This is a genomic window from Neorhizobium puerariae (assembly GCF_042429745.1).
GTDB classification, from domain to species: domain Bacteria; phylum Pseudomonadota; class Alphaproteobacteria; order Rhizobiales; family Rhizobiaceae; genus Neorhizobium; species Neorhizobium puerariae.
The window spans coordinates 1-53,550 of record NZ_JBHMAA010000023.1; the positions used below are offsets into that span (position 1 = coordinate 1).

Annotated in this window: 60 protein-coding genes and 3 tRNA genes (1 of these 63 only partly in view); 35 read left to right on the forward strand and 28 right to left on the reverse strand. The window is 61.9% G+C overall.

Going from position 1 to position 53,550, the window contains the following annotated elements:
- From ACFFP0_RS19220 to ACFFP0_RS19230, 3 genes are all read left to right on the forward strand, one after another.
- A partial coding sequence (locus ACFFP0_RS19220) for a UDP binding domain-containing protein (protein WP_377263883.1) occupies positions 1 to 156 on the forward strand: 156 nt, incomplete at its 5' end.
- 272 nt (positions 157 to 428) lie between these two features.
- Positions 429 to 1,430, forward strand: a complete 1,002-nt coding sequence (locus ACFFP0_RS19225; protein WP_377263802.1) for an ABC transporter substrate-binding protein — start codon at positions 429 to 431, stop codon at positions 1,428 to 1,430.
- A 61-nt stretch (positions 1,431 to 1,491) separates the two neighbouring features.
- Complete coding sequence (locus ACFFP0_RS19230; RefSeq protein WP_377263804.1) at positions 1,492 to 2,379, forward strand: ABC transporter permease; 888 nt, start codon at positions 1,492 to 1,494, stop codon at positions 2,377 to 2,379.
- Between the two features lie 204 nt (positions 2,380 to 2,583).
- Here the strand turns inward: ACFFP0_RS19230 and ACFFP0_RS19235 are convergent.
- From ACFFP0_RS19235 to ACFFP0_RS19255, 5 genes are all read right to left on the reverse strand, one after another.
- A tRNA-Arg gene (locus tag ACFFP0_RS19235) sits at positions 2,584 to 2,660 on the reverse strand.
- Between the two features lie 195 nt (positions 2,661 to 2,855).
- Positions 2,856 to 2,928, reverse strand: a tRNA-Thr gene (locus ACFFP0_RS19240).
- A gap of 31 nt (positions 2,929 to 2,959) precedes the next feature.
- Positions 2,960 to 4,195, reverse strand: a complete 1,236-nt coding sequence (locus ACFFP0_RS19245) for a tyrosine-type recombinase/integrase (RefSeq protein WP_377263806.1) — start codon at positions 4,193 to 4,195, stop codon at positions 2,960 to 2,962.
- A complete protein-coding gene (locus tag ACFFP0_RS19250) occupies positions 4,192 to 4,494 on the reverse strand; it encodes a HigA family addiction module antitoxin (protein ID WP_377263808.1) in 303 nt (100 codons plus the stop codon). Before ACFFP0_RS19250 ends, ACFFP0_RS19245 begins: the two co-directional genes overlap by 4 nt.
- A gap of 11 nt (positions 4,495 to 4,505) precedes the next feature.
- Entirely contained in the window at positions 4,506 to 4,787 is a 282-nt protein-coding gene (locus ACFFP0_RS19255; RefSeq protein WP_377263810.1) for a type II toxin-antitoxin system RelE/ParE family toxin, read from the reverse strand.
- Between the two features lie 321 nt (positions 4,788 to 5,108).
- Between ACFFP0_RS19255 and ACFFP0_RS19260 the strand changes: the two genes are divergently transcribed.
- The 9 genes from ACFFP0_RS19260 (at position 5,109) to ACFFP0_RS19300 (ending at position 8,282) form a co-directional block, all read left to right on the forward strand.
- Entirely contained in the window at positions 5,109 to 5,333 is a 225-nt protein-coding gene (locus ACFFP0_RS19260; protein ID WP_377263812.1) for a DNA-binding protein, read from the forward strand.
- Positions 5,330 to 5,581 carry a hypothetical protein gene (locus ACFFP0_RS19265; RefSeq protein WP_377263814.1) on the forward strand — a complete coding sequence of 84 codons (252 nt, stop codon included), beginning with the start codon at positions 5,330 to 5,332 and terminating at the stop codon, positions 5,579 to 5,581. Before ACFFP0_RS19260 ends, ACFFP0_RS19265 begins: the two co-directional genes overlap by 4 nt.
- Positions 5,581 to 6,039 carry a hypothetical protein gene (locus tag ACFFP0_RS19270; RefSeq protein ID WP_377263816.1) on the forward strand — a complete coding sequence of 153 codons (459 nt, stop codon included), beginning with the start codon at positions 5,581 to 5,583 and terminating at the stop codon, positions 6,037 to 6,039. The genes ACFFP0_RS19265 and ACFFP0_RS19270 overlap by 1 nt, the downstream gene beginning before the upstream one ends.
- The gene (locus tag ACFFP0_RS19275) at positions 6,032 to 6,460 is read left to right on the forward strand and encodes a DUF6074 family protein (RefSeq protein ID WP_377263817.1); all 429 of its coding nucleotides are present in this window, start codon (positions 6,032 to 6,034) and stop codon (positions 6,458 to 6,460) included. Before ACFFP0_RS19270 ends, ACFFP0_RS19275 begins: the two co-directional genes overlap by 8 nt.
- Complete coding sequence (locus ACFFP0_RS19280; RefSeq protein WP_377263819.1) at positions 6,457 to 6,858, forward strand: hypothetical protein; 402 nt, start codon at positions 6,457 to 6,459, stop codon at positions 6,856 to 6,858. The genes ACFFP0_RS19275 and ACFFP0_RS19280 overlap by 4 nt, the downstream gene beginning before the upstream one ends.
- A complete protein-coding gene (locus tag ACFFP0_RS19285) occupies positions 6,855 to 7,094 on the forward strand; it encodes a hypothetical protein (protein ID WP_377263821.1) in 240 nt (79 codons plus the stop codon). Before ACFFP0_RS19280 ends, ACFFP0_RS19285 begins: the two co-directional genes overlap by 4 nt.
- Positions 7,091 to 7,387: a hypothetical protein gene (locus ACFFP0_RS19290; protein WP_377263823.1), complete on the forward strand. Its 297-nt coding sequence runs from the start codon at positions 7,091 to 7,093 to the stop codon at positions 7,385 to 7,387. Before ACFFP0_RS19285 ends, ACFFP0_RS19290 begins: the two co-directional genes overlap by 4 nt.
- Positions 7,388 to 7,497: 110 nt before the next feature.
- Positions 7,498 to 7,983: a type IV toxin-antitoxin system AbiEi family antitoxin domain-containing protein gene (locus ACFFP0_RS19295; protein WP_377263825.1), complete on the forward strand. Its 486-nt coding sequence runs from the start codon at positions 7,498 to 7,500 to the stop codon at positions 7,981 to 7,983.
- The gene (locus tag ACFFP0_RS19300) at positions 7,980 to 8,282 is read left to right on the forward strand and encodes a hypothetical protein (RefSeq protein WP_377263827.1); all 303 of its coding nucleotides are present in this window, start codon (positions 7,980 to 7,982) and stop codon (positions 8,280 to 8,282) included. Before ACFFP0_RS19295 ends, ACFFP0_RS19300 begins: the two co-directional genes overlap by 4 nt.
- A 13-nt stretch (positions 8,283 to 8,295) precedes the next feature.
- Here the strand turns inward: ACFFP0_RS19300 and ACFFP0_RS19305 are convergent, their stop codons facing one another.
- On the reverse strand, positions 8,296 to 10,593 hold the full coding sequence (locus ACFFP0_RS19305) for a phage tail tape measure protein (RefSeq protein WP_377263829.1): 2,298 nt from the start codon (positions 10,591 to 10,593) through the stop codon (positions 8,296 to 8,298).
- A 100-nt stretch (positions 10,594 to 10,693) separates the two neighbouring features.
- Here ACFFP0_RS19305 and ACFFP0_RS19310 point away from each other — a divergent pair, with 100 nt between their 5' ends.
- The 3 genes from ACFFP0_RS19310 to ACFFP0_RS19320 all read left to right on the forward strand — a co-directional run bounded on the left by ACFFP0_RS19310 (position 10,694) and on the right by ACFFP0_RS19320 (position 13,441).
- A complete protein-coding gene (locus ACFFP0_RS19310; RefSeq protein WP_377263831.1) occupies positions 10,694 to 11,098 on the forward strand; it encodes a phage tail assembly protein in 405 nt (134 codons plus the stop codon).
- Positions 11,099 to 11,204: 106 nt separating this feature from the next.
- The gene (locus ACFFP0_RS19315) at positions 11,205 to 11,615 is read left to right on the forward strand and encodes a hypothetical protein (protein ID WP_377263832.1); all 411 of its coding nucleotides are present in this window, start codon (positions 11,205 to 11,207) and stop codon (positions 11,613 to 11,615) included.
- Entirely contained in the window at positions 11,615 to 13,441 is a 1,827-nt protein-coding gene (locus ACFFP0_RS19320) for a prohead protease/major capsid protein fusion protein (RefSeq protein ID WP_377263833.1), read from the forward strand. The genes ACFFP0_RS19315 and ACFFP0_RS19320 overlap by 1 nt, the downstream gene beginning before the upstream one ends.
- Before the next feature lie 159 nt (positions 13,442 to 13,600).
- Here the strand turns inward: ACFFP0_RS19320 and ACFFP0_RS19325 are convergent, their stop codons facing one another.
- Positions 13,601 to 14,020, reverse strand: a complete 420-nt coding sequence (locus ACFFP0_RS19325) for a hypothetical protein (protein WP_377263834.1) — start codon at positions 14,018 to 14,020, stop codon at positions 13,601 to 13,603.
- A 47-nt stretch (positions 14,021 to 14,067) separates the two neighbouring features.
- Here ACFFP0_RS19325 and ACFFP0_RS19330 point away from each other — a divergent pair, with 47 nt between their 5' ends.
- Positions 14,068 to 14,463: a hypothetical protein gene (locus tag ACFFP0_RS19330; RefSeq protein ID WP_377263835.1), complete on the forward strand. Its 396-nt coding sequence runs from the start codon at positions 14,068 to 14,070 to the stop codon at positions 14,461 to 14,463.
- Positions 14,464 to 14,635: 172 nt separating this feature from the next.
- Here ACFFP0_RS19330 and ACFFP0_RS19335 read toward each other — a convergent pair.
- Positions 14,636 to 14,711: transfer RNA gene (locus tag ACFFP0_RS19335), tRNA-Thr, on the reverse strand.
- 251 nt (positions 14,712 to 14,962) lie between these two features.
- Between ACFFP0_RS19335 and ACFFP0_RS19340 the strand changes: the two genes are divergently transcribed.
- Complete coding sequence (locus tag ACFFP0_RS19340; RefSeq protein WP_377263836.1) at positions 14,963 to 15,736, forward strand: NAD kinase; 774 nt, start codon at positions 14,963 to 14,965, stop codon at positions 15,734 to 15,736.
- 27 nt (positions 15,737 to 15,763) lie between these two features.
- Here the strand turns inward: ACFFP0_RS19340 and ACFFP0_RS19345 are convergent, their stop codons facing one another.
- Positions 15,764 to 16,420, reverse strand: a complete 657-nt coding sequence (locus tag ACFFP0_RS19345) for a TetR/AcrR family transcriptional regulator (RefSeq protein ID WP_377263837.1) — start codon at positions 16,418 to 16,420, stop codon at positions 15,764 to 15,766.
- Positions 16,421 to 16,590: 170 nt separating this feature from the next.
- Here ACFFP0_RS19345 and ACFFP0_RS19350 point away from each other — a divergent pair, with 170 nt between their 5' ends.
- Entirely contained in the window at positions 16,591 to 17,793 is a 1,203-nt protein-coding gene (locus ACFFP0_RS19350; protein WP_377263838.1) for a multidrug effflux MFS transporter, read from the forward strand.
- A gap of 79 nt (positions 17,794 to 17,872) precedes the next feature.
- On the opposite strand, the gene prfB is transcribed toward ACFFP0_RS19350, so the two are convergent.
- The 3 genes from prfB to ACFFP0_RS19365 form a co-directional block, all read right to left on the reverse strand.
- Positions 17,873 to 19,004 (reverse strand): peptide chain release factor 2 gene (gene prfB / locus ACFFP0_RS19355; protein ID WP_377263839.1). Its coding sequence is split into 2 segments (ribosomal slippage): positions 17,873 to 18,934 and positions 18,936 to 19,004, totalling 1,131 coding nucleotides; the frame shifts between segments, so codons are not numbered across the junction.
- Between the two features lie 108 nt (positions 19,005 to 19,112).
- A complete protein-coding gene (locus ACFFP0_RS19360) occupies positions 19,113 to 21,572 on the reverse strand; it encodes a penicillin-binding protein 1A (protein ID WP_377263840.1) in 2,460 nt (819 codons plus the stop codon).
- A 256-nt stretch (positions 21,573 to 21,828) separates the two neighbouring features.
- Positions 21,829 to 22,995 (reverse strand): N-acetylmuramoyl-L-alanine amidase, encoded by a 1,167-nt coding sequence (locus ACFFP0_RS19365; protein ID WP_377263884.1) that lies wholly within the window; start codon positions 22,993 to 22,995, stop codon positions 21,829 to 21,831.
- A gap of 708 nt (positions 22,996 to 23,703) precedes the next feature.
- On the opposite strand from ACFFP0_RS19365, the gene ACFFP0_RS19370 reads away from it, so the two are divergent.
- From ACFFP0_RS19370 to aat, 6 genes are all read left to right on the forward strand, one after another.
- Positions 23,704 to 26,601 (forward strand): Rne/Rng family ribonuclease, encoded by a 2,898-nt coding sequence (locus ACFFP0_RS19370; RefSeq protein ID WP_377263841.1) that lies wholly within the window; start codon positions 23,704 to 23,706, stop codon positions 26,599 to 26,601.
- A 299-nt stretch (positions 26,602 to 26,900) separates the two neighbouring features.
- Positions 26,901 to 27,659, forward strand: a complete 759-nt coding sequence (locus ACFFP0_RS19375) for a DsbA family protein (protein WP_377263842.1) — start codon at positions 26,901 to 26,903, stop codon at positions 27,657 to 27,659.
- 131 nt (positions 27,660 to 27,790) lie between these two features.
- Positions 27,791 to 28,228: a type II 3-dehydroquinate dehydratase gene (gene aroQ, locus ACFFP0_RS19380; protein WP_377263843.1), complete on the forward strand. Its 438-nt coding sequence runs from the start codon at positions 27,791 to 27,793 to the stop codon at positions 28,226 to 28,228.
- Positions 28,229 to 28,255: 27 nt separating this feature from the next.
- Positions 28,256 to 28,729 (forward strand): acetyl-CoA carboxylase biotin carboxyl carrier protein, encoded by a 474-nt coding sequence (accB, locus tag ACFFP0_RS19385; RefSeq protein WP_377263844.1) that lies wholly within the window; start codon positions 28,256 to 28,258, stop codon positions 28,727 to 28,729.
- Between the two features lie 4 nt (positions 28,730 to 28,733).
- Positions 28,734 to 30,080: an acetyl-CoA carboxylase biotin carboxylase subunit gene (gene accC, locus ACFFP0_RS19390; RefSeq protein WP_377263845.1), complete on the forward strand. Its 1,347-nt coding sequence runs from the start codon at positions 28,734 to 28,736 to the stop codon at positions 30,078 to 30,080.
- A gap of 198 nt (positions 30,081 to 30,278) precedes the next feature.
- Complete coding sequence (gene aat / locus ACFFP0_RS19395; RefSeq protein WP_377263846.1) at positions 30,279 to 30,896, forward strand: leucyl/phenylalanyl-tRNA--protein transferase; 618 nt, start codon at positions 30,279 to 30,281, stop codon at positions 30,894 to 30,896.
- 2 nt (positions 30,897 to 30,898) lie between these two features.
- On the opposite strand, the gene ACFFP0_RS19400 is transcribed toward aat, so the two are convergent.
- The 6 genes from ACFFP0_RS19400 to ACFFP0_RS19425 all read right to left on the reverse strand — a co-directional run bounded on the left by ACFFP0_RS19400 (position 30,899) and on the right by ACFFP0_RS19425 (position 35,037).
- Complete coding sequence (locus ACFFP0_RS19400) at positions 30,899 to 31,312, reverse strand: DUF2155 domain-containing protein (RefSeq protein WP_377263847.1); 414 nt, start codon at positions 31,310 to 31,312, stop codon at positions 30,899 to 30,901.
- 76 nt (positions 31,313 to 31,388) lie between these two features.
- Positions 31,389 to 31,787, reverse strand: a complete 399-nt coding sequence (locus tag ACFFP0_RS19405) for an NADH:ubiquinone oxidoreductase subunit NDUFA12 (RefSeq protein WP_377263848.1) — start codon at positions 31,785 to 31,787, stop codon at positions 31,389 to 31,391.
- Between the two features lie 102 nt (positions 31,788 to 31,889).
- Entirely contained in the window at positions 31,890 to 32,351 is a 462-nt protein-coding gene (locus ACFFP0_RS19410) for a GNAT family N-acetyltransferase (protein ID WP_377263849.1), read from the reverse strand.
- Between the two features lie 27 nt (positions 32,352 to 32,378).
- The gene (locus ACFFP0_RS19415) at positions 32,379 to 32,885 is read right to left on the reverse strand and encodes a GNAT family N-acetyltransferase (RefSeq protein WP_377263850.1); all 507 of its coding nucleotides are present in this window, start codon (positions 32,883 to 32,885) and stop codon (positions 32,379 to 32,381) included.
- Between the two features lie 62 nt (positions 32,886 to 32,947).
- Positions 32,948 to 34,450, reverse strand: a complete 1,503-nt coding sequence (gatB, locus tag ACFFP0_RS19420; protein WP_377263851.1) for an Asp-tRNA(Asn)/Glu-tRNA(Gln) amidotransferase subunit GatB — start codon at positions 34,448 to 34,450, stop codon at positions 32,948 to 32,950.
- Positions 34,451 to 34,527: 77 nt separating this feature from the next.
- Complete coding sequence (locus ACFFP0_RS19425) at positions 34,528 to 35,037, reverse strand: GNAT family N-acetyltransferase (protein WP_377263852.1); 510 nt, start codon at positions 35,035 to 35,037, stop codon at positions 34,528 to 34,530.
- Between the two features lie 281 nt (positions 35,038 to 35,318).
- Here ACFFP0_RS19425 and ACFFP0_RS19430 point away from each other — a divergent pair, with 281 nt between their 5' ends.
- The 3 genes from ACFFP0_RS19430 to ACFFP0_RS19440 all read left to right on the forward strand — a co-directional run bounded on the left by ACFFP0_RS19430 (position 35,319) and on the right by ACFFP0_RS19440 (position 36,128).
- A complete protein-coding gene (locus ACFFP0_RS19430; RefSeq protein WP_377263853.1) occupies positions 35,319 to 35,576 on the forward strand; it encodes a YjhX family toxin in 258 nt (85 codons plus the stop codon).
- 86 nt (positions 35,577 to 35,662) lie between these two features.
- The gene (locus ACFFP0_RS19435) at positions 35,663 to 35,848 is read left to right on the forward strand and encodes a hypothetical protein (protein ID WP_377263854.1); all 186 of its coding nucleotides are present in this window, start codon (positions 35,663 to 35,665) and stop codon (positions 35,846 to 35,848) included.
- The gene (locus ACFFP0_RS19440; protein WP_377263855.1) at positions 35,838 to 36,128 is read left to right on the forward strand and encodes a type II toxin-antitoxin system RelE/ParE family toxin; all 291 of its coding nucleotides are present in this window, start codon (positions 35,838 to 35,840) and stop codon (positions 36,126 to 36,128) included. The genes ACFFP0_RS19435 and ACFFP0_RS19440 overlap by 11 nt, the downstream gene beginning before the upstream one ends.
- A 9-nt stretch (positions 36,129 to 36,137) precedes the next feature.
- Here ACFFP0_RS19440 and ACFFP0_RS19445 read toward each other — a convergent pair whose 3' ends face one another.
- From ACFFP0_RS19445 to ACFFP0_RS19465, 5 genes are all read right to left on the reverse strand, one after another.
- Complete coding sequence (locus ACFFP0_RS19445) at positions 36,138 to 36,386, reverse strand: hypothetical protein (RefSeq protein ID WP_377263885.1); 249 nt, start codon at positions 36,384 to 36,386, stop codon at positions 36,138 to 36,140.
- A gap of 59 nt (positions 36,387 to 36,445) precedes the next feature.
- On the reverse strand, positions 36,446 to 36,946 hold the full coding sequence (locus tag ACFFP0_RS19450; protein ID WP_377263856.1) for a GNAT family N-acetyltransferase: 501 nt from the start codon (positions 36,944 to 36,946) through the stop codon (positions 36,446 to 36,448).
- A complete protein-coding gene (gene gatA / locus ACFFP0_RS19455; RefSeq protein ID WP_377263857.1) occupies positions 36,937 to 38,418 on the reverse strand; it encodes an Asp-tRNA(Asn)/Glu-tRNA(Gln) amidotransferase subunit GatA in 1,482 nt (493 codons plus the stop codon). The genes ACFFP0_RS19450 and gatA overlap by 10 nt, the downstream gene beginning before the upstream one ends.
- Positions 38,419 to 38,477: 59 nt before the next feature.
- Complete coding sequence (gene gatC / locus ACFFP0_RS19460) at positions 38,478 to 38,765, reverse strand: Asp-tRNA(Asn)/Glu-tRNA(Gln) amidotransferase subunit GatC (RefSeq protein WP_377263858.1); 288 nt, start codon at positions 38,763 to 38,765, stop codon at positions 38,478 to 38,480.
- Positions 38,766 to 38,877: 112 nt separating this feature from the next.
- The gene (locus ACFFP0_RS19465; RefSeq protein WP_377263859.1) at positions 38,878 to 39,579 is read right to left on the reverse strand and encodes a metal-dependent hydrolase; all 702 of its coding nucleotides are present in this window, start codon (positions 39,577 to 39,579) and stop codon (positions 38,878 to 38,880) included.
- A 378-nt stretch (positions 39,580 to 39,957) separates the two neighbouring features.
- Between ACFFP0_RS19465 and ruvX the strand changes: the two genes are divergently transcribed.
- A complete protein-coding gene (gene ruvX / locus ACFFP0_RS19470) occupies positions 39,958 to 40,452 on the forward strand; it encodes a Holliday junction resolvase RuvX (RefSeq protein ID WP_377263860.1) in 495 nt (164 codons plus the stop codon).
- Here ruvX and ACFFP0_RS19475 read toward each other — a convergent pair.
- The 3 genes from ACFFP0_RS19475 to ACFFP0_RS32080 form a co-directional block, all read right to left on the reverse strand.
- Positions 40,389 to 40,721 carry a DUF6105 family protein gene (locus tag ACFFP0_RS19475; protein WP_377263861.1) on the reverse strand — a complete coding sequence of 111 codons (333 nt, stop codon included), beginning with the start codon at positions 40,719 to 40,721 and terminating at the stop codon, positions 40,389 to 40,391. The genes ruvX and ACFFP0_RS19475 overlap by 64 nt on opposite strands.
- Positions 40,718 to 40,888 carry a hypothetical protein gene (locus ACFFP0_RS19480; RefSeq protein WP_377263862.1) on the reverse strand — a complete coding sequence of 57 codons (171 nt, stop codon included), beginning with the start codon at positions 40,886 to 40,888 and terminating at the stop codon, positions 40,718 to 40,720. The genes ACFFP0_RS19475 and ACFFP0_RS19480 overlap by 4 nt, the downstream gene beginning before the upstream one ends.
- A gap of 123 nt (positions 40,889 to 41,011) precedes the next feature.
- A complete protein-coding gene (locus ACFFP0_RS32080) occupies positions 41,012 to 41,656 on the reverse strand; it encodes a TetR/AcrR family transcriptional regulator (protein ID WP_446692714.1) in 645 nt (214 codons plus the stop codon).
- 189 nt (positions 41,657 to 41,845) lie between these two features.
- Between ACFFP0_RS32080 and ACFFP0_RS19490 the strand changes: the two genes are divergently transcribed.
- Entirely contained in the window at positions 41,846 to 42,781 is a 936-nt protein-coding gene (locus ACFFP0_RS19490; RefSeq protein ID WP_377263863.1) for an AEC family transporter, read from the forward strand.
- On the opposite strand, the gene ACFFP0_RS19495 is transcribed toward ACFFP0_RS19490, so the two are convergent.
- A complete protein-coding gene (locus ACFFP0_RS19495) occupies positions 42,763 to 44,415 on the reverse strand; it encodes an acyl-CoA dehydrogenase family protein (RefSeq protein ID WP_377263864.1) in 1,653 nt (550 codons plus the stop codon). The two genes, ACFFP0_RS19490 and ACFFP0_RS19495, sit on opposite strands and share 19 nt — an antisense overlap.
- Positions 44,416 to 44,619: 204 nt before the next feature.
- Between ACFFP0_RS19495 and ACFFP0_RS19500 the strand changes: the two genes are divergently transcribed.
- The 4 genes from ACFFP0_RS19500 (at position 44,620) to dprA (ending at position 48,703) form a co-directional block, all read left to right on the forward strand.
- Positions 44,620 to 45,561, forward strand: coding sequence for an aspartate carbamoyltransferase catalytic subunit (locus ACFFP0_RS19500; RefSeq protein WP_377263865.1), 942 nt, complete (start codon positions 44,620 to 44,622; stop codon positions 45,559 to 45,561).
- The gene (locus ACFFP0_RS19505) at positions 45,558 to 46,859 is read left to right on the forward strand and encodes a dihydroorotase (RefSeq protein WP_377263866.1); all 1,302 of its coding nucleotides are present in this window, start codon (positions 45,558 to 45,560) and stop codon (positions 46,857 to 46,859) included. Before ACFFP0_RS19500 ends, ACFFP0_RS19505 begins: the two co-directional genes overlap by 4 nt.
- Before the next feature lie 67 nt (positions 46,860 to 46,926).
- On the forward strand, positions 46,927 to 47,544 hold the full coding sequence (gene plsY, locus ACFFP0_RS19510) for a glycerol-3-phosphate 1-O-acyltransferase PlsY (protein WP_377263867.1): 618 nt from the start codon (positions 46,927 to 46,929) through the stop codon (positions 47,542 to 47,544).
- A gap of 13 nt (positions 47,545 to 47,557) precedes the next feature.
- On the forward strand, positions 47,558 to 48,703 hold the full coding sequence (gene dprA / locus ACFFP0_RS19515; RefSeq protein WP_377263868.1) for a DNA-processing protein DprA: 1,146 nt from the start codon (positions 47,558 to 47,560) through the stop codon (positions 48,701 to 48,703).
- On the opposite strand, the gene ACFFP0_RS19520 is transcribed toward dprA, so the two are convergent.
- The gene (locus ACFFP0_RS19520; RefSeq protein ID WP_377263869.1) at positions 48,656 to 48,889 is read right to left on the reverse strand and encodes a hypothetical protein; all 234 of its coding nucleotides are present in this window, start codon (positions 48,887 to 48,889) and stop codon (positions 48,656 to 48,658) included. The genes dprA and ACFFP0_RS19520 overlap by 48 nt on opposite strands.
- Before the next feature lie 245 nt (positions 48,890 to 49,134).
- Here ACFFP0_RS19520 and topA point away from each other — a divergent pair, with 245 nt between their 5' ends.
- Both topA and rnr read left to right on the forward strand, forming a co-directional pair.
- Positions 49,135 to 51,789 (forward strand): type I DNA topoisomerase, encoded by a 2,655-nt coding sequence (gene topA, locus ACFFP0_RS19525; protein ID WP_377263870.1) that lies wholly within the window; start codon positions 49,135 to 49,137, stop codon positions 51,787 to 51,789.
- Positions 51,786 to 53,550: the 5' portion of a ribonuclease R gene (rnr, locus tag ACFFP0_RS19530; RefSeq protein ID WP_377263871.1), read on the forward strand. The gene runs 599 nt beyond the window's last position; 1,765 of the gene's 2,364 nt are visible here — the first part of the coding sequence; its start codon is at positions 51,786 to 51,788; its stop codon lies beyond the right edge, outside the window. The genes topA and rnr overlap by 4 nt, the downstream gene beginning before the upstream one ends.

Genomic DNA, 53,550 nt, shown 5'->3' on the forward strand with positions numbered 1-53,550 from the left:
CTCGTCACCGAATGGAACGAGTTCCGAGCCCTCGACCTCGACCGCCTCAGGGCCGTCATGAAAAGCCCCGTCCTCGTCGACCTCAGAAACGTATACAGAAAACCTGAACTCGATGCCCATGGGTTCAACTATACGAGCATCGGCAAAGCTCATTGACACGTCGTTCTTCGACGAAACCCCATATGAAACGCCCGCGGTGCACCCCGCGGGCGTTTCGCTTTCCGACTGCATGATCTGCTTCGCCTCTTTAGAAAGGCGCCCTGCCCCGTTCCCCCAGCAAGCGCCATTCCGCCACTTTTGCTCGGCTTGACGGAAAAAGGATCGCGATGGGCGTGATTAAAACAGCGTCATTTGGTGACGCTGCAAAACTGTCCATGGGAGCGATGGATCTCTCCTCTTAAAATCAAATCAAAAGAGGGAACTGCGAAATGGACAAACTACTTGCCTCAACATGCCTCGCCCTTGGCATCCTCGGCATGGGCACATATGCCAATGCCGCCGACTGCGGCGACGTCACGATCGCAAGCATGAACTGGCAAAGCGCCGAAGTGCTTGCGAGCCTCGACAAGTTCATCCTGAACGAAGGCTACGGCTGCAATGCCGAGATCATCGTTGGCGACACGGTTCCCACGATCACCTCGATGGTCGAAAAGGGCGAGCCGGATGTCGCGCCGGAGGGCTGGGTCGACCTGCTGCCGGAGGTCGTCAGCCGCGGCATTTCCGAGGGCAAGCTGGTGGGGGCGGCCGTCGCGCTGTCCGATGGCGCCGTCCAGGGCTGGTGGATTCCGAAATACGTCGCCGATGCCCATCCCGACATCAAGACCATCCAGGACGCGCTCAAACATCCCGAACTCTTCCCCGACCCGGAAGACAAGAGCAAGGGCGCGGTCCACAACGGCCCGCAGGGCTGGGGCGGCACGGTCGCCACGACGCAGCTCTACAAGGCCTATGGCGGCGAGAAGGCCGGCTTCACCCTGATCGATACCGGTTCGGCCGCCGGGCTCGACGGTTCGATCGCCAAGGCCTATGAGCGCAAGGAAGGATGGGTCGGCTACTACTGGGCGCCGACCGCACTTCTCGGCAAGTACCAGATGGTCAAGCTCGGCCATGGCGTGCCCGCCGACATGGCGGAATGGAAACGCTGCAATACGGTCGCCGAATGCCCGGACCCGAAACCGAACGACTGGCCGAAGGACAAGGTGCAGACGCTCGTCACCAAGAAATTCGCCGATCGGGCCGGTGCGGATGTGATGGCCTATCTCAACAAGCGGTCCTGGAGCAACGCAACCGTCAACACGCTGATGGCGTGGATGACCGACAACCAGTCGAGCGGCGACGACGGCGCCAAGCACTTCCTGAAGGAACACGAGGATCTCTGGAGCAAATGGGTAACCCCTGAAGCCGCCACGAAGATCAAATCCGCACTTTAAGGGAAGAAGCGCCATCGGATGCGCCCGCATGCGATGGCGCCTTGCAAGGACGGAGCTACGGATGGACTGGCTTAGCAAATTCCCGCATATGGACGACGAAACGCTGCGGACCCTGAAAAAGGCGATAGACGACGGCTTTCGGGCATTCACACGCGCTTACGGCGATACGATCGAATCCTTCTTCGACCCGCTTCAGTTCTTTCTCGTGCATGCCGAACGGATCATGGTGAGGACACCATGGCCCGCCGTCATCCTCGTCATCGCTTTTATCGCCTGGTTTGCGAGCCGCAACTGGAAGATCGTGACGGGCTGCGTCGGCACCCTTCTCATCGTCGGTTATTTCGACATGTGGGAAGATACGATGAAGACCATGTCGATGATCTTCGTCTGCACCGTCCTGTCCATCGTGATCGGGCTTCCCATCGGCATCGCCATGTCGCGATCGGAGCGGCTGCAGAACACGATCAACCCCGTCCTCGACGTGATGCAGACGATGCCGAGCTTCGTCTATCTCATTCCGGTCGTCATGCTGCTCGGCATCGGCAAGGTCCCCGGCCTCATCGCGGTCGTCATCTACGCGATCCCTCCCATGATCCGGCTGACGAATCTCGGCATTCGCCTGGTCGACAAGGAAGTGCTTGAGGCCGCGGACGCCTTCGGTTCATCGAGCTGGCAGAAGCTGCGCGACGTGCAGATGCCCCTCGCCCTGCCGACCATCATGGCGGGCATCAACCAGACCATCATGATGGCGCTGGCCATGGTGGTCATCGCATCCATGATCGGCGTCCAGGGCCTTGGCCAACCGGTGCTGAAAGCCATCGCCAACCAGTATTTCACGCTCGGAATATTCAACGGACTGGCGATCGTCGGAATTGCGATCGTGTTCGACCGCATCAGCCAAGCCTATGGCCGCCGCCTGCAGAGACATATGGAAACGGTGCATCAATAAGATGACATCCGTTTGGGCCGTCACGGCGGGGACGCCATTTCCCGGCGCCCCCGCCAGAGCCCTATGCGGCCAGAGCCCTCCTATGCGGAATGCCTCACGGCCCCAGCCTTTGCGTGACATGTATCCCGGACAACGGACTTCGGGAATGCATTCAACGCAGCAATCGCCGCCTTCGGCATTCGCAACAAGAGATTACAGGGAAATTGGCGCACCCGACAGGATTCGAACCTGTGACCTTTGGAATCGGAATCCAACACTCTATCCAGCTGAGCTACGGGTGCTAACCGCAAGGCGATGACTCGCCCGATCCGATGACCGGTTCTTATCTCAGGATTTTCGTCACATCAATCATCAATTTCAGAAGAATGAAGCTTTGAGAACGCTTCCCGTGAATAACCGGCTGGAAAGCGGTTCGATTCCCCGATTCAAGCCGGAAAGGCCCCTTCCGATGAAATCTACATATCAGGGAGAATATCTGGTGCCCCCGCCAGGGTTCGAACCCGGGACCCCCTGATTACAAATCAAATCTTAATGCCTGCACAGCAAGGCTTTTCGCATTACATGTTGCATACATGTCGCGTCAAGCCATCACAAAGTCAGCCGCAGCAGCCAATTCCGCCCCATCGTCGTCACGCGGGAAGAGGTGTCCATAGGTGTCCATCGTCATAGCAATAGTGCTATGGCCCATGCGCTCCTGCACCATTTTTGGCGGCAATCCGAGGCCACCTTCCTCGCGCCGATTGATGCACCACGAGGCGAACCAGTGCCGAAGGCAGTGAAGGCCGGTGTACTTCGAGTGCAGGACTGGCTTGCCTTTGCTGTCCAGTTCGCCGGACTCGATCGTGACGCCCGCTTTCACCCAGAGCGGATGCAGCCCGCGCTTTAGGATGTTGTTCAGGTTCTCGACCTTGCCCGTTCCGTTCGGGAAGACGAGATCGAGCACGTTGATCGGACGCCCCTCGCCATCCACCTTGCCGCTGTCACGGCGCGGGCAAGCCAGCTTCCATTCCTTCAAGGCATTGATGACGATGGGCGGGACCGGGACAGTTCTTTCGCCCGCTTCCGACTTCGGCTTACCGATATCGTTGAAACGATCGGCGCGCTGATGAACCCGGATTTCGCGGCGCTCCATATCCACGTCCTGCCAACGAAGCCCGCGCAATTCAGATGCCCGCAGGCCGCAGAACGTCGCCGTCAGGATGAGCGGCCGCCAGCGGCCTTCGCAGACAGCCAGCAGCGCCTTCACCTCGTCCCGTAGAGGAATATCCACGCCGACCTTCAGCCTGCCCTTCTGGCGCTTCTCCTGGCGGCTGGACTTGCTACCGCGACGGGATTGCATCTCACGCGCGGCATTGCGGACGACAAGCCCCCTCTCCTGCGCATCGGCAAGCATCGTTCCAAGCGAGGTCATGACGCGCTTCGTCATCGATGCCGAGCGGCCCTCCGTCCGAAGCTCATCCTCGTAAGCCCGGAGCCGCGCCGTGGTCAGCGCGTTCAAGCGCAGGGGGCCGATGAAAGGAACGATATGCAGCCGAAGGGTTCGCTCGTAATCCTCGATCGAAGAGCGTTCCAGCCCGGCCGCCCGTGTCGACAATATCCAGAGTTTGCTTGCGGCTTCGACCGTCACCGTGCCGCGGTCGGCGACATGTGTTCCCTCGCGCACCTCGACATCAGTCTTACTGGCGAAGGCATCGGCTGCTTTCTTCAACTTGAATGTCTTGAGTCGGCGCTTCCCACCAGCGTCAACGTAGTCGACAATCCAAGCGGATCTCGCTTCACCCTTCGGCGTGACCCATTCGCGCTTGCGGACACTCAAGCTGCCACCGGCGGGACTGGCAGCGGCTGGATATGCGATACGTCTACCGTCTTGCTCGCCTGGATAAGATCGTATGAACGCTGCAGGTTAAGCCAGAACTCTGGTGTATTGCCGAAGAAAGCAGATAGTCGCAAGGCAGTGTCTGCCGTCAGCGCAGTATCTTCTTTAACAAGCCGCTCGATACGAGTCCGCGGCACACCAAGGCGCTTGGCCAAGGCACCAGCACTCAAGTTCAACGGCTTTAAGAACTCTTCATCAAGGATTTCTCCGGGATGGATGGCAAAGCCAAGCAGGGTCATAGCTACCTCCTTCAGTGATAATCTACAAATTCGACGTCTTCCGCGTGACCGTCTTCCCAGCGAAAGCAGAGCCGGTACTGGTCGTTGACGCGTATCGAATACTGCCCAACCCGATTACCTTTAAGCGCTTCAAGCCGGTTAGCTGGAGGAACGCGTAGGTCTTCAAGACTGGTTGCATTATCCAACAGAAACAGTTTTCGACGGGCCGAATTAAGCAAATCAGCCGGAAAACCTTTGGGGCTTTGCCCTTTGGCGACCTGCTGTGTCACCTTGCTTTTAAACGACCGGATCATGAGACAATGACGTATCACTACGAGATACATAATTCAATACGAAACGTATTATCTGAACACTCTGGCGGCCGGTTCGAATGACAAAGACGAGAACTTTAAAAGAGCGCCTACGAATATTTTGTATTGACTGAAACCCAAAATGCGAGTGAGATAGCGACAGAAGCAAGAACTACGTCCAAAGCCACCCTCCGCGGTGGCTTTTTTATTTTCCACCTCGCTTCACCCCCCAAATACCCCCGCAAATTCAATCGCATAGCGCTCTCACGCTGCCCCGAGCAATCGGCGCGGTGCGTTGGCGCGTTGCCTTTTTGGAGCACCGCAGTGACCAAGCAGAAAAATAATCGTCAAAGCAATACAGAAACCGAAGTCGTGAGCCAAAGCGATCTTGTTTGGGGCGCTGGCAACATAGGGAGAGAGATCAACCAGACCGAGCGGCAGACATTTTTCATGTTGGAGAAGGGTCACCTGCCGGCACGCAAGGTCGGCGGCAAGTGGGTAGCGAGCCGCCAACGGCTGCTGGCTTTTTTGGCGGGAGACGCAGCATGACCCGCCGCATCCATCTTCCGAAGAGCTGGACGTCGAATTTCTCAGCTATCGGTCTGCGCGTCGTGGTGGCGGAAGATCGCCGCATCCGCCGGAAGGCGATCTCACTCGGATTGAAATTTCAGCGAGTGAGGAAAGATCCCGGCGGATTGCGGCTCGCCGCGGCTGACGGCCGGGAGATCGGGCGCTTCGTCCACGAATGCGATGTTGAAGCTTGCCTCAACCAGATGGCAGGCGGGAGGGCGCCCTGATGGCGAGGCAACGTTGGCTAACCTGCTGGGTGCCATTGCGGCTCGAGCTGTTGATTTCACCTTCGTGGAAGCTGAAGCCGGCACCGGTCGCCAAAATCATTGACCGCCTTTGCGAAGAGCATCTCCGCCACGGAGGGCAAGCAAATGGAAAACTCCGCGTCGCCTACGAACAGTTCGTCCGGACCGGGGTTTCCCGGAGATCGATCAAGAATGCGCTGGTCTGTGCGCAGGATCTCGGACTTATCGAGGTCATCCAAGACCAATCAGGCGAAATCAAGGGAAGCGTACGGCCGCCGAACGCATATCGGTTGACCTTCGTTCCGGTCGGCAAGGCTGCACCATCTGACGAATGGAAGCGCGTATCGGAAAAGGCTGCGGCTGAGGCTGTGGAGCGCTTTCGAACTGCAAACAACGATCGCTCTTCAGATCAGGAACAGGAGGAGGCGGCGAATGCGTAAAAAAACGGAGTCCCAGTTCCCTAACCTGCAGAGTCACGGTTCCCATTCCTGCACGAAAAACCCGACCATCGGTTCCCTTTCCTGCAGTCCGTCCATTACCCAAAAGGGAACTGTCTATTATATCTCGGGGGGTACCCGGGAACGGACGGAGGCTTCAGGGGGCTCGGATGGCCCGGCTGTAGTGCTCGCATTCCCGCTCCGTCGGCAGCTGGAAAAGGTCTCAGACGTCGCTCGCAAACTGGCGAGGACCACGACTCGTCGCCACGCCACCTACTACCGCTCGCAGGTGACGAAAGCCCTCGACGGAAAACTGAAACGACTCGGCGTCACCGAAGATCATCGCAACCGAGAAATCGCGCGCTTTTGGCAAGCAGTAGCCTGCGAGGTGCAGCGGCAGCGCCGCCAGGGAGGAGCAGCATGAGTGCCTGGGACAACATCCATCACGCAATGGTCATGATCGAGGCCACAGGCAGGCCGAATCCGATATGCCGCCGCATGAAGCGCTGGCCCATGCTCATCATTGCAACAATCGCCTTCACCGCAGGAGCCATTATGTCGCAAACTTTGATTTCCATACGGCCGGTGATCGTCATCAGTCAGACCTTCACCGATGGCGAACGCCAGTATGAGACGGCCACGGCTCACAAGGCTTGGGGCGTGTTCGTGAAAGGTCCGGATTTGGACGTGGTCGGTACAGCGCCCAACCGTATGGCGGCGGTGGATGCTGCCGCCAGCTTGGCCGAGCAAAACGGATGGCGCATTGTCCACATAGCGCCAGAGGGAGCTGAAACGGCCAAAGCCGAGGCGAGGCTGCAATGACGGACCGACTTTGCATCGCACCGCTGGTGATCTCGATCGAAGCCGGCGAACTTCCAAGCGGAGAAATCCTTGCGTTCAAGTTGACGGAACCGCGCCCATGCTTCGCCGTCCTCCGCCAGAGCGAAGGCCGCACATCGATCGTCAGCCTTCACGACAGCGAGGAGGAGGCCACCGAAATGCTCAAGGGCTTGAATGCGAGGCGGGTGGCGGCCGAAGGCCGGGGAGCACTTCAATGACTGAGTTCAACGGTTACGTCGGCATCGTCTGCCATCAGGTTGCGGTGAGATCCTGCGTCGTCGTGGATACGTCCGGTCGCCTCGACCCCGAGTATGAGTTTCCCGTTCCCGTCGCACATCCAACGCGCGCGTACATCGTGGCTATCTTCAACGATCATGGCGAGACCCTGGTGTCACGCCTCGTCTGGTCAGAAGCGGAAGCGCAGCTAGCAACTGCTGCGATGAAGGAAGAATGGCAGCGCGAGGGCCGCCTACGGTACATCGGGCCTTTGCCCGTCCCCCCGCCCGAGTAGGTTCTTCGAGGCCCACCCCACCCAGCCGCGGGTGCTCGGCAGCGCAGGCTTTGAGTGAATTTTGTCGTTTTGAAAAGCGTTTCCGTTTCCGGAAAACAGGAGTTAACCCAATGAAATCGTTGGAACTGGAATTTACTGGTGCGGAGATGGCCGCCATTCTTGGCCTGAGCGACCGCCGTATTCGGCAGCTTGCGGACGAAGGCGTCATCGAGCGCGCAGCCGAACGCGGCAAATATCTGCTTCACCCGAGCATTTCTCGATACACGCAAACGCTTGAAGCTCGCCGCGACCCGGCTGTGCAGGAACTGAACCAGAAAAAGGCGAAGCTTATCGAAATCGAGATCGCCAAGCGCGACGGCCGGCTCGTTGAATTAGAAGAAGCTATGCACGTCGTGGAAAGGATGGCCGGAAGCTTCGTCGCAGCGTTGGATGGTCTTGCAGCTCGAGCGTCTGCCGAGATCGCCGGAAGGTCTGATCAGCGAAGGTACGCTGAAGCGCGGCGGAGCCTTGAGACGATCGTTGATGCTGTTCGCGCCGAACTGGTAGAGAAATTCGGTGAGATATCCGCAGAGCTACACGGAGGGAAGGCAGCGTGACGTTTCTGATGACTAAGGACAGCCTAATGGGGTTCGAGCGATCCGGCTCGCCGGTGCATACCGTTTTCGGCCTGAGATTTCCGATAACGCGAAAATCCGACGGCTATCGTCTCGCAATTTATTTCGATCTGATCGACCGAACCTTCCACCCGCAAACAGATCCGCCTGAAGGCATGGGTGCATCGCAAGATCTGCACGCCGACAGCCTGGAACCCATGATGTCGTTGTTGTCGCCGGAAGACATCGCCTACGCCACTCGCGAAGCAATCGAATACGGAAAGAATAAGGGGGCGAGCTGACCGCCCCCTTTCGTCATTTGTCGCCGTAGCTGATGCCTGAAAACGCAACCTGCGCACCGCGATTCAACTGCCGATCCAATGTGCCAGTGATCGTCGCCACGACCGTTTGCGCTGCCTCCCGCGCCATCCGTTGAAGGTCTGAGCCTGAAGCGCCACTGACATTCAAGGTGACAGGCGCATGCACGTTTACAACCGCGCCGCCAATCTTGTCGTTTGCCGTGATCGCGCCGCTTCTGCCCGGCTGGAACAACTCCGGTCCTTTTTCGCCAACGAGAAATGTCTTGCCGGCCGAAACCGAACCACCCCTCGCACGAGCGCCATCAACACGGATACCTGTCTGTTGCGCCGCCGCTGCCGGCTTCGGCTGCCCACCGCTAAGCCAAGACGGCAGCGACGGCCAACTGATCAAGCTGCCGAGTTCGATCCTGCCCACGGCAGCAATGATCTTTCCGGGAAGCTCCGCAAACCATGAAACCAGCTCGCTGACCTTGCCCTTGATCGATTCGACCATCCGCGCGGCGGCATCGTAGCCAGCGCGCTCCCAGGCTGACTTTTGCGCATCCGAAAGAACCTCGCGCTGGAAGAACGAGCTGATCCAGTCACCGAAGGCCGCAAGCGCCGACTTCGCGCGCTCCCAGCCAGATGCGACCGCGTTCCCGATCGGAGCGAGCGCGTCGAGCGCCGGGCGAATTGTTTGGAGGGCCGGAGACAGCTGGTCCGCAAAGGCGCGGCCGATACCGGCAAAGACCGACGAAACCCGATCCCAGTATTTCCAGAGCGCCGCGCCGGCAGCAGCGACGAGTCCGACCGCAGCGGCGATGCCCAACCATACCGGAGCTGATACAGTCGCCAGGGCGGCGCCGACGCCTGCCAGGGCCGCCCCCAATGCACCCACGCCCGGTATCGCCAGCACGAGCCCCCGGAGCCCCGCAGCGAGCGTCTGGAAGCCCGTGAGTGCGCCTCCCTTGAGTGCGGTCTGCAACGCGATCATCTGTCCCGCAGCGGCGAATGCAGCAGCCCCAAAACCTATCACTGAACGGGCGGCCTGCGCGGCTGGAAGAGCAAAGGCCCAGAGCGCCACACGGGCGCCGGTAACGGCGAGCCTGAAGCCTAGCAGAGCAGCAGCCGTTTTCGTCACCGTGAGGATGAGGTCTCCGTTTCGGTCGATAAACGCGTCCAGGCGATCGGCGGCCGAGGTGAGTACGTCCACGACTTGCTTTGCCGCAGGCAGGAGCTTGTCTGCAACGGAGAGCGTGATCTCTTCGAGCCTCGCCATGAAGCCGTTCCATTTGCCTTCTAGCGTAGCCAGGCGCGATTGGAAGTCCCGCTCCACGGTCCCGTCAGCACCAAGCGACCCCGAGCGGATGTCACCGAGCTCCTGACGATTCTGCATGAGCGGCCGGATGGCACGCTGCGACTCCCGATCGGGAAACAGCGCACCGAGCTTTTCAGCGTTGCCGCCGGTCTTCTCCTGGATCTTATCAAGGAGGAGATCGACCAACGACCCACCGGTCTTCGCGGCTTGGTCCTGCAGCTCCGACAAAACAATGCCGTTTTCACGAAGGCGCTTCGAGGCCTCGGGACCGGTCAGCGAGGAGTAGAAATTCTGTAACGCGACAGATGCCTCATCTGCGCCGCCTGTGGCCTTACGGACCACTTGCAACTGCGCAGTTAGGTCCGCCAGCGCGGGCAATCCCTTTTGCCCAAGAGCAGCGTACTGTGCTGACAGTGACGGTATGCGCGCGGCCATGTCCTTCAATTCCACGGCTCCGCGCTTTCCGCTTTCCGCCATGATATCCAGCGACTTCGTTGTCTGGTCGCTGGCGATACCGAACGACAGCGCAGACGAATAGACGGCCTGCGCCAAATCTTTCGAGTCCGCCCGGTAGGCGGTTGCAGCCCTGTTGATTGGGCTCGACATATTGCGGGCTTGGTTTTGATCCGCGCCAAGCCCCAGCAGCGTGTCCGTAGTTTCAGCCGCACGTCTGGCACCGACGGAGTCACGAACACCGGCACCGCGGATCTCATTGTTGAGCCGCCGCATGTCTTCCACCGTGCCAGCAATTTTCTGACGAGCCTCCTCCAAGGAGCTTTCAAACGCCGCCGCCTTGATCACCGGGAGCGTGATCGCACCGCCGATGATGCCCGCTTGCGCTGCTGCATCCCGGAAGTCGGCCAGGGCCGCATTTCGCTTGGCTGTGAAGGTCGCAATCTGTTTGTCGAGCGCGGCCATTGCCCTCGATGCCTTGAGCGCATTCGCCGTCACCGCGTCCTGTAACGTCAGCCTGAGTACCGCTTCCTTGATCGTCATAAGAAAAACTTTCGAAAGATGAAAAACCGATAAGCAAAATCTATCATGAAGCATCAATGTTTGATATGCATAGGCAGTAAATCATTTCGGAGATTGATGGATGGATCAGGTAACGAAGGCGGTATCGCCGCAGCAGATCGCGGAAGCGAACCAGAACGCCGAAAACGCCACCACGCGTCCTTCCGCCAAGCAGGTACTTCCGACCGGATTCGAGGCCTCGAAGATCATTCAGCTTGCCGTTCCGGTCGAGCATGATGGCACGACCTACCAACAGGTCAGCATCCGCCGCTTGAAAGGCCGGGATTTTCTCAAGCTTCGTGAGATGGCAGGTGACGAGGATACGGGCTTGCTTTCGATCGTCACCGCGCTGCCGGCTGCTGTCATCGAAGAACTCGACGCCGACGACTTCGTCACGCTGTCTGAGGCGGCCCGGGATTTTTTGCCCCAAAGCTTGCAACAGGCGGCCGGGCAGACTTCCGCCAGTGGCCAGGATTCTGTCGCATGATTTCCGCCTACTTCAATTTTACCCGTGAGGATTTTTTGGCGATGCCGTTCGACGAAATGATCTCGACATGGTGGCCGGAAGTGCTCGCGGCGCAGGAGGATATGCCGTGACGGTCCGCCAATGCGATCTCGCCCGCCACATCGGGCTCAGCCCGATGACCATCAGCCGCGCTGTTCGGATGCTAGGCCGTGGTGGGGCAAATCTCTCGGATCACGTCTCCAAGCTCGTCTTGGTGGCTGGCGAGCTAAACCGGCTCGGCCTCGCTTGGCAGATCGCGATGGAAATCGTCCGCAAGTTCGAAGGCGAGGTCCGATATCTGCTTCGTGATCCCGCGCACCGCACATGGGTGCTGTTCGTGGAACGCGACACGGCGTTTCAGATCGCTTGCATCAGTGCCAGCCATTACGACAGCGTCTCCCGTGCCAATCCGCTGTGTTTGACCCTCGCTCTCCATGAACCGGTCGCATCTGCCATCGAGCAGTTCGAGGCACTAAGAACCGTGAAGGACGCCGCCTGATGCCCGCAACGACTCTCGATATGCTCACTCGGGCCGCTCCAATCACTGGCACTGCCAATGCCGACGACCGCTCGGTCGAGATCGCGTTCGCAAGCGCGGCACCGGTGAAGCGATATTCCTGGGATGACGGCTACTACCTGGAAGAGCTGACCATCACGAAAGACGCCATCGACGTGTCCCGCATGGACACCGGCATGAGCCTCCTCGACACGCACGACCAATATTCCATCGACTCGCGTCTGGGCTCGGTTGTGCCCGGAAGCTTTCGCATCGCAGGCGGAAAGGCGCTGTGCCGTGTGAAATTCAGCCGCCATCAGCGAGCTGACCAACTGTTCCAAGACATTCTCGACGGTCACACGATCCCGGTGAGCGTCGGCTATCGCGTGCTTGAAACAACCAGGACCGAAGGCCGGGGGGACGCCCTGCCGACCATCATCGCAACAAGGTGGATGCCGCTTGAAGTAAGCCTCGTGCCGGTCCCGGCCGATGCCAACACGCACACCCGATCCGAGAAGGAAAATCACATGCCACAGACCCTTGAGAACGAGCGCCAGGAGCAGCATCGGCAGGCGCCGAATAACATAATCAACGAGCGCACCCGTATTTCCGAGCTGCGCGGCATCGCTCGGCTTGCCAATGTCGAGGAGGCCGAACTTGTGCGGGCAATCGACGAAGGCACCAGCGCTGCGGTCTTCCGCGAACGGGCCCTCGAGCACATGGCAGCCAAGCAGAACGCGGCGCCGACCTTCCCGCACAGCGTGATGCCCGAAGGCCGGTATGGCGGACTGACGCGCCAGCAGGCCATGAGTGATGCCTTGCTTGTCCGCGTAAACGCCGCGCACAAGCCTAACGATGCGTCCCGCGAGTTCGTCGGCCTCACCCTGCCGGAACTGGCTCGCCGCAGCCTCGAGGCCCACGGGGTCAGCTCACATGGCATGTCTGCTGGCGAGGTCGTGCAGCGCGCCCTGCATACGACAAGCGACTTCGCTCACGTGATTTCCGGCGTCGGTCAGACCGTGCTTGGCGCCGCCTATGCGTCCGTTCCGTCCGGAGTCAAAGCGATTGCCCGGAAGTCGACCGCACGGGATTTCAAGCTGAAGACCACGGCACGCCTCAGCGGCTTTTCCGATCTGGAGAAGGTCAACGAGCACGGCGAGTTCAAGCGCGGTACCTTCAGCGAGGGCGCCGAAGGCTACCGCATTTCGACCTTCGGCAAGGTTTTCGGCATGACTCGCCAGATGCTCGTCAACGACGATCTGGGCGCATTCGCGGACGTGAGCCGCGAGCTTGGCTTGTCGGCAGCCCGCCTCGAGGCGGACATTCTCGCTAACCTCGTGAAGTCGAATCCGAAGCTGAGCGACGGCAAGGCGATTTTCCATGCCGATCATGCCAATATGGTGGCCAGCGGCACTGCCCTCACCGAAGCGAACCTTAGCATCGCTCGCCTCGCCATGGGCAAGCAAACCGGCCTTGCGGGTGAGTTGATTGACGTCGTGCCGAAGTTCCTCGTCGTTAGCCTGGATCAGCAGACGACCGCGGAGAAGTTGCTGGCGCAAATCCAGCCCGCGAGTAGCAATGACGTGAATCCGTTTGCCGGAAAGCTTCAGCTTGTCGTTGACCGTCGTCTGGACGCTTCGCCCTGGTATCTGGCAGCAGATCCCGACCTGACGCCCTCGCTCGAATACAGCTATCTCGAAGGGTCGGAAGGACCGAGGTTCTTCACCAGGGAAGGCTTCGACATTGACGGTGTCGAGACGAAGGTGTCCGTCGACTTTGGGGCGGGCTGGACCGACTACCGCGGATGGTATTGCAACACTGGTGTTTGAGAATTGCCCGGGAGGCCTTGCGGCTACGCGCCCCGGGCATAGCGCCGACGGATCGCTTCGTAATTCGTCCAATGCCCCGGTCCCACTTCTTTCGGTGGGGCGTGGGGTAGGCGGCCAGCGCCATCGGGTTCGATTGTCATCCTCCCGCCCCGACCCGGCTCAATCTCCCGCAAGAGAGCGAGCCGGTGCCAAGGGAGGCTCCGTTCGCAAGGTTTCCCCATGTCCGTTTTCGATCGACTCGACAAAATCACCAGCCGGCAGACCGATCGGCTTTTTTCCGTCTCGGCTGTCATCGACGCGATGAAAAGCTCTCCCAACGGTAGGCCGGTGCCAGATCCAGCCCGAGGCGAAATCCTTGTTCGCGGGATATTCGACCAGGCTGATGAGCTTGCGGCCCTGGAGGCCGGAGCCAGAGACCGGAGCGGAAACGACTTCCGCAGTCTTGTCAGCGGCCAACGGTATCAGTTCAGCGTCGATTGCGTTCGATACCCCGCCGCCAAAGACGTTCGCCAGGGCGATCGACTCACGCTGGACGATGCACGCAGGTTCGAAATCATAAACGTCTCGCCAGACGGCCATAGCCGAGCTGTGCTTGGCTTGATAGCGGTGAAGGTATGAGGGCGCTCTTGATTGCCCTCGCCCTCACAGCGGCCCCTCTGGTGCCGTCGCAGCTTGCCTTTGCCATGACCGAGTCCGATTACCGCGACCGCTTCTGCGCCGGGATGGAAACGGAGATAGTCCTACCCAACGGCACACGAGTCGATTGCATGAATAGCGAGATCGCCGTCGAGGTCGATTTCAGCAGCAAATGGGGCGAAGGCATTGGTCAGGCTTTGTCGTATGCTGCGACCACCGGCAGAAGGCCAGGTGTAATTCTAATATGCCGAAACAAGCAGGGATCATGCCTTCGCCATTCGCTGCTTTTGGAGGAGGCAGCGGCGCATTGGAAGCTGCCGATCACCATTTGGCTGTGCCTTCCGACTGACGGCGCATTGGCGCAATGCAGCCGGAAGGACTACTAACGCCTCTTCCTCGACCTCGTTTCATGTCGCATCCATGTCGCACGGAATCGCCGACAGCTTCAGGAAATCGTTGGAAATCAACGGGAACCGCTTGCAACATGAAATGCAACATGCCGCCCAAGCGACCCTGAGCGGCATACTGTTAAAGCGTTGATTTCGCTTATCAATTCTGTGGTGCCCCCGGCAGGGTTCGAACCCGCGACCCCCTGATTACAAATCAGGTGCTCTACCAACTGAGCTACAAGGGCACTTGTCGACACGGGGAGTATCAGATTTTCCTTTCCTGTAAAGCAAAAATCGCCGTGGTTGCGTCCGCCGACATCGAGACCGCGCAGCAACTCTGCGTGCCGGCGCGGCAAGGCGCTTGTCCCGGGAGTGTTTTTTCCTGTACGTAAAGTCCGTCCTCCCAGCACGCTCCTGTCACAAGGTCGTGCTAGCTCAACCGGTTACAGCAGTTCCCAGCACGCCCTCGGACGGCGGCACAGTCAAAGGCCCGTTCATGTCGTTCCAGCCGAAAAAGCTTGCCTTCATCGCCTCCACAGCGCCGGAGGCCCAATCCGGCCTGGAGGAACTCGTGCGGCTTTACGGCAATGTTCCCGCCCAAGACGCCGATGTGGTCGTGGCGCTCGGCGGCGACGGCTTCATGCTGCAGACGCTGCACGAGACGATCAATACGGGAAAACGCGTCTACGGCATGAATTGCGGGTCGGTCGGCTTCCTGATGAACGACTACCATACCGAGAAACTTCACGAGCGGATCTCCGCCGCCGTCGAAAACGAGTTCCACCCGCTCAGGATGACGACGACCAACGAGGACGGCTCGACGTCCGCAGCACTCGCCATCAACGAGGTCTACCTCTTCCGGCAATCCTACCAGGCAGCCAAGCTGCGCGTCGTCATCGACGGCCATGTCCGGCTGGAAGAGCTTATCTGCGACGGCCTGATGATCGCAACGCCCGCCGGCTCCACCGCCTATAACCTATCCGCCCACGGACCGATCCTGCCGCTCGAAGCGCCGCTGCTCGCCATGACGCCGGTCTCGGCGTTCCGCCCCCGCCGCTGGCGCGGCGCGCTCCTGCCGAACCACGTCTGTGTCGATATCGATATCCTCGAGCCGGAAAAACGGCCCGTCAACGCCGTGGCCGACAATGCGGAGGTCAAATCCGTGCTGCATGTGCGCGTGGCGCAATCGACGGATATCACGGCCCGCATCCTTTCCGATCCCAACCATTCCTGGTCCGATCGTATCCTGGCGGAACAGTTCAACAACTGATCGGGCGATCCACCCGCCCGGCGACGTTCAGCCCTTGCGGGCGAAGGCGCGCAGGAAGGTGCGGGTCGCATCCGACGCCATGCGATCGATCTCCGATTCCGGCGTCTGCCGCCCGAGCTGCTGATCGTAGCGCAGGTCGGTCGCCAGAAGCGCCATGTACTGGCGCGCCGCCAACGCCGGGTCGTCGATTTCGAGGTAGCCGGCATGGGCAAGCTGGGCAAGGCGCGCAGCGATCGCCGGATATTTCTTGCCCGGCCCGTATTCCTTCCAGGTCTCGAAAAGCTCGGGGAACCGGGTCCCTTCCGTTTCGACGAGCTTGCGCAGCCAGCGGCCGTTCGGATCGCAGAGCGCCTTGCGCAGGAGCCGCGCCGAAAACTGCACCAGTTCCTTCCCGATATCCTCCGGCGCCACCGGAAACGTGTCGAGGACGCGGAAGAAACCGGCGCTGGAGCGGTCGGTGATTTCGGCCACGACCACCTTGAAGAGATTATCCTTGTCGCCGAGCTGGTTGTAGATCGTCTGGCGCGACACCCCTGCCCTTACGGCGATCGCATCGATGCTCGCGCCCGCAAAGCCCTGCTCGGCGAAAACGTCGGCCGCAGCGTTCAGGATCGCCTGACGCTTGTTGTGCGGCGGCGGCCAGTTTCCGGAATCCTGCGTGAGTTCGGCAGACGAATTTTTCATGACATGACCATACCGGCACTTGACGGATTGGACAATCATGTCCAAAATGTTTTACATGATTGCCAGATCCTGATCCTGCCTTCGCGGCCGGCCTTCATACTCATCTCCCATCGTCGTTTTCCGCCCTGCCGTATCACGGCAGATGTGGTGACGGGAAAGGTTTTTTCCAAATGCAAAGCAGAGCTTCCTTGCATGCCCTGTCGCTTGGGCTGCTCTCCGCCATCGGGCTGTTCGCCCTCGACATGTATCTTCCGGCTCTTCCCACCATCAGCGCCGATCTCGATGCGGATACCCATGCGGTGCAGGCGAGCCTGATTTCCTTCTTCGCCGCCATGGCGGTCTCGCAAATCGTCTATGGCCCGGTCTCCGACATGTTCGGCAGAAAGCGGCCTCTCTATGCCGGCCTCGTGCTTTATGCGATCGGCGCGATCGGCTGCGCGCTGTCGCCGTCGATCGAATGGCTGATCGCATTCCGTTTCCTGCAGGGCATGGGTGCCTGTGCGGGCGTCGTCATCTCCCGCGCCATCGTGCGCGATCTCTACACCGGTCCCGCCGCCGCCCAACTCATGTCGCGGCTGATGCTGGTCTTCAGCGTCTCGCCGATCCTGGCGCCGCTGGCCGGCAGTCTCGTCACCACCTTCGGCGACTGGCGCGTCATCTTTCTGGTCATGGTCGCGGCTGGCGCCGCCGGCCTTGTCGTCGCGATCTTCTTCCTGGAGGAAACCCGGCCGCCGGCCGTACGCAGCGAAAGCAGCGTCGGCGCCGCCTTCAGGGCCTATGGCACGCTGCTCAGCGATCCCTACTATCTCGGTCTCGTCCTCATCGCCTCCTTCGGCATGTCGAGCTACATGATCTACGTCGCGAACTCCTCATTCGTGCTGATCGAACATTACGGCCTGTCGCCGTCCTTCTACAGCATCGTCTTTTCCTGCAATGCGGTCGCCTTCATCGGCATGTCGCAGCTGAACGGCTGGCTCTCCCGCAAGATCGGGTTCAGGAAGGTCATCCGTGGGGCCGTGCTCGGCTATGCGACGATGATGGTCCTGCTCGCGCTCGTCACGTCGCTCGGCATCGACCGTCTCGACATCATGGCGGCCTTCCTGTTCGGCGGATACGGTTTTCTCGGCATGATCATTCCGACAGCAGCCGTACTGGCGCTCGAACATCACGGCCGGATCGCCGGCACCGCGTCCGCGATGATGGGCACGATCCAGTTCGTGACGTCCGCGGTCGTCGTCGGCGTCGGCGGGCTCTTTGCCGACGGCAGCTCGCTGCCGATGGTGATCGTCATCGCGATCTGCTCGGCGATCGTCTTCCTGCTGTCGCTCGTCGTGCTGCGCAGCCAGCAAGGGGCCATGGCCGCCGCCGAATGACCAGCTGAGCAAGGCATGAAAACGAAAAACGGCCGGGTCTTTCGATCCGGCCGTTTTTCGTTTCGAAGAGAGAATTCGATCAGTCGACGTCGACGGCTGCGACGTCCGGCTTGCCGCTGATGCGATGGGCAAGCGCGGCCTCCATGAACTCGTTGAGTTCGCCGTCGAGGACATCGCCGGGAGCGGTGCTTTCCACACCCGTGCGGAGGTCCTTGACGAGCTGATAAGGCTGCAGGACGTAGGAACGGATCTGGTGGCCCCAGCCGATATCGGTTTTCGAAGCCGCTTCCGCATTCGCAGCAGCCTCGCGCTTCATCAGTTCCGCCTCGTACATGCGGGCGCGCAGCATTTCCCACGCCTTGGCGCGGTTCTTGTGCTGGGAGCGCTCCTGCTGGCAGGCAACCACGATACCGGTCGGAATATGCGTGATGCGCACCGCCGAATCGGTCGTGTTGACGTGCTGGCCGCCGGCGCCCGATGAACGGTAGGTATCGATGCGGCAGTCGCTTTCGTTGATCTCGATGTTGATCGAATCGTCGACGACCGGATAGACCCAGATCGACGAGAAGGACGTATGCCGGCGCGCATTGCTGTCGTAAGGCGAAATGCGGACCAGGCGATGCACGCCCGATTCCGTCTTCAGCCAGCCATAGGCGTTGTGGCCCTTGACGAGCATCGTCGCGGACTTGATGCCCGCCTCTTCGCCGTCATGCACTTCCATGAGCTCGACCTTGAAGCCCTGGCGCTCGGCCCAGCGGGTATACATGCGCAGAAGCATGTTCGCCCAGTCCTGGCTTTCCGTGCCGCCGGCGCCGGAATGGACTTCCAGATAGGTGTCGTTTCCGTCAGCCTCACCGGAAAGCATGGCCTCGACCTGGCGGCGGGCGGCTTCGGCCCTCAGCGCCTTCAGCGCATCCTCGGCCTCCTTGACGATCGATTCGTCGCCCTCTTCCTCGCCGAGTTCGATGAGCTCGACATTGTCCTTGATCTGCTGCTCCAGCGCCCTGACGCCGCCGATGCCGTCCTCGAGCTGCTGGCGCTCGCGCATCAGCTTCTGCGCTTCCGCGGCATCGTTCCAGAGGTTCGGGTCCTCTGCCTTGTTGTTCAACCAGTCCAGTCGTCTTACCGCCTGGTCCCAGTCAAAGATGCCTCCTCAGCAGGCTTATGGCCTGCTTGATTTCGTCGACTACATTGATCATTTCGGCACGCATGGCGCTTGTTCTTCACTCTTCAGGTTTTGTTTTGGGTGGGCAGGACATAGTTGCCGCCGGCGCGGATGTAAAGCCCGCCGCCGGCATGCGTCCCGTCGGAAAAGGGGATCAGAACAGCCCCGGCATGCCGGAGGTGACGGCCTGCTGCGCCTGCGGCGAGCTGTTTAAGATCTGGTCCTGGGTCATGTATTCGCCTTCGCCGATGACCTGGAAGACATCGGCCGGTCCGGTGCCGGGCTTGAAGGCTTCGACGATCGTGTCCGGCTGGCCTTCCATGGCCGCCATGCCGGTCTTGCGGTTGACGGCAATCAACTGCATGCCTTCCGGCACGATGAACTTCTCGGGCGGCGTGAGCTTGGCTGCTTCGGCCAGGAACTGGCCGAAGATCGGCGCGGAAAGCGAGCCGCCTGTACCGCCGCGGCCAAGAGGGGCCGGCGTATCGAAGCCGAGATAGAGGCCTGCGACGAGATTGGGCGTGAAGCCGACGAACCAGGCGTCCTTTTCGTCATTGGTGGTGCCGGTCTTGCCGGCGACATCGCGGTCCTTGACCGGAATCTTGCCTGCCGCCGTACCGCGGGTGACGACCCCCTGCATCATGGAGGTGATCTGGTAGGCGGTCATGGGGTCGAGAACCTGCTCGCGGTTGTCGACGACCGTCGGCTCTTCCTGATTCGCCCAGTCATTCGCGTTGCAACCCTCGCAGCTGCGTTCCTCGTGGCGGAAAGTGGTCTTGCCGTAACGATCCTGGATACGGTCGATGACGGTCGGCTTGATCTGCTTGCCGCCATTGGCGATCACGGCATAGGCCGAGACCATGCGCATGACGGTGGTCTCACCCGAGCCGAGCGACATGGCGAGCACCGGCAGCATCTTGTCGTAGATGCCGAAGCGCTCGGCATATTCGGCAACCGCCTCCATGCCCATATCCTGGGCCAGGCGCACGGTCATCTGGTTGCGGGACTTCTCGATACCCATGCGAAGCGTCGAAGGGCCGTTGCCATTCTCTTCGCCATAGTTGGACGGGCGCCAGACCTGACCGCCCGAGACGATCTCGATCGGAGCGTCGAGAATGACCGAAGCCGGCGTATAACCGCTGTCGAGCGCCGCAGCATAGACGAAAGGCTTGAAGGAGGAGCCCGGCTGGCGCATGGCTTGGGTGGCGCGGTTGAACTCGGACTGGGCATAGGAGAAACCGCCGACCATGGCGAGCACGCGACCCGTATTCGGGTCCATCGCCACGAAGCCCCCCTGCACTTTCGGCGGCTGACGCAGCCGGTAGGTCTTCGCGGCGCCATTGATCGGCTCGACGTAAACGACATCGCCCGGCTTCAACACGCCGTCCGGAGACTTCGCCGTCTTGCGCGCACCCGTCGCATCGCGGAAGGCCCATTTCATGTCATCGGCGGCAATCGTTCCGATCTCGCGCGCAGGGTCGACCTTGCCGTTCGCATCGGTCGACGGCTGCAGGCCGATGGAGACGGATTTCGCCGATACCTCGGTGACCACGGCGAGATCCCATTCCGGCACGTCGCGAAGCGACGGCTGCTTGGCGAGTTCCGGTCCCCAGTCGCCCGCCACGTTGATCTGGGTGACCGGACCATGGAAACCGCGCCGTTCGTCGTAGTCCACGAGACCGTTCTGGAGGACACGCCGCGCGATCACCTGCAGGTCGGGGTCGAGCGAGGTGCGTACGGAAAGCCCACCCTCGTAAAGCGCCTTGTCACCATAACGCTCGATGATCTGACGGCGGACCTCTTCCGAGAAATAGTCAGAGGCGAAGAGATGGGTGCCCGTGCGTCGCTGCTTGACGCCGAGCGGCTGCTGCTTGGCGTCGTCCGCGTCGGCCTGGGTGACGTAGCCGTTCTCGGCCATGCGGTCGATAACCCAGTTGCGGCGCTCCAGCGCCGCCTTCTCGCGACGGAAAGGATGATAGTTGGCAGGGCCCTTGGGAAGGGCCGCGAGATAAGCGGCCTCGGCCGTCGTCAGTTCCGTCACCGACTTGTCGAAATAGGTGAGCGCCGCGCCGGCGATGCCATAGGAGTTCAGGCCGAAGAATATCTCGTTCAGGTAGAGTTCGAGAATCTTGTCCTTCGAATAGGTCTGCTCGATCCGGAAGGAGAGGATCGCCTCCTTCACCTTTCGGTCCATCGTCTGGTCGGCGGTCAGGAGGAAGTTCTTCGCCACCTGCTGGGTAATGGTCGAGGCGCCTTCCGGGCGCCGGCCCGAGCCGAGGTTCTGCAGGTTCGTGATGATCGCGCGGCCGAGACCGGTGATGTCGATGCCGGGATGATTGTAGAAATTCTTGTCTTCCGCCGACAGGAAGGCGGCCTTCACGCGGTCGGGGACCGCCTGGATGGGGAGGAAGAGGCGCCGTTCCCGCGCATATTCGGCCATCAGCGCGCCGTTGCCGGCATGGACGCGGGTGGCGACCGGCGGCTCGTAGGACGCAAGCACTTCGTAGTTCGGCAGATCCTTGGTCATTCCAACGAGGTAGATGCCCACGCCGGCGGCCACGACCAAAAACAGGACACAGGCCAACCCAAAGAGATAACCAATCAATCTGATCATATCGAAGCTACCGTTCGGCTTTCATTCGGCGCATGAAATACACCATCGCATGAATTGAGGCGTTTTGCACGGCGATTGCATGAGCGCAAGGCGGAAGCGGATCAATCGTCCGTCATCCAATGCATCTCGACACCCCCGGTGTAACCGCCCGAATGTGAGTAAAATAGGGCCCGGGCACCCGTTTTCCGTCCCGGAAGAACTGCCGCCGGACATTCTCCATCGGCTTGTGGCGGGGCCGCCACGACACGGGCCGGGCTCAGCCTCCGTTCGCAAGCGCGCGCTCGCGATAACGCCCGACCGCATCGCCGAGGCGATCGATCACCTTCTGACGCCAGGCCTCGTCCAGCAGCAGCTTCTCGTCCTCCGGGTTGGAAAGGAACCCGAGTTCCAGCAGCACGGAGGGGATATCGGGCGCGCGCAATACCTGGAAACCGGCATAACGATGAGGATTGTTGATGAGGCCGACCTGGCCTTCGAAGGATTCGACGACATTGGCGGCAAGCGCCGTCGAAAAGGCCTGCGTTTCACGCCGGGTAAGATCGAGGAGGATATCGGCCACTTCCGGCGGACCGCTCTGGATGCTGTAGCCGGCAAGCTCGTCTGAAAGGTTTTCACGCGCGGCAAGGTTCTCCGCCATCCGGTCGGAGGCCTTGTCGGACAGGGTATAGACGGTTGCGCCGCGGATATCCTTCTGCGCCAGCGTATCGGCATGCAGGGATATAAAGAGATCCGCATGCCCCTGACGCGCGAGCGTCACCCGCTCGGAGAGCGACAAGAAAGTATCGTTGTCGCGCGTGAGGACGGTCTTGACGCCGTCGATCTTGCCAAGCCGCTCGGCAAGCGCCCTGGCGAAAGCAAGCGTGATGGTCTTTTCCGGCGTCTTCGTCGCAGCGCCGGTCGCGCCGGCATCGATCCCCCCATGCCCGGCATCGACCGCCACGGTGAAGACATTGTCCTGCTCGGTCAGCGCCAGCGGTTCCGGCGACGGCGGGGCCGGCATGTCCCAGCTCTGCGTCCTGACCAGATTGGCAAACGTATCCTTCGACGTCATTTCGGCGTCGAGCACCAGCCTGAAACTGCCGTTGTCGTTCGGCTGCGTTTCGGCAAGCACCAGCTTCACCGGCTTCTTGGCGGTGAGCACGATGCGGGCGCTCTGTTCGTCCATCGTGCCGTAACGGATATCCTTGAAGAGACCGCGGGCGGCGAGATCCTCGGCCGGAAAGCCGAAGGCGGTCGCAGGCAGGTCGACGATCACCCGCTCGGGCGCCGTGACGTAATGAACCGAAAAATCCGGCTTCTTTTCGAAATCGATGACGATGCGGGTGCGCGCATCGTCACCTGCAACCCGCGCGCTGAAGGCAAGAAGCGGCCGGTTCGCCGCCGCATATGCCAGCGTGAACGGAAGGACCGTGACCAAACCCATCAGCAACAGCAACCCGAGGGCGATTCGCACCGAACCGCTCCCCGCAGTCGAGCCGCAGGCATCCGCCGCGTTTGCCTTCACACCCGCCCTCAAACCGAAACTCGCATTCAAAAATCCGTCGCCCCTTGGAAATCCGCACCGGACTGCCCGCTTTGAAAGGCATTTGCACGTCGAAAGATGCGAATCAACCACCCGTTCCCTGCCCTTCATAAGGGACCTAATTCCATCCAGAATATGGCGAACCCGGCTTTTCCCTTGCTATTGTGACAGATAAACCATACAACGCACATGAAGGTTGAAGTGTTGACGGGATAGTCTGCCGATAGGCTGCCAGCCGCAACGAGGACCCGGCGCCAAGGACCGACAGTCATCCGCCGTCGCTACACTTTTTCCTGATACTCGATCCATCCGGCGGTGGCCGGAAAAATCCCGGGTGGCATGCCACCCACCGCTCGTTCGGAGCACATTCATCGGGCCTCTGAAGGCCTATAGTATCGTCATTCTCGTTTGGTCCTTGATGTCGCGGCACAATTTTCAGAACCTGGAAAGACTGAGGGAGCACGATGCCCCGTCATCTATCCGGTTGCCGTCACACCCGTGCCCGACGAGAGCACCTTTATCCGGCGCAAAGACCGCACCGCATGACGGGCCTGTCCTCGTGGCAGGCCTTTCTGCACGTCCCCGGCTGCGCCGAGGAGCAGAATTTCAATGGCAGACAAAATGCTTATCGATGCGTCTCACGAAGAGGAGACGCGCGTAGTCGTCGTTCGCGGCAACCGGATCGAAGAATTCGATTTCGAATCGCAGCATAAGAAGCAGATACGCGGCAATATCTATCTGGCGAAGGTGACGAGGGTCGAACCCTCGCTGCAGGCCGCCTTTGTGGACTACGGCGGAAACCGCCACGGCTTCCTGGCTTTCGCCGAAATCCATCCCGACTATTACCAGATTCCGCTGGCCGACCGTCAGGCCCTGATGCAGCAGGAAGCCGAGGATCAGCGCAAGATCGCCGAGGCAGATGCCGCCGATCCGGTGGTCGACCTCGCCAACGAGGAGCAGCCGGATATCGGCATCGCCGCCGCCGAGCCTGCCGAAATCGAGCAGCCCGCGGAAGCCGTTGCGGAAACGGCCCCCGCAGAGGCAGTCTCCGGCGAGGAGGCCGAGAAGCCCAAGGCCAAGCCGAAGCGTACGCGCTCCCGCAAGAAGGCGGTCGAAGCCGCCGCCGAGGAGGCTCCCGCCGCTGAGGCCGCTGCTTACGGGAACGAAAGCGCTCCTGAGAACAACGACGAGGGCTCGACGCCCGGTGAAATGGCCGCAATGGTCGACACCGATTCGATTTCGGAAGATGTCGACGCCCGTCATCGCCGCGACGACGACGACGATGACGATGACGACGGCCACGAAAAGGAAGTGATCGAATCGGTCGGCGCCGAAGACGCCATGGAAGAGGTGCCGGATCGCGTCGTGCGCAAGCCGCGCAAGCAGTACCGCATCCAGGAAGTCATCAAGCGCCGCCAGATCCTGCTCGTCCAGGTCGCCAAGGAAGAGCGCGGCAACAAGGGCGCGGCGCTGACCACCTATCTCTCGCTTGCCGGCCGCTATTCCGTGCTGATGCCGAATACCGCGCGCGGCGGCGGCATTTCGCGCAAGATCACCAACCCGCAGGACCGCAAGCGGCTGAAGGAAATCGCCCGCGAGCTCGACGTGCCGCAGGGCATGGGCGTCATCCTGCGCACGGCCGGCGCCAACCGCACCCGCGTCGAAGTCAAGCGCGATTTCGAATACCTGATGCGCCTGTGGGAAAACGTCCGCACGCTGACGTTGAATTCGACCGCGCCGTGCCTGGTCTACGAAGAAGGCTCGCTGATCAAGCGCTCGATCCGCGACCTCTACAACAAGGACATTTCCGAGATCATCGTGTCGGGTGAAGAAGGCTATCGTGAAGCGAAAGACTTCATGAAGATGCTGATGCCGAGCCATGCCAAGGTGGTCCAGCCCTATCGCGACCTGCATCCGATCTTCGCCCGTTCCGGCATCGAGGCGCAGCTCGACCGCATGCTGCAGCCGCAGGTGACGCTGAAGTCCGGCGGCTACCTGATCATGAACCAGACGGAAGCGCTGGTCGCCATCGACGTCAACTCCGGCCGTTCGACCCGCGAGCATTCGATCGAGGAAACCGCGCTCCAGACCAACCTGGAAGCGGCGGAAGAAGTCGCCCGCCAGCTTCGCCTGCGCGACCTTGCCGGCCTGATCGTCATCGACTTCATCGACATGGAAGAAAAGCGCAACAACCGCGCCGTCGAGAAGAAGCTGAAGGATTGCCTGAAGAACGACCGAGCCCGCATCCAGGTCGGCCGCATCTCGCATTTCGGCCTGCTCGAAATGTCGCGCCAGCGCATCCGCGCTTCGGTTCTCGAATCCACGACGCAGATTTGCACCCATTGCGGCGGCACCGGCCATGTGCGCTCGCAGTCGTCGGTCGCGCTCCATGTGCTGCGCGGCGTCGAGGAATACCTGCTCAAGAACACCACGCATGACATCAACGTGCGGACCACGCCGGAAATCGCGCTCTATCTGCTCAACCACAAGCGCTCCAGCATCGTCGATTACGAGAACCGCTTCGGCGTCTCGATCTTCATCGAATCGGATGTCGGCATCGGCTCCAGCCACTTCGCGATCGATCGCGGCGAGCCGGTTGAAAATCCAGTCAAGATCGAAAGCCTGATGCAGTTCGCCGCCATTCCCGTCGAGGAGGAGGACGACTACGTCATCGAGCCGGACGAGGAAGAGGACGAGGAGACCGTCGCCGCACAACCGGCGGCCAATGCCGAGCGCGCGCAGCAAGGCGACGACCAGAACGGCCGCAAGCGCAAGCGCCGTCGTCGGCGGCGCAACCGCAACGGTGACCGTGGCGAGGCCCAGGCGGTTCAGGCCGGTGGCGAGAGCATTGTCGCCGACGACGAGGACGAAGGCGACGAGAGCGAAGAGGATATTTCCGAAGCCGCCGAGGGTGCCGCCTCCGAGGACGAGGAAAGCACCCGCCGCAAGCGCCGCCGTCGCGGCAAGCGTGGCGGCCGCCGCAACCGCAATGGCGAGGAAGGCCATGAGCTGAACGCCGCGGACGAAGGTGATGAAGCAGAAGATGCCGACGCTCCGGACGAGGAGAAGAACGATGAGGCCGTAGCAACGGTGGAAGCTTCCGCGGAGGCTGCTGCCGAAACCGAACCGGCCTCCCCCGCACCGGAAGAAGCGCCGGCAAGCGAGACGGTTCCGAAACCGCGCCGCTCCCGTCGTGGCAAGGCCGCGGCCGTCGTGGAGGCTCCGCCTGCGGAAGAAGCGCCGGCGCCCGTGGAAGCCGTCGCAGAACAGGTCGAGGCCACCCCGGAAGCCGAGCCCGAAGCCGTTGCGCAAGTCGCGGCCGAGGAACCTCTCGCGCCGGAAGCCGAACAGGACGACGAGGCGAAGCCGGTCCGTGCCAACCGGGCATCGAACATCTCCTCGTCCAGCGAGGCGGTCGTGAAGAGCTCCGAACCGGCTCCCGCAGCCGATGGCGATCCGGGCAAGCCGAAGAAGGCCGGCTGGTGGCAGCGTCGCGGCTTCTTCTGAGACACTGCTTGCATTGAGACAAAACGGCCGCGTTGAACGCGGCCGTTTTCATTTCCGCCCCTCTCCAAACATCAGAAATCGATTCAAGGACCTCTCAAACCGATTCCGGAAAACCCGCCAAACGGTTGAAATCAGATTCCGTTTCATCCGGAACCGGGCGCCCATACGCAGTTGTGAAGCGCGGGAAGCGTCCCCACGACGATTTTCCGGTTCCTTGGAAAGTCCGACTGGCTTACTTTCGGCGCAAACCGACATGATGGTGCGCGGGATTCGCGCACCCCGATTCGATGAGGACAAGAATGACCCGCCTGTTCAAGACGCTTGCCGCCGGTTCGATGCTGGCCCTGGCATTTTCAGCCGCCGCACCGGCTCTTGCACTGGACGACCGGCAGAAGAAGGAGATGGGCGAATTCATCCGTGAATACCTTCTCCAGAATCCGGAAATCCTGCTTGAGGTGCAGGACGCGCTGCAGACGAAGCAGCAGACACAGCGGGTGGAACAGTCCACCAAGGCAATCGCCCAGAACAAGAAGGAGATCTTCTCCTCTCCGACCGACATCACGCTCGGCAACCCCAAGGGCGATGTCACCGTCGTCGAGTTCTTCGACTACAATTGCGGGTACTGCAAGCGGGCGCTTTCCGACATGGACGACATCCTCGCCAAGGACAAGAACATCCGCTTCATCCTGAAGGAATTCCCGATCCTCGGGCCGGATTCCATCGCCGCGCATCGCGTCGCCAATGCCGTCCGCCTGCTCGCGCCGCAGAAATATGCCGAATTCCACCGTACCCTTCTCAGCGGCGAGCATGCCTCCGAGGAAACGGCAGTCGCCGTCGCGACGTCGCTCGGGCTGGATGCGGCGGCGATCCGCAAATCCATGGCCGACAAACCCAACGATGATCTGGTGCGCCAGGCCTATCAGCTCGCCAACAGCATCGGCATCACTGGCACGCCCACCTATGTCGTCGGCGACGAGGCCGTCTTCGGCGCCGTCGGTCTTGATGCGATCGAGGAAAAAGTCGCCAATGTGCGCTCCTGCGGCAAGGCGACCTGCTGACGCACAATCCCGGCTCCCGCATGGTCTGTTCCAGTGGACTCACCGGCTTTCGGCAAGCCGGGGGCTTTCCCTTGCCGTCTCGGCGGTCTATAGGTGGCCGCTGAATTTCTGGATGGAACAATAGATCAGTGATGACAAAGACGGTCTTCGTCCTCAACGGCCCCAACCTCAACATGCTGGGAAAGCGCGAACCGGGCATCTACGGCGGCAATACGCTGAAGGACGTCGAAAACGAATGCGTGGCGGCCGGCAGGGAGCTGGGCTTCGATGTCGATTTCCGCCAGAGCAATCATGAAGGCGTACTGATCGACTGGATTCACGAAGCCGGCGAAAAGGCCGCCGGCGTCGCCATCAATGCCGGCGCCTATACCCATACCTCGATCGCATTGCATGACGCGATCAAGGCGATTTCGGTGCCGGTGATCGAACTTCACATCTCGAATGTCCATGCGCGGGAGGAATTCCGCCACCATTCGATGATCGCACCGGCGGTAAAGGGCGTGATCTGCGGTTTTGGCACCGCGAGCTACATCCTCGCGCTGCACGCCTTGAAATCCATTACCGCCTGACGAGATAACAGAACAACAGGATTTGCCATGTCTGAGAAGAAGAACGGGATCGACAAGGGACTGATCCGCGACCTCGCGAACATCCTCAACGATACCGACCTCACCGAGATCGAAGTGGAGCAGGACGACCTGCGCATCCGCGTGTCGCGGGCCGGTGCGACGCAATATATCCAGGCGCCGATCGCAGCAGCTCCCTTCGCCGCCGCAGCGCCCGTTCAGGCCGTGGCCGCAGCACCGATTGCCGCCCCCGTCGCAGCCCAGGACAACAAGAACGCCGTCACGGCCCCGATGGTCGGCACCGTCTATCTTGCACCGGCGCCCGGCTCCCGGCCGTTCGTCGAAGTCGGGGCGACCGTGAAGGAAGGCCAGACGATCCTCATCATCGAGGCCATGAAGACGATGAACCAGATTCCGGCGCCGCGGTCCGGCAAGGTCACGGACATCCTGGTCAACGACGCACAGCCCGTCGAATATGGCCAGCCGCTCGTCGTCATCGAGTAAGCCCATGATTTCCAAGATCCTCATAGCCAATCGCGGTGAAATCGCACTTCGCGTGCTGCGCGCCTGCAAGGAGCTCGGAATAGCGACGGTCGCCGTCCATTCCACCGCGGATGCGGACGCCATGCATGTGCGGCTTGCCGACGAAAGCGTCTGCATCGGTCCGCCGCCATCGCGCGAGAGCTATCTGAACATCCACCAGATCGTCGCGGCCTGCGAGATCACCGGCGCCGACGCGGTCCATCCCGGCTACGGCTTCCTGTCGGAGAACGCCAAATTCGCCGAAATTCTCGAGGCGCATGGCATCACCTTCATCGGGCCGACCGCCGAACACATCCGGCTCATGGGCGACAAGATCACCGCCAAGCAAACGGCGATGGAACTCGGCATTCCCGTGGTTCCCGGTTCCGACGGCGAGGTGAAGCCCGAGAATGCGCTGGAGAACGCCAGGCAGATTGGCTTTCCCGTCCTCATCAAGGCAACCGCCGGCGGCGGCGGGCGCGGCATGAAGGTCGCCAAGACCGAGGCCGATCTTGAGGAAGCCCTCAATACGGCCCGTTCGGAGGCCGCAGCCGCCTTCGGCAACCCGGCCGTCTACATGGAAAAATACCTCGGGAAGCCGCGGCATATCGAAATCCAGGTGGTTGGCGATGGCGAAGGCAATGCCGTCCACCTCGGCGAGCGCGACTGCTCGCTGCAGCGCCGTCACCAGAAGGTCTGGGAAGAAGCGAACTCCCCCGCCCTCAACGTGGAACAGCGCATGAAGATCGGCCAGATCTGCGCCGACGCGATGAAGAAGCTGAAATATCGCGGCGCCGGCACGATCGAGTTCCTCTACGAGAACGGCGAATTCTATTTCATCGAGATGAACACCCGTCTGCAGGTGGAGCATCCGGTCACCGAAGCGATCACCGGCATCGACCTCGTGCACGAGCAGATCCGCGTCGCCTCGGGGGGCGGCCTGTCGGTGAAGCAGGAGGACATCACGTTCCACGGCCACGCCATCGAGTGCCGCATCAACGCCGAGGACCCGCGCACCTTCGTCCCCTCACCCGGCACGATCACGCATTTCCATGCGCCTGGCGGCCTTGGCGTGCGCGTCGATTCCGGCGCCTATGCGGGCTATCGCATCCCGCCCTATTACGACAGCCTGATCGGCAAGCTGATCGTGCATGGCCGCACCCGCGTCGAATGCATGATGCGGCTCCGCCGCGTGCTGGACGAATTCGTCGTGGATGGCATCAAAACCACGTTGCCGCTCTTCCAGGACCTGGTTTCGAACCCGGACATCGCCAACGGCGACTACGATATCCATTGGCTGGAACACTACCTGGCCGGTGAACCGACGCACTGACGCGCGCCGGCGCAAAAATCCGGCGGCGCGCCCTGGCTTCCACGCTTTCGCATGTCGTTGCCCCGAAACATATTTGCATTTCGGGGCAGCATCTCCGAGGCCATCTGTTTTCATGGAAGAACAGATGGTCTACTATTGCCCGTTCGCATTTTCGAACGCAAATTTGGCAACCACTTTTGCTGGAAATGAAGGGCCTGAATGGCAGGGCGGCGCGGCAGATATTATCCGTCAATCACTCCGGACATCCTGTTGCGCGCCTATTCCATCGGCCTCTTTCCGATGGCGGAATCCGCCGACGATCCGGAGATTTTCTGGGTCGAACCCGAAATGCGCGGCATCCTGCCGCTTGACGGCGTCCACGTCTCGAAAAGCCTCGCGAAAACCATCCGCAGGAAACCTTTCGACATCAGGTTCGACACGGCTTTCCAGCAGGTGATCGCGTTCTGCGCCGAGCCTGCGGCGGACCGGCCGAGCACCTGGATCAACGCGACGATCCGCAGGCTCTATACGGAATTGCACCATATGGGCCACGCACACAGCGTCGAAGCCTGGGAAGGCGATCAACTGATCGGCGGGCTCTACGGCGTATCCCTCGGCGGGGCCTTTTTCGGCGAGAGCATGTTTTCCAGGCGCACCGACGCCTCGAAAATCTGCCTTGTCCATCTCGTGGAAAGGCTGAGAGCCAATGGGTTCACCCTCCTCGACACACAATTCACCACCGAACACCTGAAGACGTTCGGAGCGATCGACATCCCCAAGGACGACTATCTCAAGCTGCTGAGGGCTGCGGTCGACCTGCCGAACAGGGTATTCTGAGGTCAGTTCGTCTTCGGCGGCGGAATGTCGGACTTGTCCTTGCAGCCCGTCAGCCAGACGTCATAGATCGGATGCTCCACCGCATTGAGACCGGGGCTATCGGCGAACATCCAGCCGCTGAAGATGCGGCGTATCTTGCGGTCGAGGGTAATCTCGTCCACCTCGACGAAGGCATCCACCTTCTGGGCTTCGGTCTCGTCGCGGGAGTAGCAGACCTTCGGCGTCACCTGCAGCGCACCATATTGCACCGTCTCGTCGAGATAGACGTCGAACGTGGTGATGCGGCCGGTGATCTTGTCGATACCGGCGAAAACGGCAACGGGATTGGAAATCCTCGCCGCACGCGCGCCCTCTCCCGCAAGTACGGAAACTGCCGCCACGACGCCGACAACCAGTTTGCGGAGAGAAAGCTTCATTCGTGTCATTATACGTCCCGTCTCGACAACAAATACCGTGCCGACGACTAGAGGTCGATTATGGCCAAAACAGGTGTCAGTTGCCGGGGGTCCAGGCGTCGTAATCGCCGGTGACACGGGCGCGTTCGCCGGTGGCGGCAAGGGAACCCTTGGGATGATAGGCCAGAGGCGTGCCCGTCAGGTTCTGCTTGTGCTGCTTCTGCCACTCGCGCGGCTTGTAGTCTTCCTTCGACGGCGGAACGTCCGTGCGGTAGTGCATCCAGCCATGCCAGCCCGGCGGAATCGCGGAAGCTTCGGCGTAACCCTTGTAGATCACCCAGCGCTTCGGCTTGCCCCAGGAGGTCATCGGACCTTCGTAATAGACATTGCCGAATTCGTCCTCGCCCACCTTCTTGCCGTGCCGCCGCGTGAAGAACCAGGTACCGATCGTCTGTCCGTTCCACCAGGTGAAAATCTGCAGCAGGAGGTTTTTCATGAGTTTTCCGTCGGCTTGGCAAACAGGAGGGCACGGAAATGTGCTGCCCCGCTTATGCCGCTTGACGCCGCCCGTGTCCAGTGATTCCCGTTGTCGCACACGTCATTTGAGCTTCATCTTGAAGCCGAAGTGGCTTCTTGCGAAACCCAGCCTCTCATAGAAGCGATGCGCATCCGCGCGGGTCATGCTGGAGGTGAGCTGGACCATGCGGCAATCGCGACGTTTGGCCTCCTCGATCGCATATCCGATCATTTCGGCGCCGATTCCCCTGCCGCGCATGTCGCTGCGCGTCTGGACGGCCTCGATGATCATCGACAGCGCTCCCCTGCCCGTCAGCGCGCGGTTGAAAAGGACCTGGAACGTACCAACCACCTCGCCGGCATGTTCCGCCACGAAAAGCTGCCCGTTCTGAGAGGTATCGATAACGTGGAAGGCGCGGAGATAATCCTCGAAAGCCGATGCGTCCGTCGTATCACCATGGCCTCCGATGTCGTCCGCAGCCAAAAGGGCGATCAATTCGGCAAGATCCGTTTCCCTTGCCCTGCGGATCGTGATGTCAGCCATGCGAAACCCCTCTTCGTGAGGCCACCGTCAATGCGGCAGCAACCTCTTCTCCATGATGATTGCCGGCAGGCCGGAATTGGGCGCACCCCACTCCTCCATCCGGTCGACCTCGGAAAAACCAAGTCTTTCATAGAAGGAAAGCGCGCGGAGGTTCTGTAACGCCACCTCCACCCGCATGATCTCGGCTTCCGGAAAACAGGTCTCCAGCTCCGCGAAGATATCGCGGCCAACCCCTTCACCCTGGCAGGCGGGCTTGACATAGAGCTGATGCAGCATGGCGGTCTTCGCCATCTTCGGGTACATGGCGGCGTAGCCGATACCGCCCAGTTCCCGGCCATTGTCGGCCACCAGGAATTCACCGCCCCTTTTCAGAATGCGCGAGCGGATCGCCGCGGTCGAATTCCAGCCGTCAACCATCCGCTGCACCTGCAGAGCGCCATAGAACGGGTCGTAGGTGGCGTGAAAGGTCTCCACCAGCAGGGCCCGGACCTGATCGGCATCACGTTCGCTGGCCGTTCTGACAAAATAGACCATGGCTGCTTTCTTGCGGCATCGGCTATCCGAAACCGCCTACACGTTTCGGCCGATACCGATTTCTACTCCTCGATCTCCAGCTTCGCCTTGACGAGCGCCTGGACCGCCTGCGGATTGGCCTTGCCTCCGGTCGCTTTCATGACCTGGCCGACGAACCAGCCGGCAAGCGTCGGCTTCGCCTTGACCTTGGCGACCTGGTCTGGATTGGCGGCGATGATCTCGTCGACCGCCTTTTCGATCGCGCCGGTATCGGTCACCTGCTTCATGCCGCGGGCTTCGACGATCCCGGCCGGGTCGCCACCTTCGTTGAGCACGATTTCAAAGAGGTCCTTGGCGATCTTGCCGGAGATGGTCTCGGCCTTGATCAAGTCGATGATGCTGCCAAGCTGGGCCGGAGAAACCGGAGTCTCTTCAATATCCTTGCCAGTTCTGTTCAAGGCGCCCAGCAAGTCGTTGATGACCCAGTTGGCTGCCGTCTTGCCGTCGCGCCCCTCGGCAACCGCCTCGAAATAATCGGCGATCGCCTTTTCGGAAACGAGCACCGAAGCGTCGTAAACCGACAGGCCGAGCTCGCGCACGAAACGCGCCTTCTTGTCGTCCGGCAGCTCCGTCAGGTTGCCCCGCAACTCCTCGATGAAAGCATCGTCGAATTCGAGCGGCAGCAGGTCCGGATCGGGGAAATAACGATAGTCGTGCGCATCCTCCTTGGAGCGCATCGAACGTGTCTCGCCCTTGCCCGGATCGAAGAGGCGGGTTTCCTGGTCGATCGTGCCGCCGTCTTCCAGGATGCCGATCTGGCGGCGCGCCTCGAATTCGATCGCCTGGCCGATGAAGCGGATGGAGTTGACGTTCTTGATCTCGCAGCGCGTGCCGAAGGGCTCGCCCGGACGGCGCACCGATACGTTGACGTCGGCGCGCATCGAACCTTCGTCCATGTTGCCGTCGCAGGTGCCGAGATAGCGCACGATGGAGCGCAGCTTGGTCATATAGGCCTTGGCCTCGTCGGAGGAGCGCATGTCGGGCTTGGAGACGATCTCCATCAGCGCCACGCCGGAGCGGTTCAGGTCGACATAGGACATGGTCGGATGCTGGTCGTGCATCGACTTGCCGGCATCCTGTTCCAGGTGCAGGCGCTCGATGCCGATCTCGATGTCCTCGAACTGGCCCTGACGATCCGGGCCGAGCGAGATCACGATCTGGCCCTCACCCACGATCGGGTCCTTGTACTGGGATATCTGGTAGCCCTGTGGCAGGTCCGGATAGAAATAGTTCTTGCGGTCGAAGACCGAGCGCTTGTTGATCTGCGCCTTCAGCCCAAGGCCGGTGCGGACCGCCTGCTTGACGCATTCCTCGTTGATGACCGGCAGCATGCCCGGCATGGCGGCATCGACGAGCGAGACATTCGAGTTCGCCGGCCTGCCGAATTCCGTCGAGGCGCCGGAAAAGAGCTTGGAATTGGAGAGAACCTGGGCGTGCACCTCCATGCCGATGATCACTTCCCAGTCGCCTGTGGCGCCGGGAATCAAGCGTTTCGGATCGGGCGTGCGGACGTCGACAATGGTCATCTTGTGCTCGTGAAATGGTCTCGATTGCGTGTTCTGCAGGTAGAGCAAATGGCGGTGCGGCGCAAGCTCAAAGGGGTTCAGAAGCTCGGCCCGTAGGTCTCCGGCTCTTCGGCGACCAGCCGTTTGGAGAGCCCCACCGACTGCACGTCGCGATCGATCTTGGGGGAATAGGCGACCGACAGCCAGTTTATCGAGTAGCCGTGCTTTTCGAAGAAGCCGACGGCCTCCGTATTCCGGGCATGGGTCTCGACGCGGGCGACCTCGAAGCCCTGATGGATGATCTCGCCCTCGACTTCCTCCAGCAGGGCCTTGCCTAGCCCATGGCCCTGGAAGGCCGGGTCGATCCAGAAATCGCTGATCAGTTCATCGAGGTTCTCGCGTGCGGCCCAGCCGGCGACTGCGCCGCCCTGCTCGATGACGGTGATGGTGAGCCAGGACGAACGCGTGAAATTCTGGAAGGCGGCCCGCGCGCTCAGGCGCATGTCGGTCATCTCGCCGATCGTGACCATGGCCTTTTCCCACGCGCGGAAACCGATCTCCGCGAGGATATCCACCTCGTCTTCACGCCCATTGCGAATAGCGACCATGTCTTCCCCTGTTGCAGCGCCCAGTAGATCACTCTGTCCGGACTTTTACCAGCACAACGTGTCGCCGATCGCGCCGCGGCACTTGACGGCTGGGGAAAACATGCCTAGCTGCCATTTCCACACAGATGGAGTTTTGATGTTCTCCTCAAGAGAGACCCGGTAAGGGGCCGGCCGCCCGTCAGGCGCACCGGCCCAGGCAAAAACGAGAACCCCGACGCTTCCGAAGCGCCGGCAACGTTTTTGTGTGCTCCCTTGCGAGCACTTCTCCGGACATCAGGACAATGGATATTTCCCGCGCCGAACAGCGCATCCTCCACCTGCTCGCCCAGGGCGGCAGGATCGAGATCACCCGCGACGAAAACCACAAGATCGAAAAGCTGCAGCTCTTCACCCGCGAAGGCTGGGTGTTTTCCGGCCTCGACCTCGTCATCTTCCGCAAGCTCAAGCAGAAGAAGGCGATCAGATCCACCGGCGGCAAACCCTACCGCATCACCGAGCGGGGATTGGTGCTGGTGAGAGCCGAGCAGGACAATCGGTGACTTCGGAAGCCGGCCTCCCCCAGAGGCCGGCTTGCCTTCGGGTGCGGAGGATTGGACTTTGCTGCCTTTCACGTTATGTTGTGCAGATGAGCGATCTGAAGGATAAAATCAGCTTCAAGGAACTGACCGAGCCGCAAGCAACTGCGGCCCTCGACCAGAATTACGATTCCTGGAAGGAAGAAAAAATCAAGAAGGCGCTCAAGCAGTCCGAAAACCGCTCCGTCATGACACCCGCAGCGAAAGTGTGGGAGCGCTTCGGGTTTGAACGTTAGCTTCACACCGCAGGCTATCGCGGACCTGCTTGAGATTCATACCCATATCGCGCAATTCGACCAGAACGCGGCCGACCGCGTTCTTTCCCGTATCAGGCAAGTCATCGAAATATTCGAGAATTTTCCACTCCTCGGGAGAGAGGGCAGTGTCGAAGACACGCGTGAGTTCGCAATTTCCGGCCTGCCCTACACGATCGTATACCGGATAGCATCTCCGAGCGATCTGGATATCCTGACGATCATTCATCAGCGAAAGCTCTATCCACCCCACAATAGGTGAAACCCGGCCTTAAACCAGTCCGGAAAGCTCGCCCTTCATGGCCGACCATTCCTCGGCGATGGTGCCCATGCGGCTTTTGCCGGCGCGGCGATACCAGTAGTCGGCGTTCCAGTCGTCGCCCTCGATGCGGTGGCAGAGCGCGTGGCCCCAGTCGAACGGCTTTTCCCCCTCATGGGCCTGGCAGATGTCGTGAACCGCCTCCCAGCCCTCGCCCATCTTGAAATCCACGGCTGCGAGGCGATCGAAGGCCTCGATCATCTTCCCGATATCCGGTATCCTTGCGGGACCTGACTTGTCCACGGCCGCTTCCTCCTCGGCTAAGGGTGGCTGAGCGCCTTCTCAAGATGCACCTTTTCGAGGTCGACGCCCATGCTGTCGGAATATTCGAGGCCGCGCCAGGTGATGACGAAGCCGCAACGTTCATAGAGACGGATCGCTCCGGAATTCCTCGCATGGGTGTCGAGCCGGACCGTTGCCAGTCCTTCCGACTCGATCAGGTCGCAGAGGTGGAGAAGCAGGGACCGGCCGATGCCCCGGCCCTGGCGATCGGGGTGAACCCAGAGATCGGAGACATAATTCGACGCATTTTCGCGCGCACCCCAGCCGACGATCTGCCCATCCAGCTCGGCGACATAGATCCCGGCACCGCCCTGGGACGGAAAGACCGCAAACTCGCGTTTCACCCGGGCGATCACCGCGGGATCGAGATAGCTGTCCTCGAATGCATCGCTCGCGGACCAGGCGGCAAAACCGACCGCGCCGACCGCCTCGTGATCGGCGGCCGTCATCCTGCGGATCGCAAGACCCGTTACCACCATTTGGCCGGCGTAAACCTGCCGGCGGCCTGTTCGATCACATGGGCGGTGCGGAAGAGCGTTTCCTCCTCGAAGGGCTTGCCGATGAGTTGCAGGCCGAGCGGCAGGCCTTTGTGATCGAGGCCGGCCGGAACGGCGATGCCCGGCAGGCCGGCCATGTTCACCGTGACCGTGAAGATGTCGTTCAGATACATCGCCACCGGATCGGAAGCGAGGTTCTCGTCGGCGACGCCGAAAGCCGAAGACGGGGTGGCGGGCGTCAGGATGGCGTCGACGCCGGCGTCGAAGACCTGTTCGAAATCGCGCTTGATGAGCGTGCGGACCTTCTGGGCCTGCAGATAATAGGCGTCGTAATAACCTGCCGAAAGAACATAGGTGCCGATCATGATGCGGCGCTTGACCTCGGTGCCGAAACCGGCCGCACGGGTCTTCTCGTACATGTCGACGATGTCCTTGCCGTCGACGCGCAGGCCGTAGCGCACGCCGTCGTAGCGGGCGAGGTTCGACGACGCTTCCGCAGGGGCCACGATGTAATAGGCCGGCAGCGCGTATTTTGTGTGCGGCAGGGTGATGTCGACGATTTCGGCGCCGGCATCCTTCAGCCAGGCGATGCCCTGGCTCCAGAGCGCCTCGATCTCCTCCGGCATGCCTTCGACGCGGTATTCCTTCGGAATGCCGATCTTCATGCCCTTGACCGACTGGCCGAGCGAAGCCTCGTAATCCGGCACCGGCAGATCGACGGAGGTCGTGTCCTTCTTGTCGACGCTCGCCATGGATTTCAGCATGATCGCCGCGTCGCGCACGTCGCGGGCGATCGGGCCAGCCTGATCCAGCGAGGACGCGAAGGCGACGATGCCCCAGCGCGAGCAGCGGCCATAGGTCGGCTTGATGCCGACGGTGCCGGTGAACGCGGCCGGCTGGCGGATCGAGCCGCCGGTATCGGTGGCGGTGGCGCCGGCGCACAGATGCGCCGCGACGGCCGCGGCCGAACCGCCGGAAGAACCGCCCGGCACGAGCTGCTGGTTGGAGCCCGCCGCTTTCCACGGGTTGATCACCGCCCCGTAATGCGAGGTCTCGTTGGAGGAGCCCATGGCGAACTCGTCCATGTTGAGCTTGCCGAGCATCACCGCGCCGTCATCCCAGAGGTTCTGGGAAACGGTCGATTCATATTTCGGCCTGAAACCGTCGAGAATGTGCGAGCAGGCCTGGGTGTGGACGTCGCGGGTGGCGAAGAGGTCCTTGATGCCGAGCGGAATGCCTTCCAGCGCGCCCACGGAGCCGGCGGCGCGGCGGGCGTCGGAAGCCTTCGCCATGTCGAGCGCCATTTCCGGCGTCACGGCCACATAGGCATTGAACACCTGGTTGGCGGCAGCGATCGCCTTCAGGTAGGCCTCGGTCAGTTCGACGGAGGTGAATTCCTTGGCCTTCAGCTTCTCGCGGGCTTCGGCAATGGTGAGGCTGGTGAGTTCGGTCATGGTCTTCTTCAAAACGTTCGAATGCGGGGGAAGGATCGGACGGCGCTCCAATCAAGCGCTCACTCGACGACCTTCGGCACCAGGAAGAAATTGTGGTCCGTGACCGGCGCATTGGCCACGATATCGTCGGCCTTGTCGCCATCCGTCACGTCGTCGGCGCGCTCGCGCATCTCCATCGGCGTGACGGAGGTCATCGGCTCGACGCCCGTGACATCCACTTCCGAAAGCTGCTCGACGAAGCCGAGGATGCCGTTCAGTTCGCCGACCATGCGATTGGCATCTTCCTCGGTGACCGCAATGCGGGCAAGGCGCGCGACGCGCTTGACGGTGGCGAGATCGACGGACATGGCGTAACTCCGATGGGAAATTTCCCATTCGCTATAATGTCCATGTCCGCCCTTCGCAACAGGCAGCGCGCCTCAATTTAATGACGGCGCGCCATCGAGGACCGGTTGCGGATCAGTAGCTGAGGCTGCCGCCCGGAGCCGGCGTCTCGACCCGCGTGCGCGAGCCTTCCATGCCCCTGACGAATTTTTCCGGCGTTTGGTCGACGCCCGGCAGGCCGTAGTGGCAGGGAATGGCGTGCTTGAAATCGAAGAAACGCTGGCAGGCGAGCGCCGCCACCGCACCGCCCATGGTGAAGCGGTCGCCGATCGGCACGATGCCGATATCCGGCTGGTGCAGTTCGTTGATCAGCGCCATGTCGCCGAAGATGTCCGTGTCGCCCATGTGGAAGACGGTGGGCTCGTCGTCGAAATGCAGCATCAGGCCGTTGGCATTGCCGAGGCAATGCGAAACGCCGTCTTCGGTGAGGGAGGCGGAAGAATGCAGCGCGTTGGTGAAGGTGGCGGTGAAGCCGCCGAGATCGACCGTGCCGCCGGTATTGCCCATTTCGAGCTTTTCGACGCCCTTCTTCATCAGCCAGACGCCGAGGTCGTAGTTGGCGAGGACGGTGGCGCCGGTCTCCCTGGCGATCCGCACCGTATCGCCCACATGGTCGCCGTGGCCGTGGGTCAGCAGGATATGGGTCAGTCCTTCGGCCGCAGCCTTCGCATCCTGCCCCGCGAATGCGGGGTTTCCGGTGAGGAACGGGTCGATCAGGATCTTGGCCTTGGCGGTTTCGATGCGGAAGGCGGAATGTGCGAGCCAGGTAATCTTCATGGAAAAGTATCCTCCAATGCCATGCAATGACGGTAACGACACCAAGTAGAATTTTGATAGAAGGAAATCGTCGAAGCAAATGCTTTGACAAACGAAAGGAGGTGAGACGATTGAAATCCGGCTTACGCTGACGATCAGGTTCAGGACTTGGCGGTTCACCCTGATAATCATCCAGGAAAACGGGAGTCGGGCGAAAGCCCGGCTCCTACCGGAAGGAAAGTCGTCTCACCTCCTGACTTGGACATATAGCACGATGCCGGACGATTTCAAAGCTTGGTGCGGTTTACAAGCTCCAACCCGATAGCCCCTGTGGTGCGAAATGAAAGTGGGACAGAAGATGGACAAACCGTATTTTCCGCACGAGGAAACAGGAAACACATGACGGTGATGACGATAGAGGAACTGGCAGCGCATCTTGAAGCGGGGCAGCCGATCGCCGGGATCGACCTCGGCACCAAGACGATCGGGCTCGCCATGTCGGATATCGGCCGGCGCTTTGCCTCTCCGCGCCCGGTCATCAAGCGCGTCAAGTTCACCAAGGACGCGGAGTTGCTGCTCGCGTTCGCGAAGGCGGAAAAGGTGGCGGCCTTCGTCATCGGCCTGCCGATGAACATGGACGGTTCGTCCGGCCCGCGCGTCCAGGCGACGCGCGCCTTCGTGCGCTCCATGGGAGAAAAGACCGCCCTTCCCTTCGTCTTCTGGGACGAGCGGCTCTCGACGGTCGCCGCCGAACGGGCGCTTCTGGAGATGGACGTCTCGCGGGCGAAGCGTGCCGAGCGGATCGATTCCGCCGCGGCAAGCTTCATTCTTCAGGGTGCGTTGGACAGGCTTTCATCGCTCGGCAGGGCCGCCGCGCCCGAGCGCGACGCCTGACGACGGTGCCACCAGGCGGCGATCTGCCTGCGCTTGCGGAAGGCGACGATCGCGAACACGACCAGGCTGTCGAAGGCGATCGCCCGGGCGACCAGCGGCGGGATGGTTTCCGGCGGTATGCCGAGGATCTTGCCGTAGATCTGGAAAACCAGGTCATGCGTATGACGCGTCAGCATGAAGAAGCCGAAGCTCATGTCGTAGTAGGACAGCCCGTACCAGCTCGTCAGCAGAAGCACGGGGCCTGCCCACAGTATCAGGAACCACTTCATGCGGTTTTTCCCCTCGGCTCCACCGGATACATCTCCGGCGACAGGAGCCATCTCATCAGCGCCATGACACTCAGGACCATGGTAGGCACGGCAATATCGAGCGCCAGGACGGCGAAGACCGCCGTCATGACGACCAGCAATGCCCTATGCCCGACTGCGGTTCCCATTTTAAATCTGCCCGGCCAATTCGTGGTTAACAACACGTTAACGGCAAATTTAAACGGCGGCGGATTTCCCGCAACGGAAACCGGGAGACATGGTTAATACGGAGAGCGCGGTTGTGGAAAAGATCAGCCGTAGATCGCGCGGACAAGGCGGCGGATGGTGGCGGCGACCTTGTCCCAGTCCTTTTCGGTGCGCAACGCAACGCCGGCAAACTGGCCGCTGACGGCGGCGGAGATCACCAGATGCTGGATCGCGGCGAAGAGAACGGCATTGGTCGTCGCCGCATCGACGCCCTTCGGCGGGACGAGCGAACCGCGCATGTTCTCCAGCCACTTGCCGAGGGCCTTGGTGCGGGCCTCGGAGAGACGCCGGACCTGCGGCGTATCCTGGGAAACCTCCCAGGCGACGATCTTGCAGACGAGCGGATCGTCGCGGAGAGCTTCCATGAAATAGATCGAGAGCTTTTCCATCAGGTCGCCGTAGGTCAGCAGAAACATGCCGCCGGTGTCTTCGGGAATGCGATCCCTGACCCAGGTGCCGAGATCGGCGCCGATCGCCTCGATCAATCCGTCGAGGCCGCCGTAATAGCGATAGATCAGCTGCTTGTCGCAGCCCGCGCGACGCGCCACGGCATTGATGCCGAACCCCTGGAAGCCCTTCTCGGCAAGAAGATCGCGCGCGGCGACAAAGATTGCCCGCTCGGTGCCGGCGCGGTTGCGCACCCTTGCGGCCGAGCCTTCCTGCGCCGTGACTTCGGGTATCTGCAGCATCTTTCGCCCATTCCGGTTGAACCCTCCGATCCGCGATAGTCTCCCGATCAAAGCGTCGCAAGCGGTTCTCCGCGACCATGCACAAGATAACGCGCGTTATGACGAGCGTTCGCGCGCGAAAACATTTCCCGCATTGCACAATCGATCTCAACCGAATAACGAGGAAGCAACCTTCCGCCGCGCGTGCCCATGCTCGTCATCTTCGAAAGCATCCTCCCCATCTTCCTGCTCGTCCTTCTCGGCGTCGCGCTGAGACGGAGCCCGCTGATCGACGGGACGTTCTGGAACGGGCTCGAGCAATGCGGCTACCATGTCCTCTTTCCGGCGCTCCTCTTCCACACGCTGGCACGGGCGGATTTTTCCGGCATAGACCTGCATGTGGCGGGCATGGCGGCGATCGGCGCCGTGCTGCTGATGTCCCTTTTCGTCCTGCTGCTGTGGCCGGTCCTGCGCCGGATCGGCGTCAGGGCGCCTGCCTTCAGCTCGCTTTTCCAGGCGGCCACGCGCTGGAATTCGTTCATCGCGCTGGCGATCGCCGAAAAGCTCTACGGAAGCACCGGCCTGACGGTCGTCGCAGTCGTGATGGCGGCGATCATCGTCCCGCAGAACTTCATCAACATCTCGGTCCTGCTGTGGTTCTCCGGCGCCCATCGCGGCTACCGGCAGTTCGCGTTGCGCATCGTCAGCAATCCGCTGATCGTCAGCAGCGCGTTCGGCGTCGCGGTGAACCTTCTCGAAATCCCCATCTACGAGCCGCTGATGGTTGCCGTGGGGCTCGTTTCCCAGGCTTCGCTGAGCCTCGGGCTGATCGCCGTCGGCGCGGGACTGAAAGTCAGAGACGCCCTCAGGCCGCACCCGATGGTGATGCTCGGCGTCGCCATCAAACTGGTCATCTTCCCGCTGGTGATGGTCTGTTTCGCCCTTCTCATCGGGATAGAAGGCCAGCCGCTCGTGCTGCTCGCCCTGAGCGCCGCGGTGCCGACCGCGATGAACGGCTACATCCTGGCCAAGAAGATGGGAGGCGACGCGGAACTCTATGCCGCCACGGCCACGGTCCAGACCGTGGCCTCCTTCCTGACCATTCCCGCCGTGCTGCTGTTTGCCGGTCAGCTTGCCGCCGGATAAAGCAGGTCGACGATGTAACGCGCGTCGAAGCGGGTATCGAGCATGCCGTAGGTCGAGCGCCAGCCGCCCGCGAGCCTCGTTTCCAGGAAGGCATCGGCAATCTTGCCCGCGCCGAGCCGCACCAGTTCGGCAGCTCCCGCAGCCAGGGCCAGCTGCTCCACCAGAAGCCGCGCGGCGCCTTCGTCGCTTTCGCAAAGCGCCATGGCGGCGCGCAGCACTTCCACCGTTTTCCGGCCGGAGGCGCCGAGATCGCGTTCGAAGCCCGCAAGCACCGTGTCGAACAGGTCCTTGCCCCGCGACAGCACACGCAGCACGTCAAGCGCCATCACATTGCCGGAACCTTCCCAGATGGCGTTGACGGGCGCTTCGCGGTAATGTCGGGCGATCGGCCGCTCTTCGACATACCCGTTGCCGCCAAGGCATTCCATGGCCTCATAGATCAGCGAAGGCGCGATCTTGCAGTTCCAGTATTTGACGACCGGGGTCATGACGCGCGCGAAGGCGGCGTCGGTCTGGCTGCCGGCGGCACGGTCGAAAGCATTGGCAAGCCGGAAGCCGAGCGCCGTCGCCGCGGCGACATCGAGCGCCATGTCAGCGAGCACCCGCATCATCAGCGGCTGGTCGATCAGCTTCTTGCCGAAGACGCTGCGGCCGCGGCAGTGATGCACCGCCTCGGCAAGCGCGGCGCGCATGATGCCGGCGGACGCCAGCGCGCAATCGAGACGCGTCAGCGTCACCATGTCGAGGATCGTGCGGATGCCGGCGCCGGGATCGCCGAGCAGGTAGCCGAAAGCATCGGTGAACTCGACCTCGGACGAGGCGTTCGACCGGTTGCCGAGCTTGTCCTTGAGACGCTGGAACTGCAGGCCGTTGGCCGAACCGTCCTCCAGAAGCCGCGGCACGAGGAAGCAGCCTATCCCCTCGTTGGTCTTCGCCAGCATGACGAAGCCGTCGCTCATCGGCGCCGACATGAACCACTTGTGGCCGGAAAGGCGGTAGATGCCCTCGCCCACCCGTTCGGCCGTCGACCGGTTGGCGCGAACGTCGGTGCCGCCCTGCTTTTCGGTCATGCCCATGCCGAGCGTGACCGCCGTCTTCTGCAGCGCCGGGCGATTCGTGGAATCGTACTTGCGCGACAGGATCTTCGGCGCCCATTCCTTCTGGACGCGCGGCGAAGCCATCAGCGCGGCGATCGAGGCGCTGGTCATGGTCAGCGGGCACAGATGCCCGCATTCGAGCTGTGCCGTCAGGTAGAATCTGGTCGCGCGCGCCTTGTGTTCATGGCTCTTGGCTTCCGGTATGCTTTCCCAGACCGAGGAATGCAGGCCCGTCTGCATCGAACGGCGCATCAGGGCGTGCCAGGCCGGATGGTACTCCACCGCGTCCAGCCGCTCGCCGCGCGGCCCGTGGGTCTTGAGCTTCGGCGGATTCTCGTTCGCCATCCGCGCCAGTTCCTGCGCCTCCGGCGACGTGACGTAGCGGCCAAGCTGATCGTATTCCTCGCGGATCGTCCGGTGCAGGGTGCTGGTCAGGTCCACGACCAGGGGATCTGAACGGTAGGCATTGATGCCGGACCAGGGCTTGGGCTGGTTCAGTTCGGCAAATTTTTCTTCGGTGCGCGACATCTGGTTCATGACGCGGTTCTAGCGGAAGTTACGGAGCGTGGGAACGGCGGCGGGCCCGGAATCGGACCGTTCTTCACAAAAGGCCATGCCTGCGTCAAAAAGGCTTCATGGGCGACAGCCGGGAAAACAAGCAGTGAGATAACGCCCGCGCCCGCTTGCGGGTCTCTCCGGCAGACCTTATAGACCCCCGGGACACAAGCGGAGACATGATCCATGGTCTTCTTTCCTCATCGCCATCTTCTCGGCATCAAGGGCCTTACCGAACAGGACATCACCTATCTTCTCGACAAGGCCGACGAGGCCGTGAAGATTTCCCGCCAGCGGGAAAAGAAGACGTCCACATTGCGCGGCCTCACGCAGATCAACCTCTTCTTCGAAGCCTCCACCCGCACGCAATCCTCCTTCGAGCTCGCCGGAAAACGGCTTGGCGCCGACGTGATGAACATGTCGGTCGGCAATTCCTCGGTGAAGAAGGGCGAGACCCTGATCGACACGGCGATGACGCTCAACGCCATGCGGCCGGACGTGCTGGTGCTGCGCCATTCCTCGGCCGGCGCTGCCGCCCTGCTCGCCCAGAAGGTCGCCTGCTCGGTCGTCAATGCCGGCGACGGCCAGCACGAACATCCGACCCAGGCGCTGCTCGACGCGCTGACGATCCGCCGCGCCAAGGGAAAACTCTCCCGCATCATCGTGGCGATCTGCGGCGACGTGCTGCATTCGCGCGTCGCGCGCTCCAACATCCTGCTGCTCAACGCCATGGGCGCACGGGTCAGGGTCGTCGCCCCGTCGACACTGCTGCCTTCCGGCATCCGCGACATGGGCGTCGAGGTCTTCCACTCCATGGAGGAAGGCCTGAAGGATGCCGACGTGGTGATGATGCTGCGCCTGCAGCGCGAGCGCATGGCCGGCGCCTTCGTGCCTTCGGTGCGCGAATATTTCCGTTTCTACGGGCTCGACGCCGAAAAGCTGAAGGTCGCGAGGGAAGATGCGCTCGTCATGCATCCCGGACCGATGAACCGCGGCGTCGAGATCGCCTCGGAAGTGGCCGACGGTCCCCAGAGCGTCATCGAGCAGCAGGTGGAAATGGGCGTCGCCGTGCGCATGGCCGTGATGGAGGCGCTGCTCGTCTCCCATAACCAGGGAGAGCGCGCATGAGCCAGAGACCCTTGTCCGCAACCGTTCTCAAGAACCTCCGCATCATCGATCCCTCGCGCAATCTCGACGAGACGGGCACGATCGTCATCGGCGACGACGGCCGTATCCTCGCAGCCGGCAAGAGCGCCCAGAACCAGGGCGTGCCGGACGGCGCGAGCGTGAGGGACTGCAAGGGTCTCGTCGCGACGCCGGGCCTTGTCGACGCCCGCGTCTATCTCGGGGAGCCGGGGGCCGAACACCGCGAGACGATCGAATCTGCGAGCCGGGCGGCAGCGGCCGGCGGCATCACCTCCTTCATCATGATGCCAGACACCGATCCGGTGCTGGACGACATCGCGCTCGTCGAATTCGTGCAGAAGACCGCCCGCGACAAGGCGGTCGTCAACGTCCATCCGGCCGCCGCCCTCACCAAGGGCCTGGCCGGCGAGGAGATGACCGAGATCGGCCTGCTCCAGCAATCCGGGGCGGTTGCCTTCACCAATGGCCGCCGGGGGCTTTCCGATACGCTGCTGCTGCGCCGCGCCATGACCTATGCCCGTGAGTTCGATGCGGTCATCTCGCTCGAACTGCGCGAAAAATATCTCGGCAACGGCGTGATGAACGAAGGCCTTTTCGCGAGCTGGCTCGGCCTGTCCGGCATTCCCAGGGAAGCCGAGATCATCCCGCTCGAACGGGATCTGAGGATCGCCGCGCTGACGCGGGCGAAATACCACGCGGCGAAGATTTCCGTGGCCGAATCGGCGGAAGCCGTACGGGTCGCCCGGTCGCGGGGCGCCAATGTCACCTGCGGCGTGTCGATCAACCATCTCTCGCTCAACGAGAACGACATCGGCGAATACCGCACCTTCTTCAAGCTCTCGCCGCCGCTGCGCTCCGAGGACGACCGGGTCGCGATGGCCGATGCGATAGCGGACGGGACGATCGACATCATCGTCTCTTCGCACGATCCGCAGGACGTGGATACCAAGCGGCTGCCCTTCGCCGACGCGGCCGACGGCGCGATCGGGCTTGAGACCATGCTCGCGGCGGCGCTCCGCCTGCATCACGACGGCCGCGTGCCGCTGACGCGGCTCATCGACGCGATGTCGACCCGTCCGGCACAGATCTTCGGTCTCGATGCCGGCACGCTGAAACCCGGCGCGAAGGCCGATATCACGCTGATCGATCTCGATGAACCTTGGATCGTCGCGAAGGATATGCTTCTGTCCCGTTCGAAGAACACGCCGTTCGAGGATGCGCGTTTTTCCGGCCGCGCCGTCGCGACCTATGTCGCCGGCAGATGCGTCCATTCGCTTTAGGGTCCGCCATGCCGTTATCCCGAAACCGCCTGCACTTTCGGGTCTTATGCCTTGAGGGGGAAAAAGCGTGAGTGATCTCTTCAACTGGCAGATCACCCTGCCCGTCGCGCTCGCCGCGCTCGTCTTCGGCTACCTGCTCGGTTCCATCCCCTTCGGCCTCATCCTCACCCGCGCCGCGGGCCTTGGCGACATCCGCTCGATCGGCTCCGGCAATATCGGCGCGACCAATGTTCTCAGGACCGGCAACAGGAAGCTTGCGGCGGCGACCCTGCTGCTCGACGCCCTCAAGGCGACCGCCGCCGCAGCGATCGGCTGGTATTTCTTCGGCAAGGAAGCCGGGCTGATCGCCGGCTTCGCGGCCTTCCTCGGCCACCTCTTCCCGGTCTGGCTGGGCTTCAAGGGCGGAAAGGGCGTTGCCACCTACATCGGCACGCTGCTCGGGATCGCTCCTGCCATGGTGCTGGTCTTCGCCTTTGTCTGGCTCTCGGTCGCCAAGCTCAGCAAATATTCTTCGCTGTCCGCACTGGTTGCAACGCTTGTCATCCCGGTTGCGCTGTGGTTGATAGGCGAACCGAAGGTCTCGTTCGTCATGGCCATCATGACCGTGATCTCCTGGTGGAAGCACAAGGCCAATATCGAGCGGCTGATCGCGGGCACGGAAGGCAAGATCGGCCAAAAGGGTTGAGGACCAATCGAACATGCCGGACGGCGGCGCAAGACGGACGGGAATTGCGCTGACGGAACGGCAACGGATCGCCTGGCTGAGGCTGATTCGCTCCGACAATGTCGGCCCTGCCACCTTCCGCGACCTCATCAATCATTGCGGTTCCGCGGAAAACGCGCTGGCCATGCTGCCGGAGCTTTCCGCCCGTGGCGGCGCCACGCGGGCGATCCGGATCGCAACCGCCGAGGAGGCCGAGCGGGAACTGGAAACCGCACGACGCCAGGGCGCGCGCTTCGTCGGCATCGGCGAACCCGATTATCCGCCCGCGCTGCGGCAGATCGACGGCGCACCGCCGCTCCTCGCCGTCAAGGGCAATCTCTCCGCCGCCACGCGTCCGTCGGTCGGCATCGTCGGTTCCCGCAACGCGTCGATCGCCGGCGCCAAGTTCGCGGCGATGGTCGCACGCGATTGCGGCCGCGCCGGTTATGTCGTGACGTCCGGCCTTGCCCGGGGCATCGACACCGCCGCCCATCGCGCCAGCCTGGAGACGGGAACGATCGCCGTTCTGGCGGGCGGCCTCGACCAGCCCTACCCTCCCGAAAACCTCCCGTTGCTCGACGAGATCACCGACGGCCCGGGCCTTGCGGTCAGCGAAATGCCCTTCGGCTGGGAGCCGCGGGCGCGGGACTTTCCCCGCCGCAACCGGCTGATTGCCGGCATCTCGCTCGGCACAGTCGTCGTCGAAGCGGCAGAACGTTCCGGCTCCCTGATCACGGCCCGTATTGCGGCCGACTTCGGCCGGCTGGTCTTCGCCGTTCCCGGCTCCCCCCTCGATCCGCGCTGCCACGGCACGAACGGGCTGCTGAAACAGGGCGCCATCGTCACCACCGGGTCCAGCGACGTCATTGAGGCGCTCGCGCCGCTTTCGCGACTCGACCTTTTCTCAGGTCCGGTCGTCGAGGAGCCGGAAAAGACGGGCGGGAACATGCTGCCGCCCGATGACGACGACCGGGCAACGATCGCCTCCGCACTCGGGCCAACACCGGTCGAGGTGGACGACATCATCCGGCATACCGGGCTGCCGCCCCCTTCCGTCTATCTCATCCTGCTGGAACTCGACCTTGCCGGGCGGCTACATCGACATGTTGGGGGTCTTGTTTCGCTCGCGATGGAGAAGTGAGCGCGGGCGCCGGCCCGCCTGCACGTCTCCGGCCTCGACGTAAGCCATCTCGATCAGATAGCAGAGCATGTCCGCGCCTTCGCCGAGAGCCACCTGCCGCAGCTCTCCCAGCATCTGCCGGATATAGGCGATGTTCTCCCTTGTACTGTCCTCGCGCCGGCCGTTCATTTGATTTTGAGGGAGCATATTCAGTTCCTGTCGAAAAAAGCGACTGCGAGTCACCTGAGTGAGATCAGGCATATGACGAACCATATCGTATTTATTTATAATTGCAACTAATTGAAAAACTCTCACAGGTTGCATTTCGTTGTACCCGTCAGAATTTGACGGTTGCCTCTTGACCGCGGCGCAAACGCCCTCCATGTCGGGAGGCTAGATTTCTGCCTGGACTGCGAAGGTGCCGGGCAAAGCCTCTATTCCAGAGAAGCAAGATGAAAGTTGTCGTCGTAGAATCCCCCGGGAAAATCAAAAGCATCAACAAGTATCTCGGCTCGGGCTACAAGGTTCTCGCCTCCTTCGGCCATGTGCGCGATCTGCCGGCCAAGGACGGGTCGGTGCTGCCAGACCAGGATTTCGAAATGTCCTGGGAGGTCGACAGTGCGTCGCAGAAGCGCATCAAGGACATAGCCGATGCCGTGAAAAGCTCTGACGGTCTCGTTCTCGCAACCGACCCGGATCGCGAGGGTGAAGCGATTTCCTGGCATGTGCTCGATATCCTGAAGAAGAAGCGGGTGCTCGGCGACAAGCCGGTGGAGCGCGTCGTCTTCAACGCAATTACCAAGAAGGCCGTGCTCGACGCCATGGCCAGCCCGCGCGCTATCGACGTGCCGCTGGTCGACGCCTATCTCGCCCGCCGTGCCCTCGACTATCTCGTCGGCTTCAATCTGTCGCCGGTGCTCTGGCGCAAGCTTCCTGGCGCCCGCTCGGCCGGGCGCGTGCAGTCGGTTGCGCTGCGCCTCGTCTGTGATCGCGAAGGGGAAATCGAACGCTTCGTCTCGGAAGAATACTGGAACCTCTCGGCGCTGCTCCGCACCCCGCGCGGTGACGAATTCGAGGCGAAGCTGGTCTCGGCCGATGGCAAACGCTTGCCGCCCCGCGGCATCAAGACCGGCGAGGACGCCAATCGCCTGAAGGCTCTGCTCGACGGCGCGGCCTATGTCGTCGAATCGGTCGAAGCAAAGCCGGTGAAGCGCAATCCCGGCCCGCCCTTCACCACGTCCACGCTGCAGCAGGCCGCCTCTTCCAATCTCGGCTTCAACGCGTCGCGGACCATGCAGGTGGCGCAGAAGCTCTATGAAGGCGTCGACATCGGCGGGGAGACGGTCGGTCTCATCACCTATATGCGTACCGACGGCGTGCAGATGGCGCCGGAAGCGATCGAGGCCGCCCGCCACGCCATCGTGGACCAGTTCGGCAACCGCTATCTGCCGGAAAAGCCCCGCTTCTATTCCACCAAGGCCAAGAACGCCCAGGAAGCCCACGAAGCGATCCGCCCGACCGATTTCAACCGTTCGCCGGACAAGGTGCGCCGTTTCCTCGACGCCGATCAGGCCCGCCTCTACGAACTCATCTGGAAGCGCGGCATCGCCAGCCAGATGGCATCGGCCGAGATCGAACGCACCACGGTCGAGATCCTTGCCGACAACAGCGGCCAGAAGGCCGGCCTGCGCGCCGTTGGCTCCGTCATCCGCTTCGACGGTTTCCTCGGCGCCTATGCGGACAGCCGCGAGGAAGGCGACAAGCCAGAGGAGGACGAGGAGGACGGACGTCTTCCCGAAATCAACGCGCGGGAAAAGCTCGACAAGCGCAAGGTGGATGCGAGCCAGCACTTCACCGAGCCGCCGCCGCGCTATTCGGAAGCCTCGCTGATCAAGAAGATGGAAGAGCTCGGCATCGGACGGCCTTCCACCTATGCGGCGACGCTCGCGACGCTGCGCGACCGTGAATATGTGACGATCGACAAGCGCAAGCTCGTGCCGGAGGCGAAGGGCCGGCTGGTGACCGCCTTCCTCGAAAGCTTCTTCACGAAATATGTGGAATACGACTTCACGGCCGATCTCGAAGAGAAGCTCGACAAGATCTCCGCCGGCGAACTCGACTGGAAACAGGTGCTGCGCGAATTCTGGCAGGATTTCTTCGCCCAGATCGAGGATACCAAGGAGCTGCGCGTCACCAACGTGCTCGACGCCCTCAACGAGGCGCTGGCTCCGCTCGTCTTCCCCAAACGCGAGGACGGCAGCGATCCGCGCATCTGCCAGGTCTGCGGCACCGGCCAGCTTTCCCTGAAGCTCGGCAAATACGGCGCTTTCGTCGGCTGCTCCAACTATCCGGAGTGCAACTACACCCGCCAGCTTTCTTCCGAAGGCGGCGCGGAGGCGGAATCGAACGGCCTCAACGAACCGAAGGCGCTCGGCAACGATCCGCACACCGGCGAGCCGCTTACCCTCCGGTCGGGCCGTTTCGGCCCCTATATCCAGCGCGGCGACGGCAAGGACGCCAAGCGCGCCTCGCTACCGAAGGGCTGGAAGCCGGAGGATATCGACTACGAAAAGGCATTGGCGCTGATCAGCCTGCCGCGCGACGTGGGCAAGCACCCGGAAACCGGCAAGATGATCTCCACCGGCATCGGCCGCTACGGTCCCTTCGTGCTGCATGACGGCACCTATGCGAACCTGGAGAGCGTCGAGGACGTCTTCACGATCGGCCTCAACCGCGCCGTCACCGTGCTTGCCGAAAAACAGAGCAAGAACGGTGCGAACGGTCGGGGACGCGGCACCCCAGCGGCGCTGAAGGAACTGGGCGACCACCCGGATGGCGGCGCCATTACCGTGCGCGATGGCCGGTATGGTCCCTATGTCAACTGGGGCAAGGTCAACGCGACCCTGCCGAAGGGCATGGACCCGCAGTCGGTGACGATGGAACAGGCGCTCGCGCTGATCGTCGAAAAGGGCGGCAAGGCCTTCACCGGAAAGGCAAAACCCAGGAAGGCGGCCGCCAAGGCGGACGGAGAAACAAAGAAGGCCGCGCCGAAAGCAAAGGCGCCGGCAAAGAAGGCGGCCCCCAAGGCGAAGAAGACGGGAACGTGAGAGAACCGCGCGACAGATCGAGCCATTCGGGCGGACGTCCCGACAGAACCGTACGTGGCAGAGCCTCTCCGGCGAGCGAGAAGCCCGTCATCATTCAAGGTGCCGTCCCGCCGCGCGAAACCCTGCTCGAATTCATCGCCGAAAACCCCGACCGCGCCTCCAAGCGCGAAATCGCCAAGGCTTTCGGGCTGAAGGGGGAAACCCGGGTCGAGCTCAAGGACCTGTTGCGGACACTGGAGGAGGAAGGCCTCCTCACCAAGACGCGCAAGTCGCTCGCCCGTCCCGGCGCGCTGCCCCCGGTGACCGTGCTCGACATCACCACCCGGGACAAGGATGGCGAACTGATCGGCCGGCCGGCGGAATGGGCGGAGGAACTCGGCGCGGCACCCGCCGTGCTGATCCGCCAGCCTTCCGGAGACCGGGGCAAGGCCAAGACGCCGGCCGCGGGCCTGAACGACCGCGTGCTTGCGAAGATCTTTCCGAACAAGGACCGGACGGGCCCCGCCTATACCGCGCGCGTCATCAAGATCATCGACAAGCGCCGCGGCGCCTCGCTCGGCGTCGTCCAGAGCCTGGCGAACGGGGAGATCCGCCTGATGCCGATAGAACGGCGCGGCGAGGAAATGGTTATCGAACGGGCGGATATCGGCGAGGCGAAGGACGGCGACCTGGTGGAGACGGAAGTCGTCCGCTCGGGCCGCTTCGGCCTGCCGCGCGCCCGCGTGCTCTCGGTCATCGGCTCCGTCGGTTCCGAAAAGGCGATCTCGATGATCGCCATCTATGCCCACGGCATCCCGCACATCTTTCCGAAGGCCGTTCTCGACGAGGCGGACGCGGCAAGACCCGCCACGATGGCGAAACGTGAGGATTGGCGCGATGTGCCGCTCGTCACCATCGACCCGGCCGATGCGAAGGACCATGACGACGCCGTCTATGCCGAGCCGGACCCCTCGCCCGACAACCCGGACGGCGTGATCGTCACCGTCGCGATCGCCGACGTTTCCTGGTACGTGCGCCCGGGCGCGCCCCTCGACCGCGAGGCCCTGAAGCGCGGCAATTCGGTCTACTTCCCGGATCGCGTCGTGCCGATGCTTCCCGAACGCATCTCCAACGACCTCTGCTCGTTGCGCGAGGGCGAGGACCGGCCGGCGATCGCCGTGCGCATGGTGTTTTCGAAGGAAGGCCGCAAGGCGGGCCACACCTTCCACCGCGTCATGATGAAGAGTGCCGCGAAGCTCTCCTACCAACAGGCCCAGGCCGCAATCGACGGCAGGCCGGACGACAAGACGGGGCCGCTCACCGAGCCGATCCTGAAGCCGCTCTGGCATGCCTATTCCATCCTGAAACGGGGCCGCGACCGCCGCCAGCCGCTCGAACTCGACATGCCGGAACGCAAAATCGTGCTGAAGCCGGACGGCACCGTCGACCGCGTCTTCGTGCCGGAGCGGCTCGACGCCCACAGGCTCATCGAAGAGATGATGATCCAGGCGAATGTCGCCGCGGCCGAGACGCTGGAGAAGAAGCGCCAGCCGCTGGTCTACCGCGTCCACGACACGCCGGCGCTCTCCAAGCAGGAAGCGCTGAGGGAATTCCTGGCGACGATCGGCATTCCGATGGCCAAGGGCGGGCAGCTCAGGGCCAATTCCTTCAACGGCATCCTCGCCAGGGCGCTCGACACGCCGCACCAGACCATGGTCAACGAAATGGTGCTGCGCTCCCAGAGCCAGGCGATCTACAGTCCGGAGAATATCGGCCATTTCG

What these genes read in the sequence shown, in the direction of transcription:
- accB (WP_377263844.1), top strand. Translation starts at nt 28,256, where the DNA reads ATGTCTGAGAAGAAGAACGGGATCGACAAGGGACTGATCCGCGACCTC.
- ACFFP0_RS19225 (WP_377263802.1), top strand. Translation starts at nt 429, where the DNA reads ATGGACAAACTACTTGCCTCAACATGCCTCGCCCTTGGCATCCTCGGC.
- ACFFP0_RS19435 (WP_377263854.1), top strand. Translation starts at nt 35,663, where the DNA reads ATGAGCGATCTGAAGGATAAAATCAGCTTCAAGGAACTGACCGAGCCG.
- ACFFP0_RS19350 (WP_377263838.1), top strand. Translation starts at nt 16,591, where the DNA reads ATGCAAAGCAGAGCTTCCTTGCATGCCCTGTCGCTTGGGCTGCTCTCC.
- ACFFP0_RS19270 (WP_377263816.1), top strand. Translation starts at nt 5,581, where the DNA reads ATGGCGAGGCAACGTTGGCTAACCTGCTGGGTGCCATTGCGGCTCGAG.
- ACFFP0_RS19495 (WP_377263864.1), bottom strand. Translation starts at nt 44,415, where the DNA reads ATGAACCAGATGTCGCGCACCGAAGAAAAATTTGCCGAACTGAACCAG.
- ACFFP0_RS19405 (WP_377263848.1), bottom strand. Translation starts at nt 31,787, where the DNA reads ATGAAAAACCTCCTGCTGCAGATTTTCACCTGGTGGAACGGACAGACG.
- ACFFP0_RS19325 (WP_377263834.1), bottom strand. Translation starts at nt 14,020, where the DNA reads ATGGCCGTCTGGCGAGACGTTTATGATTTCGAACCTGCGTGCATCGTC.
- ACFFP0_RS19445 (WP_377263885.1), bottom strand. Translation starts at nt 36,386, where the DNA reads ATGATCGAGGCCTTCGATCGCCTCGCAGCCGTGGATTTCAAGATGGGC.
- ACFFP0_RS19450 (WP_377263856.1), bottom strand. Translation starts at nt 36,946, where the DNA reads ATGGTGGTAACGGGTCTTGCGATCCGCAGGATGACGGCCGCCGATCAC.
- ACFFP0_RS19430 (WP_377263853.1), top strand. Translation starts at nt 35,319, where the DNA reads ATGGATATTTCCCGCGCCGAACAGCGCATCCTCCACCTGCTCGCCCAG.
- ACFFP0_RS19370 (WP_377263841.1), top strand. Translation starts at nt 23,704, where the DNA reads ATGGCAGACAAAATGCTTATCGATGCGTCTCACGAAGAGGAGACGCGC.
- ACFFP0_RS19295 (WP_377263825.1), top strand. Translation starts at nt 7,498, where the DNA reads ATGAAATCGTTGGAACTGGAATTTACTGGTGCGGAGATGGCCGCCATT.
- ACFFP0_RS19290 (WP_377263823.1), top strand. Translation starts at nt 7,091, where the DNA reads ATGACTGAGTTCAACGGTTACGTCGGCATCGTCTGCCATCAGGTTGCG.
- ACFFP0_RS19285 (WP_377263821.1), top strand. Translation starts at nt 6,855, where the DNA reads ATGACGGACCGACTTTGCATCGCACCGCTGGTGATCTCGATCGAAGCC.
- ACFFP0_RS19500 (WP_377263865.1), top strand. Translation starts at nt 44,620, where the DNA reads ATGGTCTTCTTTCCTCATCGCCATCTTCTCGGCATCAAGGGCCTTACC.
- dprA (WP_377263868.1), top strand. Translation starts at nt 47,558, where the DNA reads ATGCCGGACGGCGGCGCAAGACGGACGGGAATTGCGCTGACGGAACGG.
- ACFFP0_RS19400 (WP_377263847.1), bottom strand. Translation starts at nt 31,312, where the DNA reads ATGAAGCTTTCTCTCCGCAAACTGGTTGTCGGCGTCGTGGCGGCAGTT.
- ACFFP0_RS19410 (WP_377263849.1), bottom strand. Translation starts at nt 32,351, where the DNA reads ATGGCTGACATCACGATCCGCAGGGCAAGGGAAACGGATCTTGCCGAA.
- ACFFP0_RS19520 (WP_377263869.1), bottom strand. Translation starts at nt 48,889, where the DNA reads ATGCTCCCTCAAAATCAAATGAACGGCCGGCGCGAGGACAGTACAAGG.
- ACFFP0_RS19465 (WP_377263859.1), bottom strand. Translation starts at nt 39,579, where the DNA reads ATGAAGATTACCTGGCTCGCACATTCCGCCTTCCGCATCGAAACCGCC.
- ruvX (WP_377263860.1), top strand. Translation starts at nt 39,958, where the DNA reads ATGACGGTGATGACGATAGAGGAACTGGCAGCGCATCTTGAAGCGGGG.
- gatB (WP_377263851.1), bottom strand. Translation starts at nt 34,450, where the DNA reads ATGACCATTGTCGACGTCCGCACGCCCGATCCGAAACGCTTGATTCCC.
- ACFFP0_RS19475 (WP_377263861.1), bottom strand. Translation starts at nt 40,721, where the DNA reads ATGAAGTGGTTCCTGATACTGTGGGCAGGCCCCGTGCTTCTGCTGACG.
- aat (WP_377263846.1), top strand. Translation starts at nt 30,279, where the DNA reads ATGGCAGGGCGGCGCGGCAGATATTATCCGTCAATCACTCCGGACATC.
- ACFFP0_RS19365 (WP_377263884.1), bottom strand. Translation starts at nt 22,995, where the DNA reads ATGGGTTTGGTCACGGTCCTTCCGTTCACGCTGGCATATGCGGCGGCG.
- ACFFP0_RS19230 (WP_377263804.1), top strand. Translation starts at nt 1,492, where the DNA reads ATGGACTGGCTTAGCAAATTCCCGCATATGGACGACGAAACGCTGCGG.
- ACFFP0_RS19320 (WP_377263833.1), top strand. Translation starts at nt 11,615, where the DNA reads ATGCCCGCAACGACTCTCGATATGCTCACTCGGGCCGCTCCAATCACT.
- ACFFP0_RS19340 (WP_377263836.1), top strand. Translation starts at nt 14,963, where the DNA reads ATGTCGTTCCAGCCGAAAAAGCTTGCCTTCATCGCCTCCACAGCGCCG.
- ACFFP0_RS19425 (WP_377263852.1), bottom strand. Translation starts at nt 35,037, where the DNA reads ATGGTCGCTATTCGCAATGGGCGTGAAGACGAGGTGGATATCCTCGCG.
- accC (WP_377263845.1), top strand. Translation starts at nt 28,734, where the DNA reads ATGATTTCCAAGATCCTCATAGCCAATCGCGGTGAAATCGCACTTCGC.
- ACFFP0_RS19505 (WP_377263866.1), top strand. Translation starts at nt 45,558, where the DNA reads ATGAGCCAGAGACCCTTGTCCGCAACCGTTCTCAAGAACCTCCGCATC.
- ACFFP0_RS19345 (WP_377263837.1), bottom strand. Translation starts at nt 16,420, where the DNA reads ATGAAAAATTCGTCTGCCGAACTCACGCAGGATTCCGGAAACTGGCCG.
- ACFFP0_RS19360 (WP_377263840.1), bottom strand. Translation starts at nt 21,572, where the DNA reads ATGATCAGATTGATTGGTTATCTCTTTGGGTTGGCCTGTGTCCTGTTT.
- ACFFP0_RS19480 (WP_377263862.1), bottom strand. Translation starts at nt 40,888, where the DNA reads ATGGGAACCGCAGTCGGGCATAGGGCATTGCTGGTCGTCATGACGGCG.
- ACFFP0_RS32080 (WP_446692714.1), bottom strand. Translation starts at nt 41,656, where the DNA reads ATGCTGCAGATACCCGAAGTCACGGCGCAGGAAGGCTCGGCCGCAAGG.
- ACFFP0_RS19375 (WP_377263842.1), top strand. Translation starts at nt 26,901, where the DNA reads ATGACCCGCCTGTTCAAGACGCTTGCCGCCGGTTCGATGCTGGCCCTG.
- gatC (WP_377263858.1), bottom strand. Translation starts at nt 38,765, where the DNA reads ATGTCCGTCGATCTCGCCACCGTCAAGCGCGTCGCGCGCCTTGCCCGC.
- ACFFP0_RS19265 (WP_377263814.1), top strand. Translation starts at nt 5,330, where the DNA reads ATGACCCGCCGCATCCATCTTCCGAAGAGCTGGACGTCGAATTTCTCA.
- ACFFP0_RS19255 (WP_377263810.1), bottom strand. Translation starts at nt 4,787, where the DNA reads ATGATCCGGTCGTTTAAAAGCAAGGTGACACAGCAGGTCGCCAAAGGG.
- ACFFP0_RS19275 (WP_377263817.1), top strand. Translation starts at nt 6,032, where the DNA reads ATGCGTAAAAAAACGGAGTCCCAGTTCCCTAACCTGCAGAGTCACGGT.
- ACFFP0_RS19250 (WP_377263808.1), bottom strand. Translation starts at nt 4,494, where the DNA reads ATGACCCTGCTTGGCTTTGCCATCCATCCCGGAGAAATCCTTGATGAA.
- ACFFP0_RS19490 (WP_377263863.1), top strand. Translation starts at nt 41,846, where the DNA reads ATGCTCGTCATCTTCGAAAGCATCCTCCCCATCTTCCTGCTCGTCCTT.
- ACFFP0_RS19280 (WP_377263819.1), top strand. Translation starts at nt 6,457, where the DNA reads ATGAGTGCCTGGGACAACATCCATCACGCAATGGTCATGATCGAGGCC.
- topA (WP_377263870.1), top strand. Translation starts at nt 49,135, where the DNA reads ATGAAAGTTGTCGTCGTAGAATCCCCCGGGAAAATCAAAAGCATCAAC.
- aroQ (WP_377263843.1), top strand. Translation starts at nt 27,791, where the DNA reads ATGACAAAGACGGTCTTCGTCCTCAACGGCCCCAACCTCAACATGCTG.
- gatA (WP_377263857.1), bottom strand. Translation starts at nt 38,418, where the DNA reads ATGACCGAACTCACCAGCCTCACCATTGCCGAAGCCCGCGAGAAGCTG.
- ACFFP0_RS19310 (WP_377263831.1), top strand. Translation starts at nt 10,694, where the DNA reads ATGGATCAGGTAACGAAGGCGGTATCGCCGCAGCAGATCGCGGAAGCG.
- ACFFP0_RS19305 (WP_377263829.1), bottom strand. Translation starts at nt 10,593, where the DNA reads ATGACGATCAAGGAAGCGGTACTCAGGCTGACGTTACAGGACGCGGTG.
- ACFFP0_RS19415 (WP_377263850.1), bottom strand. Translation starts at nt 32,885, where the DNA reads ATGGTCTATTTTGTCAGAACGGCCAGCGAACGTGATGCCGATCAGGTC.